Origin of the sequence: Marinobacter sp., from assembly GCF_041690615.1 — a bacterium.
GTDB lineage: Bacteria > Pseudomonadota > Gammaproteobacteria > Pseudomonadales > Oleiphilaceae > Marinobacter.
In genome coordinates this window covers 57,672-115,342 of sequence record NZ_JAWLGY010000009.1, presented here as the reverse complement: position 1 = coordinate 115,342, position 57,671 = coordinate 57,672, and the positions used below count along the sequence as shown (strand labels likewise).

50 protein-coding genes and 1 other RNA gene (2 of these 51 cut by a window edge) are annotated in these 57,671 nt (G+C 61.1%); 39 read left to right on the top strand and 12 right to left on the bottom strand.

From position 1 onward, the window contains the following. On the top strand, nt 1–537 hold the 3' portion of the coding sequence (locus ACESMZ_RS08585; RefSeq protein ID WP_372956774.1) for a PEP-CTERM sorting domain-containing protein. The gene continues 21 nt to the left of window position 1, outside the view; only the last 537 of its 558 coding nucleotides appear in the window; the start codon falls outside the window, past its left edge; its stop codon occupies nt 535–537. A 99-nt stretch (nt 538–636) separates the two neighbouring features. Here ACESMZ_RS08585 and ACESMZ_RS08580 read toward each other — a convergent pair whose 3' ends face one another. Next, nucleotides 637–1,971: an MFS transporter gene (locus ACESMZ_RS08580; RefSeq protein WP_372956775.1), complete on the bottom strand. Its 1,335-nt coding sequence runs from the start codon at nt 1,969–1,971 to the stop codon at nt 637–639. A gap of 180 nt (nt 1,972–2,151) precedes the next feature. Here ACESMZ_RS08580 and ACESMZ_RS08575 point away from each other — a divergent pair, with 180 nt between their 5' ends. The 5 genes from ACESMZ_RS08575 (at nt 2,152) to ACESMZ_RS08555 (ending at nt 7,328) form a co-directional block, all read left to right on the top strand. Then, entirely contained in the window at nt 2,152–2,850 is a 699-nt protein-coding gene (locus ACESMZ_RS08575) for an SDR family oxidoreductase (protein WP_372972481.1), read from the top strand. Between the two features lie 295 nt (nt 2,851–3,145). Continuing rightward, nucleotides 3,146–3,313 (top strand): hypothetical protein, encoded by a 168-nt coding sequence (locus ACESMZ_RS08570; protein ID WP_372956777.1) that lies wholly within the window; start codon nt 3,146–3,148, stop codon nt 3,311–3,313. 174 nt (nt 3,314–3,487) lie between these two features. Next, a complete protein-coding gene (locus tag ACESMZ_RS08565) occupies nt 3,488–5,170 on the top strand; it encodes a carboxylesterase/lipase family protein (protein ID WP_372956778.1) in 1,683 nt (560 codons plus the stop codon). Nucleotides 5,171–5,346: 176 nt separating this feature from the next. Then, entirely contained in the window at nt 5,347–6,111 is a 765-nt protein-coding gene (locus ACESMZ_RS08560; protein WP_372956779.1) for an SDR family oxidoreductase, read from the top strand. A 101-nt stretch (nt 6,112–6,212) separates the two neighbouring features. Further along, the gene (locus ACESMZ_RS08555) at nt 6,213–7,328 is read left to right on the top strand and encodes an App1 family protein (RefSeq protein ID WP_372956780.1); all 1,116 of its coding nucleotides are present in this window, start codon (nt 6,213–6,215) and stop codon (nt 7,326–7,328) included. Here ACESMZ_RS08555 and ACESMZ_RS08550 read toward each other — a convergent pair whose 3' ends face one another. Continuing rightward, a complete protein-coding gene (locus tag ACESMZ_RS08550; protein ID WP_372956781.1) occupies nt 7,329–7,508 on the bottom strand; it encodes a DUF2897 family protein in 180 nt (59 codons plus the stop codon). 135 nt (nt 7,509–7,643) lie between these two features. Here ACESMZ_RS08550 and rarD point away from each other — a divergent pair, with 135 nt between their 5' ends. Then, nucleotides 7,644–8,540, top strand: coding sequence for an EamA family transporter RarD (gene rarD / locus ACESMZ_RS08545; protein WP_372956782.1), 897 nt, complete (start codon nt 7,644–7,646; stop codon nt 8,538–8,540). 43 nt (nt 8,541–8,583) lie between these two features. Here rarD and ACESMZ_RS08540 read toward each other — a convergent pair whose 3' ends face one another. After that, nucleotides 8,584–9,225 (bottom strand): TetR/AcrR family transcriptional regulator, encoded by a 642-nt coding sequence (locus tag ACESMZ_RS08540; RefSeq protein WP_372956783.1) that lies wholly within the window; start codon nt 9,223–9,225, stop codon nt 8,584–8,586. A gap of 132 nt (nt 9,226–9,357) precedes the next feature. On the opposite strand from ACESMZ_RS08540, the gene ACESMZ_RS08535 reads away from it, so the two are divergent. Further along, nucleotides 9,358–10,470: a DUF2855 family protein gene (locus ACESMZ_RS08535; protein ID WP_372956784.1), complete on the top strand. Its 1,113-nt coding sequence runs from the start codon at nt 9,358–9,360 to the stop codon at nt 10,468–10,470. On the opposite strand, the gene ACESMZ_RS08530 is transcribed toward ACESMZ_RS08535, so the two are convergent. Together ACESMZ_RS08530 and ACESMZ_RS08525 are read right to left on the bottom strand one after the other, a co-directional pair. Next, a complete protein-coding gene (locus ACESMZ_RS08530) occupies nt 10,463–10,888 on the bottom strand; it encodes a host attachment protein (RefSeq protein WP_372956785.1) in 426 nt (141 codons plus the stop codon). The genes ACESMZ_RS08535 and ACESMZ_RS08530 overlap by 8 nt on opposite strands. A gap of 157 nt (nt 10,889–11,045) precedes the next feature. Then, on the bottom strand, nt 11,046–11,822 hold the full coding sequence (locus ACESMZ_RS08525; protein ID WP_372956786.1) for a hypothetical protein: 777 nt from the start codon (nt 11,820–11,822) through the stop codon (nt 11,046–11,048). Between the two features lie 258 nt (nt 11,823–12,080). Here ACESMZ_RS08525 and ACESMZ_RS08520 point away from each other — a divergent pair, with 258 nt between their 5' ends. Both ACESMZ_RS08520 and ACESMZ_RS08515 read left to right on the top strand, forming a co-directional pair. Continuing rightward, complete coding sequence (locus ACESMZ_RS08520; protein WP_372956787.1) at nt 12,081–12,794, top strand: lytic transglycosylase domain-containing protein; 714 nt, start codon at nt 12,081–12,083, stop codon at nt 12,792–12,794. A 175-nt stretch (nt 12,795–12,969) separates the two neighbouring features. Next, complete coding sequence (locus ACESMZ_RS08515) at nt 12,970–14,454, top strand: bifunctional 2-methylcitrate dehydratase/aconitate hydratase (protein WP_372956788.1); 1,485 nt, start codon at nt 12,970–12,972, stop codon at nt 14,452–14,454. A gap of 24 nt (nt 14,455–14,478) precedes the next feature. Here ACESMZ_RS08515 and prsR read toward each other — a convergent pair whose 3' ends face one another. The 5 genes from prsR to ACESMZ_RS08490 all read right to left on the bottom strand — a co-directional run bounded on the left by prsR (nt 14,479) and on the right by ACESMZ_RS08490 (nt 20,946). Continuing rightward, nucleotides 14,479–15,852 (bottom strand): PEP-CTERM-box response regulator transcription factor, encoded by a 1,374-nt coding sequence (gene prsR / locus ACESMZ_RS08510; RefSeq protein WP_372956789.1) that lies wholly within the window; start codon nt 15,850–15,852, stop codon nt 14,479–14,481. 76 nt (nt 15,853–15,928) lie between these two features. Further along, nucleotides 15,929–18,085: an XrtA/PEP-CTERM system histidine kinase PrsK gene (gene prsK / locus ACESMZ_RS08505; protein WP_372972480.1), complete on the bottom strand. Its 2,157-nt coding sequence runs from the start codon at nt 18,083–18,085 to the stop codon at nt 15,929–15,931. 90 nt (nt 18,086–18,175) lie between these two features. Further along, nucleotides 18,176–19,123, bottom strand: a complete 948-nt coding sequence (locus tag ACESMZ_RS08500; RefSeq protein WP_372956791.1) for an SDR family oxidoreductase — start codon at nt 19,121–19,123, stop codon at nt 18,176–18,178. Next, on the bottom strand, nt 19,123–19,938 hold the full coding sequence (locus ACESMZ_RS08495) for a lysophospholipid acyltransferase family protein (protein WP_372956792.1): 816 nt from the start codon (nt 19,936–19,938) through the stop codon (nt 19,123–19,125). The genes ACESMZ_RS08500 and ACESMZ_RS08495 overlap by 1 nt, the downstream gene beginning before the upstream one ends. An 84-nt stretch (nt 19,939–20,022) precedes the next feature. Further along, on the bottom strand, nt 20,023–20,946 hold the full coding sequence (locus tag ACESMZ_RS08490) for a D-hexose-6-phosphate mutarotase (RefSeq protein WP_372956793.1): 924 nt from the start codon (nt 20,944–20,946) through the stop codon (nt 20,023–20,025). Between the two features lie 122 nt (nt 20,947–21,068). On the opposite strand from ACESMZ_RS08490, the gene ACESMZ_RS08485 reads away from it, so the two are divergent. From ACESMZ_RS08485 to cysB, 21 genes are all read left to right on the top strand, one after another. Further along, a complete protein-coding gene (locus tag ACESMZ_RS08485; protein ID WP_372956794.1) occupies nt 21,069–21,770 on the top strand; it encodes a 2OG-Fe(II) oxygenase in 702 nt (233 codons plus the stop codon). A 107-nt stretch (nt 21,771–21,877) separates the two neighbouring features. Continuing rightward, nucleotides 21,878–21,974: signal recognition particle sRNA small type (ffs, locus tag ACESMZ_RS08480), an RNA gene on the top strand. A gap of 146 nt (nt 21,975–22,120) precedes the next feature. Then, complete coding sequence (gene dnaX, locus ACESMZ_RS08475; RefSeq protein ID WP_372956795.1) at nt 22,121–24,166, top strand: DNA polymerase III subunit gamma/tau; 2,046 nt, start codon at nt 22,121–22,123, stop codon at nt 24,164–24,166. 63 nt (nt 24,167–24,229) lie between these two features. Next, nucleotides 24,230–24,553, top strand: coding sequence for a YbaB/EbfC family nucleoid-associated protein (locus ACESMZ_RS08470; protein ID WP_372956796.1), 324 nt, complete (start codon nt 24,230–24,232; stop codon nt 24,551–24,553). An 85-nt stretch (nt 24,554–24,638) separates the two neighbouring features. Continuing rightward, nucleotides 24,639–25,241 carry a recombination mediator RecR gene (gene recR, locus ACESMZ_RS08465; RefSeq protein WP_372956797.1) on the top strand — a complete coding sequence of 201 codons (603 nt, stop codon included), beginning with the start codon at nt 24,639–24,641 and terminating at the stop codon, nt 25,239–25,241. Nucleotides 25,242–25,265: 24 nt separating this feature from the next. Next, on the top strand, nt 25,266–26,417 hold the full coding sequence (locus ACESMZ_RS08460) for a ribonuclease D (protein WP_372956798.1): 1,152 nt from the start codon (nt 25,266–25,268) through the stop codon (nt 26,415–26,417). Further along, nucleotides 26,410–26,703: a YcgL domain-containing protein gene (locus tag ACESMZ_RS08455; RefSeq protein ID WP_372956799.1), complete on the top strand. Its 294-nt coding sequence runs from the start codon at nt 26,410–26,412 to the stop codon at nt 26,701–26,703. Before ACESMZ_RS08460 ends, ACESMZ_RS08455 begins: the two co-directional genes overlap by 8 nt. After that, complete coding sequence (locus ACESMZ_RS08450) at nt 26,700–27,146, top strand: YcgN family cysteine cluster protein (RefSeq protein WP_372956874.1); 447 nt, start codon at nt 26,700–26,702, stop codon at nt 27,144–27,146. Before ACESMZ_RS08455 ends, ACESMZ_RS08450 begins: the two co-directional genes overlap by 4 nt. Before the next feature lie 17 nt (nt 27,147–27,163). Next, entirely contained in the window at nt 27,164–27,532 is a 369-nt protein-coding gene (locus tag ACESMZ_RS08445) for a hypothetical protein (protein WP_372956800.1), read from the top strand. Nucleotides 27,533–27,648: 116 nt separating this feature from the next. Continuing rightward, on the top strand, nt 27,649–29,790 hold the full coding sequence (locus ACESMZ_RS08440; protein ID WP_372956801.1) for a VWA domain-containing protein: 2,142 nt from the start codon (nt 27,649–27,651) through the stop codon (nt 29,788–29,790). A 168-nt stretch (nt 29,791–29,958) separates the two neighbouring features. Then, entirely contained in the window at nt 29,959–30,801 is an 843-nt protein-coding gene (locus tag ACESMZ_RS08435) for an AAA family ATPase (RefSeq protein WP_372956802.1), read from the top strand. A gap of 65 nt (nt 30,802–30,866) precedes the next feature. Next, nucleotides 30,867–32,045, top strand: coding sequence for a vWA domain-containing protein (locus ACESMZ_RS08430; RefSeq protein ID WP_372956803.1), 1,179 nt, complete (start codon nt 30,867–30,869; stop codon nt 32,043–32,045). Nucleotides 32,046–32,313: 268 nt separating this feature from the next. After that, nucleotides 32,314–32,613, top strand: a complete 300-nt coding sequence (locus ACESMZ_RS08425) for a hypothetical protein (protein WP_372956804.1) — start codon at nt 32,314–32,316, stop codon at nt 32,611–32,613. 548 nt (nt 32,614–33,161) lie between these two features. Beyond that, a complete protein-coding gene (locus ACESMZ_RS08420) occupies nt 33,162–34,844 on the top strand; it encodes an AMP-binding protein (protein WP_372956805.1) in 1,683 nt (560 codons plus the stop codon). Nucleotides 34,845–34,944: 100 nt separating this feature from the next. Beyond that, nucleotides 34,945–38,910 carry an ATP-dependent RNA helicase HrpA gene (gene hrpA / locus ACESMZ_RS08415; RefSeq protein ID WP_372956806.1) on the top strand — a complete coding sequence of 1,322 codons (3,966 nt, stop codon included), beginning with the start codon at nt 34,945–34,947 and terminating at the stop codon, nt 38,908–38,910. A gap of 190 nt (nt 38,911–39,100) precedes the next feature. Continuing rightward, entirely contained in the window at nt 39,101–40,219 is a 1,119-nt protein-coding gene (locus ACESMZ_RS08410; protein WP_372956875.1) for a beta-ketoacyl-ACP synthase III, read from the top strand. Nucleotides 40,220–40,275: 56 nt separating this feature from the next. Next, a complete protein-coding gene (locus ACESMZ_RS08405; RefSeq protein WP_372956807.1) occupies nt 40,276–41,073 on the top strand; it encodes a VacJ family lipoprotein in 798 nt (265 codons plus the stop codon). A gap of 155 nt (nt 41,074–41,228) precedes the next feature. Next, nucleotides 41,229–43,031 carry an ExeA family protein gene (locus ACESMZ_RS08400; protein WP_372972479.1) on the top strand — a complete coding sequence of 601 codons (1,803 nt, stop codon included), beginning with the start codon at nt 41,229–41,231 and terminating at the stop codon, nt 43,029–43,031. 8 nt (nt 43,032–43,039) lie between these two features. Next, the gene (locus ACESMZ_RS08395; protein WP_372956809.1) at nt 43,040–43,792 is read left to right on the top strand and encodes a general secretion pathway protein GspB; all 753 of its coding nucleotides are present in this window, start codon (nt 43,040–43,042) and stop codon (nt 43,790–43,792) included. Then, nucleotides 43,792–45,954: an ATP-dependent DNA helicase DinG gene (dinG, locus tag ACESMZ_RS08390; protein WP_372972478.1), complete on the top strand. Its 2,163-nt coding sequence runs from the start codon at nt 43,792–43,794 to the stop codon at nt 45,952–45,954. The genes ACESMZ_RS08395 and dinG overlap by 1 nt, the downstream gene beginning before the upstream one ends. A gap of 217 nt (nt 45,955–46,171) precedes the next feature. Beyond that, nucleotides 46,172–47,149: an HTH-type transcriptional regulator CysB gene (cysB, locus tag ACESMZ_RS08385; protein WP_372956811.1), complete on the top strand. Its 978-nt coding sequence runs from the start codon at nt 46,172–46,174 to the stop codon at nt 47,147–47,149. A gap of 51 nt (nt 47,150–47,200) precedes the next feature. Here cysB and ACESMZ_RS08380 read toward each other — a convergent pair whose 3' ends face one another. Continuing rightward, complete coding sequence (locus tag ACESMZ_RS08380; protein WP_372956812.1) at nt 47,201–47,935, bottom strand: phosphoadenylyl-sulfate reductase; 735 nt, start codon at nt 47,933–47,935, stop codon at nt 47,201–47,203. 275 nt (nt 47,936–48,210) lie between these two features. On the opposite strand from ACESMZ_RS08380, the gene thrH reads away from it, so the two are divergent. After that, complete coding sequence (gene thrH / locus ACESMZ_RS08375) at nt 48,211–48,819, top strand: bifunctional phosphoserine phosphatase/homoserine phosphotransferase ThrH (protein WP_372956813.1); 609 nt, start codon at nt 48,211–48,213, stop codon at nt 48,817–48,819. 44 nt (nt 48,820–48,863) lie between these two features. Here the strand turns inward: thrH and pabB are convergent, their stop codons facing one another. Continuing rightward, complete coding sequence (gene pabB, locus ACESMZ_RS08370; RefSeq protein WP_372972477.1) at nt 48,864–50,192, bottom strand: aminodeoxychorismate synthase component I; 1,329 nt, start codon at nt 50,190–50,192, stop codon at nt 48,864–48,866. A 108-nt stretch (nt 50,193–50,300) separates the two neighbouring features. Here pabB and ACESMZ_RS08365 point away from each other — a divergent pair, with 108 nt between their 5' ends. The 7 genes from ACESMZ_RS08365 to ACESMZ_RS08335 all read left to right on the top strand — a co-directional run. Then, a complete protein-coding gene (locus tag ACESMZ_RS08365; RefSeq protein ID WP_372956815.1) occupies nt 50,301–51,281 on the top strand; it encodes a DUF58 domain-containing protein in 981 nt (326 codons plus the stop codon). Continuing rightward, nucleotides 51,278–53,371, top strand: a complete 2,094-nt coding sequence (locus tag ACESMZ_RS08360; RefSeq protein ID WP_372956816.1) for a transglutaminaseTgpA domain-containing protein — start codon at nt 51,278–51,280, stop codon at nt 53,369–53,371. Before ACESMZ_RS08365 ends, ACESMZ_RS08360 begins: the two co-directional genes overlap by 4 nt. Nucleotides 53,372–53,393: 22 nt before the next feature. Then, nucleotides 53,394–54,392, top strand: a complete 999-nt coding sequence (gene holB, locus ACESMZ_RS08355; RefSeq protein ID WP_372956876.1) for a DNA polymerase III subunit delta' — start codon at nt 53,394–53,396, stop codon at nt 54,390–54,392. A gap of 114 nt (nt 54,393–54,506) precedes the next feature. Beyond that, nucleotides 54,507–54,857, top strand: a complete 351-nt coding sequence (locus ACESMZ_RS08350) for a PilZ domain-containing protein (protein WP_091850305.1) — start codon at nt 54,507–54,509, stop codon at nt 54,855–54,857. 78 nt (nt 54,858–54,935) lie between these two features. After that, on the top strand, nt 54,936–55,850 hold the full coding sequence (locus tag ACESMZ_RS08345) for an alpha/beta fold hydrolase (protein ID WP_372956817.1): 915 nt from the start codon (nt 54,936–54,938) through the stop codon (nt 55,848–55,850). An 8-nt stretch (nt 55,851–55,858) separates the two neighbouring features. Continuing rightward, the gene (locus ACESMZ_RS08340; protein WP_372956818.1) at nt 55,859–56,791 is read left to right on the top strand and encodes a DUF4892 domain-containing protein; all 933 of its coding nucleotides are present in this window, start codon (nt 55,859–55,861) and stop codon (nt 56,789–56,791) included. A gap of 151 nt (nt 56,792–56,942) precedes the next feature. Next, nucleotides 56,943–57,671, top strand: partial view of a patatin-like phospholipase family protein gene (locus tag ACESMZ_RS08335; protein ID WP_372956877.1) — the 5' portion only. 276 nt of this gene lie beyond the right edge of the window; the window shows 729 of its 1,005 coding nt (coding positions 1–729); the start codon lies at nt 56,943–56,945; its stop codon lies off the right edge, out of view.

The window sequence follows — 57,671 nt, the reverse complement described above, 5'->3', positions numbered from 1 at the left end:
CTGGCCAGCGCTACCTTGCTGGCAACCTTCTCACTTTCAGTCCAGGCTGCACCGATTACCGGCGACGTCGGTTTCGGAGGTACATACACCCCGCTTGATGGGGAAGGCGGCTCCGAGGTCAGCCTGGGCGACGCCACCTACATCGATGTTGAAGGCAACGAGGCTGTTGTCACCTCTGGCGGCACCGGTGATCTCGCAGCCCTCACCGAGTTCGATACCATTGTTGACTATCAGGGCTTTGTGGTGGGTGATGCCCCGGAAGGTGCGCTCTGGGCAGGGGAAGGCTTCAGCTTCGAGCTGTCCGACATGAACGTGGTGGAACAGAATGATGTCGTTCTTGGCCTCTCCGGTGAAGGCATCATGAGTGCCGAAGGATTTGACGATACCCCCTATCTCTGGAGTTTCTCTGCGGACGCCGCCGGTGATGCCGAGTTCGCATTCTCGTCCACCACAACGGACGTTCCGGAACCCGGTACCCTGAGTCTGATCGGTCTGGGGCTGGTTGGTCTGGGGGCCGCAAGACGCCTCCGGCGCTGATTGCAACCGGCGATATATGAAACAGGCAAGCCCTGTTTGATCCGAAACGCCCGGCACCATGCCGGGCGTTTTCCGTTCCGGCATGTCGGAAGCCGGCGTTCAGGGCGGTGTGGCAGCCGGACTGTCAGGTTTTTCACGATGCTCTATTGGTTGGTCATCGACATCGTCTTCGGACGATTCGCGGTTGTCTTCCTCTGCGGACGCTTCGAATTCCGGGTTCCTGGGGTCAAGCTCTGACAGGCCCAGGGCCGCTTCCGGGGTGGTGGTGTAATACTCTTCCTGTTGTCCGACCGTCGGGTGGCGCCGCTTGGGACCCATCACCATGAACAGGGCAAGCCCGACGAGCATCAGCGTATTGCTGACGAACAGGCCACTGGGCCCGAGCAGGTCCATGAACAAGGCGCTTACCAGCGGCCCGATAATGCTCCCCAGGCCATAGCTCAGCAGCAATGCGGTGCTGGCTGCCGTGATCTGGTGGCTTTCCATCAGGTCATTGGTGATGGCTACGGCAATGGGATAAATGGCCGCACTGATCCCCATATACAGTCCCACGCAGAGTACCAGTGCGATCATGCTGGCGTTGCCTATGAGGGCTGCCGCCAGGCTGCAGATGGCGGCAACCACCGCCGCCACCAGCATGACCCGGTAACGGTCAAAGTGATCACACAAACGGCCCACGGGCCAGGCAAGGATCATGGCAGCTACGATCGCCGACACCATGAAATTGGACAGTTGCTTCAGGTCCAGGCCGATTCTGTCAGCATATACCGGCCCCATGGCATAGAATGCGCTGATCAGCAGCCCCGCCACGAGGGCCCCCAGCGTGCCGGAGGGGGACTTCCGGTATAGGCTGCCGAGCGATAGCCGGTCTTCACGGGATATGGTGGGTGAAGTGCGACTGGTCAGCGAGAGGGGAGTCAATGCAAGGACAACCAGAATGGTTGCCAGCGAGAAGGGAATAAACCCCGCGGGGTCAGCTACCCGGATCAGCACCTGACCGCCGGCCGTCGAGAGAAAGAATATGATCTGATAGATGGCAAACAGGCTGGCCCGGTTGCGGTTATCCGCCTTGCTGCTGAACCAGCTTTCCATGACGATCATCAGGCCGGCCATCACAAAACCGCCCAGGGCCCGCAGGAATCCCCACAGCCAGGTATCGACCGCCATCGGATAGATCAGGGTGGATGCTGCCAGCACCGCGGCAAATACCGCGAAGGCACGGATATGGCCGACCTTGTCAATAATACGCCCCGCGTAGAGGGTGCCGGCGACAAAGCCAATGGAATAGAAAGCCAGGATCCAGCCAATTGTGCCGGGGTCGAAGTTCTCCATACTCAGCCTGAGGCCAAGCAGGGTCATCAGGTACGCATTGCCGACAATCAGCAGGATGATACTGAGTATCAGGGAAGACAGGCTGGTAATGGTTCGCCGCATCGATCTTACCCCCGGTTGGTTGGGTGGCCCGTTGGAAAATCGGCTCAGGCTTTCCGTGGTCTGTGGGGACAACATAGCGGAAAAAAAGGGGCAGGGTGATCGGGGACAGCTTTACTGGACGTATGGGGCGTTAGCGTCAAAGCTTGACACTGACATTCACATGATCAAGGGAGATACCCCATGGCAGATTCCAACGATCCTGTCCTGCTGATTACCGGCGCTTCTTCGGGCATCGGTGCCGAAACCGCCCGGGCTGCCGCGGCCGATGGCTACCGGCTGATGCTGGCAGCCCGTTCGGAAGACAAGCTCAAGGCCCTGCAACAGGAGCTGGGCGGTGAAGGGCGTGTCGCCGTCACGGCTTGCGACGTGCAGTCGATAAGCGACCAGAAGGCCATGGTAGACAAGGCCATGGCCGCTCTCGGGCGAATCGACGCCGTGTTTGCCAATGCAGGCCGGGGTGGGGAGCCGGGTGGCTTCAGTGGCGCGGATCCGGACGTGTGGAAGGACATGATTCTGACCAATATTCTGGGCGTGGGCATTACCCTGCAAGTGTGCATGCCGGCATTGAAAGAATCCCGGGGACATATCCTGATCACCGGTTCTGCCGCCGGCCGCGTTACCATTCCCGGCTCTATGTACAGTGCCACCAAGTGGGCGGTATCGGCCATTGGCTACGGCGTGCGGGAGGAAATCCGTGGCAGCGGGGTCCGCGTGACCCTGATCGAGCCAGGAATGGTGGATACGCCGTTTTTCGACGAACGCCCGGACAACGCACTGGAACCGGCCGACATCGCCCGTGCTGTGACCTACGCCCTGGCCCAGCCCGCCCATGTGGATGTGAACGAGATTCTGGTTCGTCCCACGCCCGCCATAAAGTAATACCCGCCGTTACCCCATCGACGGGGCGGACCGGCCATCGCCGCCTGCCCCGTTCTTCACCGCACGTTTTCTGGCCTGTCTTGCTCGTAAGGGTGATTTGCGCATCCGTAATATGAGACCTATAGTAATTTCGACTCACAAACCCGGTGCGACGGGGTCTGATGAAGCGACCGGCATCAGTGCCCCCAGGTCCCGGTTGTGGCCGTCAATGTGAATGCAGTACGTCCGGCCCCGGCCCGGGGCTAACGGGCGATATTCAGGAAGAACCACGAATACAACAACAAGGGATAACTGCATGTTCAACTCCAACCCGAATCCGTATCCGCGACTGCGCGCCATGTCCGCAATGGTTCTGACACCGTTACTGCTTCTGGGTGGTTGTGGTGATGATGGCTCGTCCTCTGACTCACAGGAGACACAGACCGGCACCTTCACCGACAGCCCGGTGTCCGGCCTGGCTTAGGAGGGGGATGCCGGCTCCGGCGGACACACAGACGGCCAGGGGCAGTTTCAGTACCGTGAGGGCGAGACACTGGCCTTTGCCATCGGCGAGCTGTCTCTGGGGTCTGCCCGGGGAACGACGGTTATCACGCCTCTCTCGGTCACGGAAGGGGCTGACTCCATAGAGGATCCGGGGGTGATCAATCGCCTGATTCTGCTACAGAGCCTCGATGCTGACGGCGACCTGAACAATGGCATCCAGATCACTGAAGCGATCACGGAAGTGGTTTCCGAAAATGCCGGGGTGATCAGCCTGGATGAGGCACCGGAGGATTTCCGGACCAGTCTGGAGTCGGTGCTGGCGACGCTGGAGGAGGGCGATGCGTTTACCGATCCGGATCCCCGCCCCCGGCGCGTGCGGGAAGCGGCTGATGCCGTCAGGCATTTCGAGCGTAATCTCAGCGAAGGCGTGATCGTCGAGACCACTGCCGGAGACCTTCAGGGTTTCGGGCCTGACGAAGATACCTGGCAGTTCCTCGGGGTTCCCTACGGCAAACCACCGGTGGGGGACCTGCGCTGGCAGCCACCGCAACCGGCTGAGCCCTGGGACGGTGTCCGCCTGGCGACCTCCTGGGCCGACCAGTCGGCCCAGAATCCCACCCTGGAGTCAGTGAATGAAGGCGGCATGAGCGAGGACTCTCTCTACCTGAACATAACGACGCCCAGGGATGCAGATAACCTGCCGGTGATGGTCTGGTTCCATGGCGGGTCCTTTTCCATCCTCTCCGGTAACTCCATGCAGTACAACAACCCGGACAGCCTGACCACCAGGGGTGTTGTCCTGGTAACGGTCAACCACCGGCTGGGGCCTTTCGGTTATATTGCGCACCCGTTGCTGACGGATGAGAGCGATTATGGCGGCTCCGGGAACTACGGCCAGATGGATCTGGTGCTTGCGCTGCAATGGCTGCAGGACAATATCGCGGCGTTCGGCGGTAACCCGGATAACGTGACCATCTTCGGTCAGTCCGGCGGAGGCGGGAAAGTCTACTCATTGATGAACTCCCCGCTGGCAACAGGCCTTTTCCACAAGGCTATCGTCCAGAGCGGCTCTTCTCCACTGGACCCTGAAAGCACGCCGGAGAGTTCGCTGGCGGACGCTGAAGCGATCGGCACCGCGCTGTTCGAGCGCTTGGGTGTGAATACCCTGGAAGAGGCCCGGTCGTTGTCGTGGACAGACATTACCCAGGCAGACCTCAACGACGACATCCCCCGGCAGACCTATCGGCCGAATGTCGATTATTACTATCAGACCAAAACCTACCACCAGAACGTCGAGGATGGCATGCCAAGTGATGTGCCTTTAATGGCCGGCGCGACCGATGGCGACTACGACAGCTTGCGGGCGGCTCTGCCGATCTGGCTGACGCAGCGCTCTGAGCAATATCAGTCGGACCAGTTCGTGTATGTCTTCAGCCGGGTGCCCGATGGCTGGGACGCCCTGGGCCTGAAGAGTTGCCATGGGTGTGAGCTGCCGTACCTGTTCAACTACCCGGCGGGGATGGTGCAGAACTACCTGTTAGGCCTTGTGTTGACCCCCGGCGGTGACCAGCCCGAAATCGGCGATCTGAATGGTAACGGTGTTTCCGGTACAGACGGTGATACGGCCGATATCTTTGCCTCCATGGCATACGGTGCAGAAGATGAGGCCGTCGCTGACCTTACAATGACGTTCTGGACCAACTTTGCCAAAAATGGCGATCCGTCCACCGGCAGCCTGGCCTGGCCCGGCTATACGCTTTTCAATAATACCTTCATGCATATCGGGCCCGGCGGGGACGCCGTTGTCGAGTCTGGCCTGGAGGACGCCCTGGAATAACGTGATGCACCCAGGTACGGACCCGGATGCCGTGCATCCCGCATGCCGGGTCCGTACCCTGGTGGCCCGCCCACCATTGCTGCTGCTTATACTCCTCAATAAGCCTGAATCAGTTCCCATCATGCCATTAGCCTCGTAGTATCGGACGTTCCCTGACGTTTCCGGAGTTTGAGACAATGACAACAAGATTTTCTGACAAGGTGGTTCTGGTAACGGGCGGCGCGGCCGGTATCGGCGAGGCGACAGCCCGGGCATTTGCGGCAGAGGGCGCCAAGGTCGTGGTCAGTGATGTGGCCGAGGCAGCGGGGCAGGCGGTGGCAGCGGATATTGCCGAGCAGGGCGGTAACGCCATGTTCGTTCCCTGCGACGTGAGCAAGGCCGAAGACGTGCAGGCACTGATCGGGCGTATTATCGACACCCATGGTCGCCTGGACTGCGCCTTCAATAACGCTGGCATTGATGTGGAAGACTCGAAACTGGCGGATGGCAGCGAGGAGAACTTTGACCGGCTGATGGATGTGAACGTCAAGGGGGTCTGGCTGTGCATGAAGCACGAAATCGACGCCATGCTCAATCAGCCCGGCGGAGGCGCGATCGTCAATACCGCATCCGTCGCGGGCCTCGGCGCTGCCCCGAAAATGGCGGTGTACAGTGCCAGCAAGCACGCGGTCATTGGGCTGACAAAGTCGGCAGCCGTGGAATATGCCCGCAGGGGTATCCGGGTAAACGCGGTGTGCCCGGCGGTGATCGATACGGATATGTTCCGTCGGGCCGCCGAGGCGGATCCCCGCAAGCGGGAGGGGGCGATGAACATGCACCCGGTGGGCCGGCTTGGCCAGGCGGAAGAGATCGCTCAGGCCGTACTCTACCTGTGTTCTGAAGGCGCGGGCTTCAGCACCGGTGTGGCCCTGCCAGTGGATGGTGGCTACACAGCGATCTGACCGGTGGCCCTGTGAAACAGGACCCGGGAGACTATAATGCCGGCAACGCCCTGTCTGCCGGCTGGTTTTCCATGGCCGGTAAACCAGCCCTGGAGGACTGAATGCCCGACCGACTCCGTTTTCGCCGTTTCCTGGTCTCCCTGCGCAGGGGGCTCCATGTGCTGGCGGCACCGGTCAAGGGGGACAGCGGCCGGGGTGGACTGTTCATACAGGCCTATCGTGGCTATGGCTCAAACGATCGGGTTTTCCTGATGGGGCGAGTGTTCCGGCAACCAGGGTTCGGGTCCACGCTGCGGGAAGAGTGGCTGCGCCGCGACCTGCTGGACCTGCTCAGGCGCCTGTTGCGCAAACCGATTATCGGGGCCCGGGTGCGGGTCCGCTACAAGGGCACTTCCGCCGTGGTGGAAACGGACCGTCACGGTTTTTTCCGGGTCGATATGAGTCTGGGCGAGATGCCCTCCGATGTTACCTGGCATGCCGTGGAGCTCTCCCTGGACTATCCCACGGACGAGCGGGCCACCACCACCGGCGAGTTTTTTACGCCCACCCGGAGTGCCAGTTATGGTGTCATCAGTGACATCGACGACACCGTGGTCTACACCGGCGTCGCCAACACCCTGAAGATGATGTGGCGGTTGTTTGCCCAGGGGGCGGACAGCCGGGTGATCTTTCCGGGGGTGCCGGCACTGTACCAGGGGTTCCACAATGGCCCTTCCGGCAACCAGGGCAATCCGCTGATCTATGTGTCCCGGGGCCCCTGGAGTATTTACCAGGTGCTGGTACAGATGTTCCGCATGCACCGAATACCCAACGGGCCCATCCTGATTCTGCGGGAGTGGGGTATGAAGCGGGGCAGTATTCTTCCTCGCCGCGCCCGGGACCATAAGCTGGACGCGATTCGCCATGTGCTGGAGCTTTACCGGGACCTGAAATTTGTTCTTGTGGGTGATTCCGGCCAGCACGACCCGGAGATCTACACACGGATCCTGCGGGAGCATCCCGACCGTGTGCTGGCCATCTACATACGGGATGTCAGCGCCGACCCCCAGCGCTCCGAGGCTATTGCCCGTCTGGCGCAGGAAGCCCGTGAGACGGGCTGCGAACTGGTGCTCAGCGACGACAACCAGGTACTGGCTGAACATGCCGTGAATCAGGGACTGGTCGCACCGGAAGTGGTCGACGCCGTACAGCGCAGTGAGGCCGACAACGCCTCGTGATCACCAGTTACTGCTGTCCTTTTCCTTTTTCTCCTGCTCCTCAACTTCCGCCTTTCGCTTCTTGATGCGCGCCATTTTTTCTTTCGAAATGGGCATGTTGGCAGAGTCCTTGAGCATCAGCAGGCTGCCCACCACCAGGGCGATGGCCAGCAGGAGGAAGACCCATCCGATCATAGGCATAGCGTGACTTCCTGATTCATGAATGTGTATCTATAGTGAACCAGGTTGCCACCGGACGCCAGTTCGTGCCCGGTTGTCAGCAGCGCCCCGGGCCGGTTCCTGTGCTACATTTTCCGTTCTGCTGATGAGGAACCTATGGAACAAGAAACGCGCGAGACTGGCAAGGGGGTGGCGTTCGGTCTGTCGGCCTATTGCCTGTGGGGCAGTTTTCCCCTGTACTTTGCCCTGTTCGAGGGCATACCGGCCTTTGAGGTGCTGATTCACCGGGTGATCTGGTCCTGTGTGTTCCTGGTGTTCGTGATTTCACTGTTGCGACGCTGGCAACCGGTGAAAGCAGCCCTGGTGCGTCCCAGGGAACTGGGATACGTGCTCGCCTGTGCGGTATTTATCGCCATCAACTGGGGTGTCTATATCTACGCGGTGGAAACCCGCCATGTACTGCAGGCCAGCCTGGGGTACTTTCTCACGCCCCTGGTGAACGTGGCCATGGGGCTGATCGTGTTGAGGGAAACCATCACCCGGATGCAGGCGGTGGCGGTGGTGATCGCGACCCTTGCCATCCTGTTCCAGCTGTTCCTGCTGGGTTTCGTGCCCTGGATTACCCTGGTGCTGGCCTTCAGTTTTGGCAGTTACGGGTTGTTCCGCAAGAAGGTGGTACTGGATGGCCTGTCGGGACTGTTCGTGGAAACCCTGCTGCTATTGCCACTGGGGTTGCTCGCCCTGGCTTTCCTGGAGCAAAGCGGAGCGTCCCATTTCACTGACAGCCCGGGTACCGCGTTGTTACTGCTTTCCAGCGGAGCGGTAACCGCCATTCCACTGCTGTTCTTCGCCGGTGCTACCCGTCGACTAAGGCTGGCAACGGTGGGGCTGCTCATGTATATCACCCCGTCGATCCAGTTCCTGCTGGCCCTGTTCGTGTTTGATGAACCCCTGAGTCCGGGCAAGCTGTTCAGCTTTGTGATGATCTGGGTGGCGCTGGCACTCTACTCCGGTTCCGCCTGGTTCGGGCGGGAACGGGTGGCGGCCAGGTAGCTGACGCGGCCGTTACCGGACGTGTTCGGGTTCGGCCTGACAATCAATCGACAGGCGGTGTCAGTGCCAATGTGCAAATCCGTTCCAGCTCCGTTGCCCAGGCCCGGCGGCGGTCGTCATCCAGCTCTACCTGAAGCGCGTAGCGACGGCCACCCCACGCCGACAGGTGCAGAGCCTCAAGGGTAGCGTCTGATGGTCGGGGGCTGAGGTCCGGGCAGGCGTCCACTACCCGGTGCCAGATGGCCAGCAGTTCGTTGTAGGCCCGCTGCTGCGACCGGGTATCCGCCACTATGGGTTCCAGCTGCATCATTTCCGGCGAAAACCAGGTGTCGCTGTTGTCGGTGAGCCCTGCCAGGTGCCGGGTCAGTCGTCTGACGCGCTCTTGCCACGCCAGGTCTGTCGGTGCGATGACCTGCTCGTCGATACGCCGGATCATCTCCTCGATGCAGTGGCGAACGTAGCCCGAGTGTAGCGCCTCCCTGCTGGGGAAGTAGTCATAGAGAGTGCCAATGGCAATGCCGGTTTCCAGGGCGACCTTGCGGGTAGTCAGATGCTCCCAGCCATCCCGTTGCCAAATCCGAACATAGGCGTCGTAAATGGCCTGCACGGTGAACCGGGCGCGGGCCTGGCGGGGGCGTTTGAGGGGCCTGGTACGCGGGTTTTGAGGGGGACCGGATCTGCTCATCGGGTTTCCGAACCACGGCGTGTCTGTTGATCGTTACAATGGTGTCACGGGCAGTATCCCATATTCCGGCGGCCTCGTCCGGCCCCGGCCCGCTGCCGGCCACCCAGGATGACGAATGACAGGAACAGGAAAATGACCGAGATCACACGACTGCTGACAGACCAGAACAACCTTGCCGGGTCGCGGCTGGAAACCACCGACCCGGGACCCCTGGCCAGTGGCCAGGCCCGGATGCGTATTCACCGGGTGGCGCTCACGGCCAACAATATAACCTACGCCGCCTTCGGCCATACGCCGCATTTGCGGTACTGGGATTTCTTCCCGGTGGCTGACGATGGGTGGGGGCAGATGCCCGCCTGGGGGTTTGCCGAGGTGGAAGAGACCACGGTGGAGGGCATTGAGCCCGGCGAGCGCTTCTATGGCTTCTGGCCGCTGGCGACCCATCTGATCGTGGAACCTGTCCGGATCAGTGAACGCGGCTTTTATGACGGCTCCAGTCACCGGCTTGAACTGGTGTCTGCCTACAATCAGTACCAGCGTATCCGCACCGATGCCGCCTACCGGCCGGAGAACGAAAACTTCCAGATGCTGCTGCGCCCGCTGTTCATCACGTCGTTCATGCTGGCGGACTTCCTGGAAGACAACGCTTTTTTCGGAGCAGAGCGGGTACTGGTTTCAAGCGCGTCCAGCAAGACCGCCTATGGCACGGTTTTCTGCCTGCAGGACCGGGACGACCTGGAAGTCATCGGCCTGACCTCATCGGCCAACACCGGTTTCGTGGAGGGCCTGGGCTGCTATGACCGGGTGGTGAACTACAACGACATCACAACCCTGAACCCGGACGTGCCCACGCTTTATGTGGACTTCTCCGGTAACGATGCAGTGCGTGAGACCATCCACCGACATATGGCCGATAGCCTGATGCATAACTGCTATGCCGGCTCCGCCCATAACCATGAGCATATCAGTGAGACCGAGTGGACCCTGCCGGGGCCTGCACCGAAGCGCTATTTTGCACCGGACCAGATCCGCAAGCGCAACGCAGACTGGGGGCCGGCGGAGGTAACTCGTCGATTCAACAGGGCACAGCTGGCCTTTATTGACCGGGTTCAACAGCCGGACTCACCGTGGATCCGTGTCCAGGAGCATGAGGGCATGGAGTCGGCCCAGGCCCTGATCCGCTCATTGGTGAACGGAGACGTGGACCCGGCCGACGGGCATGTGGTGAAGCTTTCCGTCAGTTGAAGATGTTCTGGTGGATGGTGCTTTCGTCCTCCGCCACCAGGTTCTTGGACACGCTCTGGATAACGGCCTTCTCAAGGGGGCCGTTGAGTTTCTGGCGTACCATTCCCAGAAACCGGGGTGGCGCCACCAGGATCAGGCTGTCGAACTTGCCGTCCTGCCGGGCCTTGTCGAGGGTCTGGACGATCTCGCCGGCAAACAGTTGTTCCTCGTGCTCGGTGGCGCTGGACTCCTGCATGGCGTGGCCCTGGCCGCGGCTCTCCCGGGATCGGCCCGGCTGGTCCGTTACCAGTTCACTTTCCTTCAGCCGGCCTTCCGGGTGCTCCAGGCGCTGCACCTCGGTGGGCATGGCGGTGCGGGCGGTGGTGGCCAGAATCCGTGCATGGGCACTGTCTGCGACCAGAATCCAGATCTTTTCCATGGTTTCCTCCAGATTGTCGGGATTTGGACTCACCGTTATCCAGCGGCAGGTCAACCACTCAACCAGGCCAGACACGGTAACCCTTTCATGCAGAGTATGGTTGATCCCGGCGTTTTTTGTGGACCTACTAACGAACGTTAATGCCATCGGGCGTTTTTCAAGGGTCGGGCAGGTCAGTGCTGCGCCTGTGGATGGCTTCAATGCCCCCTTCCGTGACCAGGTACATTCCCTGGCACAGGGGGATGCATTCAAACAGATCGCTGCTCCAGGTCAGCCGGTCCACCCGTTTGCGGGTGTCGCCGATCACGAACACCGGCTTGCCGGCTGACAGCATTGCGTCCGTGAGGGCGCCAGTACCCCGTTTGTTGACCATGGCCTGGTCGTTGTACTGATCGACGCCGAACAGGGCGCCATCCATATCGGGCGCCAGGGCCAGCGCCTGTTTATCCGCCACAAGATGGCACCGGATACCTGCCTTCTGTAGTGCCCTGTGCTGAAGCCGGCCCTCACCGCCGGGCTCTGACCGGGTCTGCCAGACCTCCAGGGACGGTGACCTTTCGTGGAGGCGACGGATCACCGCCAATAGCATGCCGCTGTGGCTGTGGGTGAGGACGCGGCCGTCATCCCATTGGCGGAAGCGGAGGAGGTGTCCGGCAAGTTGCCGGTCGATATTGCGCCACCGTCGTTCGTAACGCTCCAGCGCCGCGTGCAGGGACTGTTCGCCCCTTGCTTCCAGCTCATCGAGCAGGTGGTGAACCACCACCATGGACTCATCCACCTGACGCAGCGTTTGCAGGGCCCAGGCCACCTGCTGGCGGTCTGGCTGTAAGCCATGATTACCCCGCAGAGCCGCCACGATCATCTTGACCAGCGTGGATGAGCCATGTTCCCGGTCATTGATGATTTCGTGGATCCGGTTTTCGAAGGTGGTCATGGGTTGCTCCGGACGGGGACAGCCTGTCCGGGTAAGCGTTGGTGATGATCCGGTCCGGGTCAAGCCCCTGGCGTGACGGGGGCGGCCCCTGCAGCGTGGTCCCCGGTAGCGGCATCTACATGTCCCGGCGCGGGGTTCCGGAAATGTTGTCAGGTTCCGGTTTTACGTGGGTGATTTTGCTATCATTTCGTTAACGCTCTGGCCATGTTGGCCGGAAACCGCTTCCGGGCTGTCTGCCATGATTGTCATGAGGTGTGAATGGGACGTGCGGTCCATTTGCTGATCAAAACACTGCTTTGCCTGTTGCCCGTTATGCTGGCGACCCCTTCCGCCACGGCCGATACGGTGCGGCGGGTTGTGCATCCCGACGGGCGGGTGGAATACACCAATGCCGCCCCGGCTCAGAAAGCCCTGGCGAGTACCGGTCGCGCCACGGTCTACAAATACAGGGACCAGAACGGGGTTGTGACCTTTAGCGAGGCCCGCCCCTCCAGTGCCGCCTACGATGTCATCCGGTTTGAATGCTACGCCTGCAAGCCCGATTCAAAGGTAAACTGGCACCAGACACGCCTGTTTACCGGTCGCTATGACACAGAAATCAATACCACGGCCCGGGAATTCGATATCGATCCGGCACTGGTTCGCGCTGTCATCCACGCCGAGAGTGCTTTCAACCCCCAGGCTGTATCCTCCAAGGGTGCCCAGGGGCTGATGCAGCTGATGCCCGGTACTGCCCGGGAAGTTGGCGTCAGCAATGCCCTTGATGCCAGCCAGAACATCCGTGGGGGGGTGAATTACCTTGCCCGCATGATCGAACTGCATGACGGCGATATAAAACTGGCCACTGCCGCCTATAACGCGGGACCGGGGGCCGTTCGTCGCCACAATGGTGTTCCCCCGTATGCGGAAACCAGAGCTTACGTGGAACGGGTCGGTATTCTCCACGAACGTTACCGCCTGGCCAGTAACTGAGCGGGCCCTTCGACACAGCTCCTGCTCAAGCCTTCTGTACTCCTTACCTTTCGATTGTAAGTTCCGTCCATGCCCCGTACTGCCCGACTGCGCTGATCGCTTAAGTACAGCCGGCTGCTAGACTGATTGGAATCAGACCACAATGGTGGTCTCCACCCGATGTCGAGGAGGTTCCATGAACGCCAATGTTGATCAGAATGTCCGCCCGGATTACGACGATGTTCTCAAGGCCATAGCCGATTACGTGCTGGACACGCCCATCGACAGCGAGGAAGCCTGGACGACCGCCCGGTATTGTCTGATGGATACCCTGGGCTGCGGTCTGCTGGCGCTGCGATTTCCGGAGTGCACCAAGCATCTTGGCCCGCTGGTGCAGGGCACGCTGGTTCCCTATGGTGCCCGCGTGCCCGGAACATCTTTCGAGCTGGATCCGGTAAAGGCAGCCTGGGATATCGGCTGTACCGTGCGCTGGCTGGACTACAATGACACCTGGCTGGCGGCGGAATGGGGGCACCCCTCGGATAACCTGGGCGGTATCCTGGCGGTGGCGGACCACCTTTCCCGCCGTCGTGTGGCGAACGGTGATGCGCCGTTAACCATGAAAACCGTGCTTGAGGCCATGGTCAAGGCTCACGAAATCCAGGGTGTGCTGGCACTGGAGAATTCCTTCAACCGGGTTGGGCTGGACCATGTGGTGCTGGTCAAGGTTGCGTCCACTGCAGTGACCGCCTGGCTGATGGGGGCCAGCCGCGAGCAGCTGCTGTCGGCCCTGTCCCATGCCTGGGTGGATGGGCAGTCGCTGCGTACCTATCGCCATGCCCCCAACGCAGGCTCCCGTAAATCCTGGGCAGCAGGTGATGCCACGTCCCGGGCGGTGAGGCTGGCTGATATCGCCATGCGGGGAGAAATGGGCATTCCCGGTGTTCTGACGGCGCCCCAGTGGGGGTTCTACGACGTTCTCTTCAGCAAGACCAACCGTGACCAGGCCCTCAAGCCGGAGGATCAGCGGCAGTTCTCGCTGCCGCAGCCCTTCGGCAGTTACGTGATGGAGAATATCCTGTTCAAGATTTCCTTCCCGGCAGAGTTCCATGCCCAGACGGCCGCCGAAGCCGCCGTGAAGTTACACCCCCAGGTACGGGACAGGCTGGACGAGATCGACCGCATTGAACTGGTGACCCATGAGTCAGCCATTCGCATCATTTCCAAGCAGGGCAAGCTGGCCAATGCGGCAGACAGGGATCACTGCCTGCAGTACATGACTGCGGTGCCGCTGATTTTCGGGGAACTGAACGCCGACCATTACGAAGACACCTTCCATGAATCCCACCCGATCATCGACGAGATCCGGGACAAGATGGAAGTCATCGAGGACGAGCGCTATACCCGGGAATACCTGGAGCCGGACAAGCGCTCCATTGCCAACGCCATACAGGTGTTCTTCAAGGATGGCACCAGCACAGAGCGCGTGGCCGTGGAATACCCCATTGGTCACCGCCGGCGCCGGGAGGAAGGGCTGCCCCTGCTGGTGGAGAAATTCCGTACCAATCTGGCCACCCGGTTTCCGAGGCAGACCTGTGAACAGATCCTGCAGGTCTGTGACCACCAGCGGACCCTGGAGGAGACACCGGTGCACCGGTTCATGGACAGGTTTGTGATCTGATGTATCCCGAGGTGGCCCCGGCGCTCAGGCCTGGGCCGCCTCGGTGGAGGTATCGATACGGTATTTATCGGTCAGGTTATACAGGGTAGGTCGGGTGATACCCAGCAGTCGTGACGCCTGGGCCATGTTGAAACCGGTGGTTTTCAGCGCCTGCAGGATGGCATTGCGCTCGGCAGCTTCCCGGACCTGGCGAAGGTTGAGCTGGTTATCCACCGTTTCAGTATCGTCACTGAGCTCCAGGTCGCCGGCCGTGACCCGCTTGCCTTCCGCCATGATGGTGGCCCGCTTGACCTTGTTGATCATCTCCCGCACATTGCCTGGCCACGCGTAGCTGTTGATGGCCCGTACCGCATCGTCGCTGAAGGACAGGTTGGGGCGGTCCAGCTGACGGGACAGGGTCTGTAACAGGGAGCGGGCGATGACCAGCGGGTCACCCTGACGGTCCCTCAGTGCCGGCACATCCAGGGTTATCTCGCTGATCCGGTAGTACAGGTCTTCCCGAAACTCTCCGGCGTCGATCAGCTGTCGCACGTCCTGGTGGGTGGCGCAAACCACCCGTACATCCACGGCGACCGGCTTGACGCTGCCTACCCGGTCCACCGACCGTTCCTGAAGGAAGCGCAGCAGCTTGGCCTGGAGTGACATGGGCATGTCGCCGATTTCGTCGAGGAACAGGGTGCCGCCGTTGGCGCTCTCGATCTTGCCTTTCTTGCTCTGGGTGGCACCGGTAAAAGCGCCTTTCTCGTAGCCGAACAGTTCGCTTTCCAGCAGGTTCTCTGGAATGGCGGCGCAGTTGATGGCGGCAAAGGGCTTGTCAGATCGAGGGCTGAGATCGTGTAACGCCCGTGCCAGCAGCTCCTTGCCGGTGCCGGTTTCGCCGGTGATCAGGGTGGTAACATCGGTGGGCGCGACTTTTTCCAGGGTGCGGCACACCGACAGCATCTGTGGGCTGGCGGCAACAATGCCCTTGATATTGGTGCCATTCTGGCGGCTGGCAAGCTCCCGGTTCTCTTCCTCCAGCTCGGCCAGCCGGAAGGCCCGGTTGACGACGAAAGTGAGGATATCCGGGTCCAGGGGTTTCTGGTAGAAGTCGGACGCGCCCATTCCGATCGCCTTGACGGCGTTTTCCTTGTCTTCCCGGCCGGTGACGACAATCACCTTGACCATGGGAGAAAGGCGCAGGATATCGTCCAGCAGGGCAAAGCCCTCAGACGCGCCACCGGGGTCCGGGGGCAAACCCAAGTCAAGGGTGACGACCTGCGGTTCATTCCGACGGAGGCTGGCAAGGGCAGTGGCCCGGTCGGCGGCGACGTCCACCTCCAGGTCACTGCTGAAACACCAGCGCATCTGGCTCTGCAGGCCGGGGTCGTCTTCAACTATCAGCAATCGTTTGGTCACAACAACTCAAGTCCTTTTCCCTGTTGACGCAATTGACTCTTTACCACCCTCGGTCTGTCGTTAGTGTCGACTGAATTCAGGAGGAATGCAATCCTCCAGCCCGGTCAGGTAGCGGTTCTGGCGCAGACTCATCATGGGATTCGCGTCCGGTCCCGGCATGGGCTGGCCCGCTCGTGAGCTTCACTGTCGGCAACAGTACCGAGAAGCAGGAGCCCATGCCCGGCTCACTGGTCACGTCAATATTGCCACCGAGCTGGCGGATGTACTCCCGCGCCTGGTAGGCCCCGATACCCATGCCGGTAAGTCCCTTGGTGCTCTCGAAGGGCTTGAACAGCTGCATGCGGATGAACTCCTCGTTCATGCCGGTGCCGGTATCCTGGATGAACAGTACCACGTGGTCCGAGGAAGCCTTCAGGGTCAGGGTGACCTCTCCGTCCGGAGGGGTGGCATCCTGGGCGTTCTGGATCAGATGCCCCAGCACACTCCACAGCTGGTCCCGGTCTGCGCGTACCATGACCGGGTCCGAGGGGCCCAGAACCCTTGGTCTCGGCTGATTGCGGGCGTAGTGGGCGGCCAGTTCCCCGATCATCTGATGCAGGTTCAGCGGAGACTGCTCACCGTGCCCGGGGGCCGGTTTGCGGATGTGGTCCACGAGGTTCGACATTTTCTGCACCGCATGGTCGGTGGTGCTGATCATGTCATCGATAAACGCTGGGTTGTCGCGGTGATGGGCGGCATTGCGCACCAGTAGCGAAAGCTGGGCAATCAGCGTTTTCAGGTCATGGACCATGAAGGCAGAGGCTTTGCTCACAGCCTCGAACTGCATGGCCCGGGACAGGCGGTTTTGGGCATCGGCCTGGGCCAGCAGGTTACAGGTCTGGCGGGCAACCACCCGCACCAGGTCAAAGTTCTCCCAGTTCAGCTCAACCCGGGCGTTGGGGCGACCCACCAGGGTAATGCCGTACAGCTCGTTGCCCAGATACATGGGGATCAGCAACCAGCCATAACCGAACTTGAGAATCGGGTCGGGTATCTCCAGCAGGTTGTAGCGCACCGGGTCGTTGCGATACTCATCCAGGTCGATAATCCATTCCCGGTCACTGAAGAAGCGGGCCAGCTCACAGGTGCCGTCAACACTGGTAAACCGGGGCTGATCCATATTGACTGAGCTCTGGAGCATGAAGTTGCCGTCTTCATCCCTGACCCAGAGAGCCCCGGAGGTGCTCTCCACCAACCCGGCGAGAATGCGGATGATCCGCTCAGGCAGGGGCGGGTGGTCACTGAGATTGGCCAGCTCCCGGGTCATCTTGAGCCATTCTTCCCGGTAGTCGTACTTGTAGTCGAAAAAGTTCTGGCTGATGAACACCATCAGGCGGGCGCGGAACCGGCGGGAAGTGAGCAGCAGGCCGAGGAAGGCCAGGGCGCCGGTGATAAACAGCATCTGCAGGGCATCGCCCCAATCTCCCCCGAGCACCCGTACATAATAGCCCCCGGCGGCGGCAAACAGCAGGTAAACGCCGGCAAAGACCAGGGCACTGACATGGAACATGGCATTGCGGGAGATCTGGAATTCCACCGGTTGCTTGCGGGTATTCATCATGGTGATGCCCAGCAGGGGCACAATGAAGGCATTCACCATGCCCCGGGCGTCCCAGAAGCCGCTGGAGATCTGACCGAACAGCAGGGCGTCGGTGTACATGAAGAAGTCGTAGGCAAACAGGGTCAGAATGCCGATACACAGGTAGCGAATGCTGGAGCGGCTGGACTGCAGCGAGTTGCGCCAGATCTGTTCCACCAGGCAGATGCCCAGCAGTGACAGGGCGATCTGGCCGACAATCTTGAGCTTGCCGCTGACCAGGGGAAGGGAAAGCAGCGACTCCAGCGCGGCCAGGGTGAACAGCACAAAGATCACAGCGAAGGTGAACAGCCCCAGCAGCCTGCGGGTGCGGCCGGCGGCCAGGATCTGGCGATCGGCAGAGCGTAGCAAGGCCAGCAGGACCATCACCCAGCCTGCGTCCCGCAGCAGTTCCAGAAGGTAGCGTACGATAAAGGAGGGTTCGCCCCAGAGTTGCTGGCTGACCAGAGAGCCCGCCCAAAGGGTGGACAGCAACGCCGAGAGCAGCAGCATCCGGTCAGACGTCCGGCGCAGGTAGCGGGTCAGGATCAGTCCGCCCAACAGCAGGAACGCCAGGGTGGCGGCGCCATGGCTGATCAGTCCGAATTCATTGAACATCAACTGCACATCCTGTGATCGGTTCTTCGTCCGGTCCGGCTGACGCCCCGTCGGGGCTACCTGGGAACAGGCCGGACAGGACACCTGGACCTAAACCGGGTGTTTGTTTTCCCGGTAGTAGTGGAATATATCATCCAGTGACCGTTGCGGGTGAAACCCGAAATCTCTGGCAAAGGCCCGTCCGTCGATAATGACAGGGTACTTGAAAAAGTCCATCAGATAGGGCGGAAAGCGCCGCAGGTTCAGCAGTCGCAGCAGCGTCCGGGGCACGACGGGCGGTATCGAGGGTAATGGAACCCGCTTGCAGCCACACAACTCCAGTGCTCGCTGATAGGCCACCCAGTCCTCCGGGGCGACGTTGTAGATGCCCTTGCACCTGTGGTGCCAGGTAGCCACCACGGCGTCCGCCATGTCGTTAATGTGTATAAACTGCATCATCGGCGAGAAGCCAGCCAGTACCGGCGCCCGCTCTCCGGAGAGCAGGGTGCTGATGGCGTTGCGAACTCCGGGCCCGACAATGTTACAGGGGCGCAGCACGGTGATGTTCAGGTGGGGGTAGCGCCACAGGTAGATATTGGCCAGGTTCTCCAGTTCCACCGAGTCCACCAGGTCCATGGTCAGCCCCGCCGCTTTCAGGGGCGCCTCCTCGTTGATGAGCGCCGGATTGAAGGGCACGGCGCCGTACACGTGGTAGGTGGAAAGGATGATCACCCGGCTGACGTTGTATTTATGGCTCAGGTCCAGCAGTTTCTGGGAGCCCAGCACATTGGCGTTGTAGCGGCGCAGGCGGTTTTCCTGGCTGGACATGATGCGTCCGAGGTGGATGACACCGTCAAAGTGAAAACGACGGAACAGGTCTTCGAAGACCCGCTTGTTGAAGTCGATGCAATAGCTGGGAATGTCATCCCCCAGCCACACCTGTTCGCGGAAATCCACCGCCACTATGTCACAGCTTTCCCGCAACTGACTGATCACCTGCTGGGCAAGGGCGCCGGCGGCACCGGTCACCAGTATCTGGGGTCGTTTCGGCGCCGTCATCAGAACAGCCTCTTGCGCTGGTTGAGTCCTTTCTTGACCATTTCACCCACTGCGGCTTTTACCAGGTCCACCCGGGCGGTTACCTGCTCTTCGGGAATATCGTCGTTATCAAAGAACATGGGGTCACCGACGCAGATGTGCACCTTCGCTGGCAGGATCACAGGCGCGGCAAGGGGGAAATAGGGCAGTCCCAGCAACCTGGCCAGCGGTTTGATGTTGGCCAGGGCTGGTATGGTTTCCTCGCAACCGACGACGCCCACCGGTACTACCGTGGCGTTATGTTCCATGGCCAGGTGCATGAAGCCGCTGCCGAAACGTTTGAGCTGATAGCGGTCGCGGTAGAGTTTGCCGGAACCCCTGATACCCTCCGGGAACACGATGACGGCCTCGCCGTTGGCCAGCATGCCGGCGCAGTTGACCGGGTCGCCAAGCACGGCACCAAACTGGTTGAGCAGGTTGCCAAGGTAGGGAACGGTGGGAAAAAAGCGTTCGATCATGGCCCTGGGGATACGCGGGCGTACCTCCCGCGAGGCCAGGGCAAAGCCGATCAGCAGCCCGTCGATGGGCAACTGCCCGCTGTGGTTGGCAATAATCAGTACCGGTCCTTCGGCGGGTATCTTGTCGATGCCGTCCGTCTCCACCCGGAAATACTTATGGTAGATTTCCCGGGTGATGGCATAGCCGATCTTCAGGGTTTCATTGTTATAACCCCAGGGATCGTACCCCAGCGAACCGATGGGTTTGCCAATGCGGTCAATTTCCTGGTCCAGTTCCGGGGAAACCAGTCGTCGCTTGAGGAATTCTGCCAGACTCATGGGTCATCCTTTGTCCTGTCTATACCGAGTATAGGCGATGTGAAACGCCTGGCGTGCTGCTGGTTGCATCGTTTGATGGCGCCATCAGCGGGGGCGGCAGCCATCGTCAGTGATGGCCTGGCACAGGGTCATGGTCAGCGAGTGCGATTGCCCTGACGCCAGTTTCCGGTAATCGTCCACTGCGTTGGCGGTTTCCACACACAGCATGCCGGTCCAGCCGTCATCCGGGAAGTCCGACAGCCTCAGGGATTTCTCCGGCCCAGGGTTCCACACTACCGTGGAAGCGCTGCCCCCTGCTGTCAAGCGGCAGTCTCTGACTCCCCCGTGTACGGTGATGACCGGAGCCGCCAGGTAGATTCGGTCTGTTTCTCCCGCAAAACCTGCCTTGCCTTGCTGGCGCTTTGGTTGCCAGCCATCCAGTGTATCAAGGTAGGTGCTGCCTTCCAGACCCGACAACGTGGTGCGGGTGACGTCGGGTGTCGGCAGGTAAGTGTGCAGCGCCTGGGTAATGGCAAGTGGCTGGCTTCCGGTGTTTTCGGTCGTCAATGTCAGTGACAGGGCATCGGAGCGAAACCGGAACCTGAGCCAGGCCCGGGCCTGGCCCGTCCAGCGGGGGTCGGGGCATTCTGACGAATCGAGGGCCAGGGTTACTGTCACATCACTGTCAGTTTCCTGGAGCTCCGCCAGGACCCAGGGTGCCGTCCGGGCAAAGCCGTGGGCGGGCACGTCAGCATCGGCCAGCAGCGAGCGCACCGGGCCCGGGTTGCGTCCGGGCACACCGAACCAGGGCCAGCACACGGGAATGCCGCCGCGAATGGCACGCCCCGGTTCGAAGCGCGCCGTGGGGCTCAGCCAGAGCCAGTTGGGCTCGTTCGCCGGGGCAAAATGGACGAGGTGGGCCCCCTGCAGTGTGAGTGCGGCCTGAAAACCGGGGTGACTGATCGTGATGGCTTCCAGCTCGCCGAGACGGGTAAGCCTGGTATAACGGGCGGTGCTCAGGTGGGTCATGATATTCCTTGCATTTTGCAGCCGGATAACGGTAACTGCCTACCAGAAACCGCCAACAAGGGGCTTCCCGCGCCCCCTCAAAGGTCTAGAATGCCGTTTTTTACCTGCCGGGAAAACCATTGATGACCATCGCCTCTGTAGACTCCCCGACCCCCTCTCCGGCTTTGGCCGAAGCAGGCTTGCCGTTGGCTGATGAAGCCTGGCTGGATGTCATCGCCGCTGACCTGAGCGAACGGGGCTGGCTGAACCTGGATGCCCGTGATCGCCTGGGTCCGTTGCTGCTGGCGGAGCTGCGGCAGGAAGTGAATATACTGGAAAAGACGGCCGCCATGGAGCAGGCCGGTGTTGGTCGCGGCACCGACTTTACCCAGGACCGCTCCGTCCGCCGGGACCGGATTGCCTGGCTCAATGGACAGACCCCGGCGCAGCGTCAGCTCTTTGACTTTCTGGAGCAGGTCCGTACCGGCCTCAACCGCCGGCTGTTTCTCGGCCTGCAGCGCTTTGAGGTGCATTATGCCAGCTACCAGCCGGGCGATTTCTATCGCCGCCATGTGGACAGCTTTCGTGGCCGCGCTTCCCGGGTGGTCAGCCTGGTGCTGTACCTCAATGAGGATTGGCGCCCGGAGGACGGCGGCGAACTGCGGGTTTTCAACCGCGAGAGCCCCGACGAAATCTGCGGCGGGGTTATGCCGGATGAAGGCCGGGTGGCTGTTTTCATGAGCGAGGAGGTTCCCCATGAAGTACTGCCGGCGACCCGTACCCGCCACAGCATTGCCTGCTGGTTCCGGCAGGACGTGGTGCCGGTGCCGTTAACCGGCGTCTGATTGAGGCTTTTTTGCCTCCCGGACCGGTACAGGGATTGATACCACCCCCGGCTGTTGCTACTATGCGCGCCGCGTTCGGGCAAACCGGACCGCCGTTATGGTGGTCCTGCCGGTGCCCCCGCAACGATAAACCGTGAACCCGGTCAGGCCCGGAAGGGAGCAGCCGCAGCGGTGGACTCGTGTGCCGGGGTGTCGCTGGTGGGGCCACCCCCAGTTCCCTCCTTCCTGCTTCCCCTGTTTTTTTAGCCCGTTTGCCATGTGGTACGGAACGTGCCTTGTGTCTGCTTCTTCGGGATGCCGGTCCGTGATAAGCTTTTCCCTTACTTTTTTCTCTGTGCAGTGACGGCCCTATGAGTTATCAGGTACTCGCCCGGAAATGGCGTCCCAGAACATTCCAGGACATGGTGGGGCAGGAGCATGTGCTGCAGGCACTGGTGCATGCCCTGGAACATAACCGCCTCCACCACGCCTACCTGTTTACCGGCACCCGGGGTGTGGGCAAGACCACCATCGGGCGACTGCTGGCCCGCTGCCTGAACTGTGAAACCGGCGTGACCGCCAACCCCTGCGGAGAATGCTCCAGTTGCCAGGAGATTCTCGAGGGCCGCTTTGTCGACCTGATCGAAATCGACGCTGCCTCCCGTACGGGGGTGGACGATATGCGCGAACTGACCGACAACGTTCAGTACGCGCCGACCCGTGGCCGTTTCAAGGTGTACCTGATTGACGAGGTGCACATGCTCACCAACCAGTCTTTCAATGCCTTTCTGAAGACGCTGGAGGAGCCGCCGGAACACGTCAAATTCCTGCTGGCCACCACCGACCCCCAGAAGCTGCCGGTTACGGTGCTGTCTCGCTGTTTGCAGTTCAACCTCAAACGCATGACGCCCGAGCATATTGTCGGTCATTTGCGCTACATTCTCGGTGAAGAGTCCATCCCGTTCGAGGAACCGGCTCTCTGGCAGTTGGCCCGGGCGGCAGACGGCAGTATGCGCGATGCCCTCAGCCTGACCGACCAGGCCATTGCCTTCGGTAACCAGAAGCTTGCCGCCAGTGATGTCAGCAGCATGCTGGGGACTATTGACCAGCGGGATGTGGAAAAACTGGTGGACGCCCTGGTCACGGGTAATGGCCCGGAACTGCTGGCTGAAATTGACCGGATTTCGGATTTTGCACCGGATTTCAGTGCGATTCTGGCGGACCTGCTGTCGCTGTTTCACCGTGTCACCATGGAACAGGTCGTGCCCGGTAGCGCAGACAACGCCATGGGCGATGCCCACCGCGTGCAGGAACTGGCACGACAGCTGAGTGCCGAAGATGCCCAGGTGTTCTACCAGGCGGCCCTGGTGGGCCGCAAGGACCTGGAGATTACCCCGGATGCCCGCATGGGCTTTGAAATGACGCTGCTGCGCATGCTGGCTTTTCGCCCGGGCGCCGGGCGCCGGGAGCCCCCTGCATTAAGTACCGGCACGCCGGAACGGGCCGGGCGGCGGGAGGGTGCTGCTGGTGGCAACAGTAGCGATGGTGACCGGGAATCCGGTGAGGAACCCGCCCCTGCCGCTCTTGAAACACCGGTGGCCGAACCCAACCTGGAACCAGACAGACCGCAAAATGTGACCGGGGACGAAGCGGCCGACGCCGGCCAGGCTGAATCGCTGGCAGCCAGCCCGGAAGCCGTCGAACAATCCGCAGAGCCTGTTCAGCAGCCATCCCCTGAGCCAACGGCGGTCGCCAGCCCGGAGGACGACAGTCTGATGGCCATGGCGGACCAGATGGCAGGGGGCGCCGGTGACGATGACGTGCCCTGGGACACCGGGCCCGAGACGTCGATGCCGGGAACGGATGCCGGCACGGCGCCGGTGGCACAGGCCGTTGCTGAGCCGAGCGCACCGGAGCCTGCACGTGGTAGTGCAAGCCAGTCGCAGACAGAGACCCCGGCTCCGGCCCCGGGCCAGGCGCCACCGGAAGCGGCAGTGCCGGACGAGCCACGGGAATTACTGGATGCAGAAGGTTTTGTCTGGCCCCGGGATTTCCGGCAGCTGGGCATTGTCGGCATGCCCGGCAACCTGGCCAGCCAGGCATCCTGTGAGCGGGACGGCGACCACTTCCTGCTCACGCTGGATGAGGGGCACTACCGCCTGCTGACGGACCGCCACCAGCAGCGGATCCTGGAGGGCCTGCGGCAGGCATTTGGTGACAGCGTCAGGCTGGAAGTCAGGCCCGGCGACGCCGGTGACCGGACCCCCATCGCCTGGGAGGCCCGGCAGAAGGCACGTCGCCAGCAACAGGCAGAGCAGTCCATTGAACAGGACCCGTTGGTGAAGGCCATTGTGGAACGGTTTGAGGGCAGGGTCGTCAAAGAAAGTATCCGGCCATTGGCAGTTGATCAGTCCTGAGTCCGACAGGCTGCCAGATAATGTCGCTGGGTAAAGGCGCAACCGAATCGAGAGGTAGACAAGATGATGAATGGCATGGGCGATCTGATGAAAAAGGCCCAGCAGATGCAGGAAGAAATGCAGAAGGCCCAGGAAGAGGCAGCCAAGGCCGAGGTGACCGGTGAGTCCGGGGCCGGCCTGATCAAGGTGGTAATGAACGGGCGTCACGATGTACGCCAGGTCTCCATTGATGACTCCCTGCTGTCGGAAGACAAGGAAGTTCTGGAAGACCTGCTGGCAGCGGCTATCAACGACGCGGTACGTCGGGTCGAGGCAGAACAGAAGGAGCGCATGTCGGGAATGATGTCCGGCATGGGACTGCCCTCCAACTTCAAGATGCCCTTCTGACGGCCGTTAACCATGACAGTGGCTTTGTCCGGGGCATGGGCCAGGTCGGCGATAATCCCATACAGGCGTAGTTGCAGGAGTACGGATGGCATTCAGTCCGCTGGTGGATGAACTGGTTGAGTCGTTGAGGTGCTTGCCTGGTGTAGGTCAGAAGACAGCCCAGCGTATGGCGTTCCACCTGCTCGAAAAGGGGCGTGGGGGTGGTGAGCGGCTGGCAGGGGCGCTCTCCGCTGCCATGGCCGGCGTGCGCCGGTGTGACAGTTGCCAGAACTTCTCCGACACGCCGATCTGCCCGCTCTGTGAAAAACCGGAGCGGCGAACCGGCACACTCTGCGTGGTGGAAAGCCCCTCGGACCTGCTGGCCATCGAGCAGGCCGGTGATTATCGCGGTGGCTACTTTGTACTGATGGGGCACCTGTCGCCGATCGACGGTGTTGGCCCTGAAGACATTGGCGTAGAGTTGCTGCTGCGCCGTGTTCGGGAAGAATCGGTTACCGAGCTGATCCTGGCCACCAATCCCACAGTGGAAGGAGAGGCTACAGCCCACTATATTGCCGATCGCCTTGATGGCACTGGCGTGCTGACCACCCGGCTGGCCCATGGCATCCCGGTGGGTGGCGAACTGGGCTATGTGGATGGCTTTACCCTGACCCACGCCTTCCGGGGCCGCAAGCCCCTGACCGACTGATCCAACCGCTTACCAGGAGATTTCATGAACCAGGCTTTACCCCCGGTGCCGCCGGTACAGACACCCCAGTGGCTGGAGACGGTTGCCGACCTGGACGCCTGGCTGGAAGCCCATCAACGGTATCCGCTCGCCCTGGATACCGAATTCGAGCGAGTCTCCACCTTTTACCCAATACCCGGACTGGTCCAGCTCGGTGCCGGGGATTCCCTGCGACTGGCGGAACCATCGGTGGTGGAGCAGTCCACCCGCTTCCGGGAGCTACTGGCTGACCCGGAGCGGCCCAAGCTGCTCTATGCAATGGGGGAGGACCTGGAGCTATTCAGGCACTGGCTGTCGCTGGAACCCCGGGGTCTGCTGGATCTGCAGTTGGGGGCGGCCCTGGCCGGGGCAGGGTTCTCCGTAGGCTACGCACGGCTGGTGGAGAATCTGTTCGGCGAAACCCTCGACAAGTCCGCCACCCGCTCTGACTGGATCGCCCGACCGCTCAGCGAGGCCCAGCTACGGTATGCCCTGGACGATGTCCGTTTTCTGCTGCCCCTGCACCAGTGGGTAACGGCCCGGCTTGAAGCCAGGGAGATGCCTGGCGCCATGGCGGAAGAGTCCGACCGGTTCGCCGAGGACCTTCTGGCCCTTTCGGACCCGGGCAACTGGTACCTGAAGCTACGCGGCGGCTGGCATCTGACGCCGGCAAAGCAGGGCGTACTCAAGGCACTGGTGGCCTGGCGGGAGGAGGAATGCCGGCGCCGGGATCGCCCCCGTAACCGGGTCTTGTCCGATGCGGCCCTGATCAACCTGGCGGATCGTCTGCCGGAGAGCACTGGCGCCATGTCGGCGGTGGAGGAGGTTCCCCCGGTTGTGATTCGCCGTTACGGAGAGCTGCTTCTGGGCATCATTCGCGAGGCACAGGCCGCGGGCGAGGTGCCTGATCCGCTGATTGACCGGCCCCTGACCCGTCCGCAGCAGGATCAGTATCGCAAAGTAAAGAAACTGATGGCCCGCGCCGCTGAGCAGGCGGACGTGCCGGTGGAATTGCTGGCACCCCGGAAACGGCTGGAAGCCCTGCTGCGGCAGGGCGAACCCGGTGCCCTGGAATTGTTTGTGTCTGGCTGGCGCCACCAGGTTCTGGCGCCGGTACTGGATGAAATCAGGTTACTACTGGAAACCAGGCATGACTGAAAAGATGTTTGTATCCGTATTTCGCAGCACCAGGCGGGACGAAACCTATCTCTACGTACGCCGTGGCAAGGACTGGAACGAATTGCCCGAGTCACTGCGGGAGATCTTCGGCAAACCGGCCCCGGCGCTGGATCTGGTGCTGACACCTGATCGCCGGCTGGCCCGTACCACGGGCAAGGAAGTGCTGGAGGCCATCGCAGAGAAAGATTACTATCTCCAGCTTCCTGAAAAAGCCGACAGTTACATCGTGGCGTTCAAGGAAAAGCTCAGGGATTTTGGTGCCTGATGGCTGATATTCCATTCTGGCAGCGCAAGCGCCTTGGGGAAATGTCCAGGTCAGAGTGGGAATCCCTCTGCGATGGCTGCGGTAAGTGCTGTCTGACCAAGCTGGAAGACGCAGACACGGGCGAGGTGTACTACACCGACCTGGCCTGTCGGCAAATGGACACGGCCAGCTGCCGTTGCAAGGATTACGAGCATCGCCAGCAGATCGTGCCGGAGTGCACGGTGCTGACCCCGGAGAATATCGGGGAATTCCACTGGCTGCCCATGACCTGTGCCTACCGCACCCTGGCTGAGGGGCGGCCATTGGCGGACTGGCACCCGTTGCGTTCCGGATCGCCGGATACCGTTCATGAAGCGGGCGTTTCTGTGGCCCAACGCACAACACCGGCGGACCTGGTGCCGGAAGAAAACTGGCAGGAACACATTATTCACTGGGTATTGTGAAGGAACCTTTGAGACCTATGACTGATGCACTGGCCATTGCCACCGTGGACGCTGACTCCCAGACCGCCTATGCCCTGTTCTGGGGCATCTATGTGGTGGGCTTTATTCTGTTTTACTGGGCCATGTCGCGGGTTTTCCGCTGGCTTCCGCTTTATGGTCTGCGCACGCTGCTCAAGGCAGCGCTGATTGTACTGATCGCCACACCGGTACAGTCCTCGGTTGTGGACGGCTGGTGGGTGCCGGCCTGGCTGTTTGGCGGCTATGAAACCTTTCTCGGGGAGCCGGCCGAAGCGGCGAGGGCGTTTTTCAATATCGGTGTGGCGGCACTGATCATGGCGCTGGTCTGGATACTCGACCTTGTGCGATACCGCTTCATGGCGCGTTGATCAGCGATTTTTCCGCGACCGGGCACGGACGGTCCGCTGCCCTGAAGCGACGGATATCAGGCCTTGGTCGGCGTCATAACATCGGGAAGCCCGGATGATAACAAGAGGACCCGTTCATGCTGTTGCGAAAGCTGCTTTTCACGCTGGCCCTGTTGGCCACGTTGATGCTTTCTCCCGTCCAGGCCCAGCAGGGGCAGGGTGACCCCGCGCGGGATATCCGGGTTGTGGTGGATATCTCCGGTAGCATGAAACTCAACGACCCGGACAACCTGCGTCGCCCAGCCGTGCGCCTGCTGGCGGGGCTGTTGCCAGACGATACCGGTGTCGGGCTGTGGACCTTCGGACGCGAGGTCAACATGCTGGTATCCCATGGGCCCCTTGATGATGACCAGCGCCAGGCGCTGAACGAGGGCTCGGAGCAGATCAATTCCATCGCCCAGCGCACCAACATCGGTGGCGCCATCGAGAACGCCGGTGATGAGTGGTACGCCCCTGGACGTTCACTGGCGAACACCCATCTCATCCTGCTCAGTGACGGCAAGGTCGATATTGACCCGAGTGCGGCCCGGAATGACCGCGAGCGTGAACGAATCCTTCAGGAACTGGTGCCCGAACTGGCATCCCGGGGCCTGACAATTCATACCATAGCCCTGTCCGCCGAAGCCGACCTCGACCTGCTGGGCGCCATCGCCGATCTTACCGGTGGTGTGGCCCACGTGGCGGAATCCGCTGATGAGCTCAGCCGTATCTTCGCGGACACCCTTGGCCAGGCGGCGCCCGCCAACGAGATTCCCCTGGACAATAACCGCTTCACCGTGGATCAGGGGGTGGAGGAGTTTACTGCCCTGATTTTCAGCAACACAGCCCCCGGCGACCGCCAGCTGACCCTGCTGGCCCCGGACGGCGCCCGTAGCGAGCCCGACAGCACCGGCGATGGTGTGCGGTGGGCCCGTGAGGCCGGCTATGACCTGATCACCGTGGGTCAGCCGGCAGCCGGTAAATGGCAGCTGGAAGGCACGCTGGGCGAGGGTAGCCGGGTAACGGTTGTCAGTGACCTTCGTCTGGAGGTGAATCCCATCCCTGCCCGGTTTTCAGCGACGGACACGGTCGAGCTGGAGGCCTTTTTCAGCGAGGAGGGCGAGCGCATCACCGATGCCGACTTCCTCCGGGTGATTGACGTCCACCTGACCATGACCACCGGCGATGGTCGCCAGGGTACTCGAACCCTCAGCGAGGAACAGCCGCCGGCCGACGGTATCTACCGGGACACCATTTCCAGGTTGCAGCAGCCCGGCCAGTACCAGCTTGAACTGGAAGCCGACGGCGGTACTTTCTCCCGCAAGTTTCGCCAGACTTTGGTGCTGGTGCCCTCTGAGGAAGACGGGCAAGGGCCCGCCCTCGATATACCGGTGGAAACCGTGCCGGAACCGGCACCCGCTGAGGAACCGGCGCCTGCCGCAGACGGTCCTGTGGATCTGAGCCTGGTGGAAGTGACACCCCCGGAGCCGGAAGAGGACGCCGTTGAGCCTCAGCCGCAGCCGGAATCATCGGATGATGACCGCTCCCTGAAAAGCTCCTGGCCCTGGATAGCCGCCGGCGCCGGCCTGCTGTTATTGCTGCTGGCCATTATCCTGCTGGTGCTGCGCCGTAAACGCCATGCCTCTGCGGCAGCGGTCGCTGACGTTGACAGTGACCAGACAAGCGGAGCAGAAAGTGAAAAGACTGAACCGGAGAACGCCGCTGGCGTAGAACCCATGGTAGCCCCGGAAGAGTCCGGCCAGGCAGGCATTTCACCGGACGCGGAAGCGTCTGCCGGCGCGCTACCGGATGAAGAGCCACAACCGGACACGCTCGCCGAACCGGATGAGAACGATACGCCCGCTGCCCCGGCAGCTTCCGGGGAGGAGCCGCCGGCAGCCGAAGAGCCGGAGCCGGCTGAAGATTTGCAGGTGTCTGACCTGGATCAGGACGCAGTACTCCCTGAGGAAGACGGCACCGACGAAGTTCCGGAGATCACCGACACCCCGCAAACAGCGGCGGAGCCGGAAACCGATTCTGCCGGGGAGGCCAGCCGGGAGGACGACCCGGGGCTGGATGATTTTGATGACTCACTGCTCGAGGAAGAAGACGGCGACGAATTTGGTCTGGAGGATTTCGATCTCTCTGATATCGATGATCTCCCTGACCTGGACGCCGAGGAGGATGAAAATACCAGGCGGCAGAAGCCCTCCGAAGACGAGGGCAGGAAGGATGGCTGATTTCCTTCACGTCTGACCGTCTCCCGCTTCGCTTATCAGCGACGGGTAAAAAACCTATACTCGTCCTCCACTACCATTGGTGGGTGATGCGTGTTTCCGGAGCAGGCCTCCGGACCATCGCCGGCCTCTACTTTTAACGGTCAATTGAGAACGACAGGATTTACTACGATGAAATTTACCGGTACCGATAAATATGTAGCCACCGAAGACTTGCAAATGGCGGTCAACGCCGCCGTCGCCCTGCAGCGCCCGCTGCTGATCAAGGGCGAGCCAGGTACCGGTAAGACGCTGCTTGCTGAAGAGATGGCTTCAGGCCTCGGGCTGCGACTGATCCCCTGGCACATCAAATCCACCACCAAGGCCCAGCAGGGCCTGTATGAGTATGATGCCGTGTCCCGCCTGCGGGACTCCCAGCTCGGCGATGAAAAGGTCAAGGATATCCGCAACTACATCGTCAAGGGCAAGCTGTGGGAAGCCTTCGAGGCCGACGAGCAGGTCGTTCTGTTGATTGACGAGATCGACAAGGCGGATATCGAGTTCCCCAACGACCTGCTGCTGGAGCTCGATCGCATGGAGTTCTTTGTCTACGAGACCCAGGAGTTCGTCAAGGCGAAGAAGCGTCCCATCGTGGTGATCACCAGCAACAACGAGAAAGAGCTGCCCGATGCCTTCCTGCGTCGCTGCTTCTTCCATTACATCGCCTTCCCGGACCACGACACCATGAAGACCATCGTCGACGTGCACTTCCCCGGCATCCAGCAGGAAGTGGTACGGGATGCGCTGGAAGTGTTCTTTGATGTGCGCAAGGTCCCGGGCCTGAAGAAAAAGCCGTCCACCTCTGAACTGATTGATTGGCTCAAGCTGCTGATGGCGGATGACCTGTCCCGCAAGATGCTTCAGGAAAGCGACTCCAGCAGTGCACTGCCGCCACTTTATGGCGCCCTGGTCAAGAACGAACAGGACGTGCATCTGCTGCAGAAGCTGGCATTCATGGCTCGTCGCAAGAAGTGAGGTTCCCCGCGGCAGCCTGCTGCCCGGTGGATAAATGACCTAACGGCCTCTTTTGGGAGGACGCCATGCTGATAGATTTTTTCATGGAAGTTCGCGCAGCCAAGGTTCCGGCAAGCCTGCGTGAATTTCTCGACCTGCTGGAGGCGATGCAAAAGCGGCTCGCCTTCGGCGATATGGAGGAGTTCTATTACCTGGCACGGTTGTGTCTGGTGAAGGACGAGCGCCATTTTGACAAGTTCGACCGGGCCTTCGAGGCCTATTTCAAGGGCATTGAGAACCTTGACGAGCTTATGGAGGCGCTGATTCCCGACGACTGGCTGCGGGCGGAGTTCGAGAAGCAGTTGTCTGACGAGGAAAAGGCAAAGATCGAATCCCTCGGCGGCCTGGAAGAGCTGATCGATACCTTCAAAAAGCGCATGGAAGAGCAGAAGGAGCGGCATCAGGGCGGCAACAAATGGATCGGTACCGGTGGTACCTCACCCTTTGGTGCCAACGGTTATAACCCTGAAGGCTTCCGTATCGGCCAGAAGGAAGGTCGCCATGGTCGTGCCGTGAAAGTCTGGGAGAAGCGGGAGTTCCGTGACCTGGACGACTCCATCACCCTGGGCATACGTAACATCAAGGTGGCTCTGCGCCGGCTGCGCAAGTTCGCCCGCCAGGGTGCGGCGGACCAGCTGGACCTGGATGACACCATTCGTTCCACCGCCCGTAACGCGGGTTACCTGGACCTGAAAATGGTGCCGGAACGCCACAACGCGGTGAAGGTATTGCTGTTCTTTGATGTGGGTGGCTCCATGGACCCCCATGTTCGGGTCTGCGAGGAACTCTTCTCCGCTGCGAGGATGGAGTTCAAGCATATGGAGTATTTCTACTTCCATAACTTCATCTACGAGGCGGTGTGGACAAAGAATGTGCGTCGCCTGCACGAGACCACACCGGTCTGGGACATCCTTCACAAGTACAGTCCGGACTACAAGGTGATCTTTATCGGGGACGCCACCATGGCACCCTACGAAATCACCCATCCCGGTGGCTCCATCGAGCATTGGAACGAAGAAGCCGGTGCCACCTGGTTTCAGCGGGTCAACGACCATTTCCGCAAAGTGGTCTGGCTCAATCCGTTGCCGGAAAGCTACTGGGGCAGGGGGGGCTCACTGGGCATCACCCGGCAACTGGTGGGGGATCACATGTATCCGCTGACTATTGAAGGGCTCGAATCGGCCATGCGTCATCTCAGCAAATAGTGAAGGCGGTTTGAACCCGCTCGCAGACCGGCGGTGAGCCGGTCACCCCAGATACAGCCCGGGCCGGTTCCCGGGCTGTTTTGTATCTGGTAAAAAATAAGACATTTTCAGTTAATGTCTCGTTATGCTTGAATCCTTCCCGGAGTGCCGGGCTTCTGGCTGTTGAGGGTTGCCCGGGCTTTTCCATGGTTGTGCTCCGGTTTGCGAGACGGAACCTTGCGCGGTATTCCGGGGCCCCACTTCAAATCTGTCAGGAAGGAACCTGTTTATGAACAAGAAACTGTTGCTTGCCAGTGTCGCGTTTGCCGGAATGGGTCTGAGTGCTCTGGCCCAGGCCGGCCCGGTGTGTGAAGCCCAGAAGGCTGCTGCCCCGGACCTGGTGGAAGCCCGTGACACCGACACCGCCATTGAAGAGGTCTATTCCGCCATCGACGAGAACGCCAGCAGCGAAGCGTCTGCCAATGTGCTCAAAGACTCGGTAGCGCAGATCTACGCCGACAAGTCCCTGGACGTTGATGCTGCCACCCGGCTGATCGGTGATAACTGCGAAGCGAAGCTGGACGCCTGATACGGCTTCAGCGTGCCGGGTCCCGTTGTACCGGCACCCTGAACAACCTTTCCGTCGTTGCTTTCCATGAGCCGGGGCCGAAAAAAAGCCGATACACGGTTGAGGGTGTATCGGCCAAGCTCGGCATTAGACGCAGGCGCCTCCAGTAAGCGCCTGCGTCACCTCTCCCCTAGCAGAATTGCTGCCATTCCTGAATAAATCACACCTGATCAGTCAACTACCGGAATCCTGGCATCGGGAATGACCAGGCTTTCGCCAGATCTGTAAAAAACGCTGACGGATTAACGCGAAAACCATCACATAGATTGTCAGCAAACGTGCACGGACTGGGCAGGATCTACCTGAAACAGCACAAAACTGGTATTCTCGCCTTTCTTTTAAGGCTGATACTTGTGTCTGCTTGTTTTTTCGGCGGAACCGGTTCCGCAGGAACGGACTGGCTGGATGGTATCCCGACATGCTGCAGCAGTCCTGGGCTGGTCACGGCAGGGAATCCGGGCGGCAAGGCTGCGACATTATAATCATAAGTAACTACAGGAGATGGTGCGATGGACTTTGAACAGTTCTATCAGGACAAGTATCCACCCGGAGTGCCCCGCGAGGTTGATCTCGGTAAATACCAGAGCATGGTTGATGTCTTCAACCAGTCGGTAAAGAAGTACGCCGACAAGCCGGCGTTCAGCGCCGTGGGCGTGACCATGAGCTATGGCGAGCTGGACGCCCAGGCCCGTAACTTTGCCGCCTGGCTGCAGAACAAGACCAACCTGAAGCCCGGTGACCGCATTGCCGTGCAGATGCCCAACATCACCCAGTACCCGGTGGTTGTCTACGGTGCCATGCGCGCCGGTCTCGTGGTGGTCAACACCAACCCGCTGTACACCACACGGGAGATGGAACACCAGTTCAATGACTCCGGCGCCAAGGCGCTGGTGGTGCTGGCCAATATGGCATCCAATGCCGAGAAAGTGCTGCCTCACACCGGCATTGAACATGTGATCGTGACCGAACTGGCCGACATGCATTCGCCGCTCAAGCGCACCCTGATGAACGCTGCCGTCAAGCATCTGAAAAAGATGGTGCCTGCCTATAACCTGCCCCAGGCTCACAAGTTGCCTGCGGTACTGGCTGCCGGTGCCAAGGAAAAGCTGGACGAAGCCAGCCCCACACAGGACGACCTGGCGGTGCTTCAGTACACCGGCGGTACCACTGGTGTCGCCAAGGGCGCCATGCTGACCCATGGCAACCTGGTGGCCAACCTGCTTCAGACCCGTCCGTTGCTGGAAGACAAGATTGAAGAAGGCAAGGAGGTCATGATTGCACCTCTGCCCCTGTACCACATTTATTCCTTCACCCTGAACTGCGGCATCATGCTGGAAGCGGGCGCCCATAACGTGCTTATCCCGAACCCCCGTGATATTCCGGCGTTTGTGAAGGAAATGAAGAACTACAAGTTCACCTCCTTCGTGGGACTGAACACCCTTTTCAATGGTCTTATGGCCAATGAGGAGTTCCGGAACCTGGATTTCAGCCAGATGAAGATGACCTCTTCCGGCGGCATGGCCCTGACCAGCGCCACCGCCAAGCGCTGGCAGGAAGTGACCGGTGTCGAGATCGCCGAGGGTTATGGCATGACCGAAACCTCACCGGTAGTGACTTTCAACCCGCCCAGCGCCATCCAGCTTGGCACCATTGGCCTGCCCATCTGTAACACCGTGTGCAAGACCGTGGACGAAGAAGGTAATGACCTGTCGCTGGGTGAGCCGGGTGAACTGTGCGTCAAGGGCCCGCAGGTGATGCGGGGCTACTGGCAGCGCCCGGAAGAAACCGAGAAGTCTTTCACTGCGGATGGTTTCCTGCGCACCGGCGATGTGGCAGTGATCCAGGAAGATGGCTATATCCGCATTGTGGACCGCAAGAAGGACATGATCATCGTCTCCGGCTTCAACGTGTATCCCAACGAAGTGGAAGACGTGGTCAGCAGCCATCCGAAAGTGCTCGAATGTGCCGCCGTGGGGATTCCTGACGAGAAGAGTGGTGAGGCCGTCAAGGTGTTCCTGGTGCCGTCAGACCCGAGCCTGAAGGAAGACGAACTGCGCGAATTCTGTCGTGAACGACTGACCGCTTACAAGGTTCCGAAGTCATTTGAGTTCCGGGAGGAACTGCCGAAAACTAACGTTGGCAAGATTCTGCGTCGTGAACTGCGTGACGAAGAGGTCGCCAAAAACTCGTAACCTTCGGTCTGACTGATGAAGAACCCCGCCGCGGCGGGGTTTTTCGTTTGTGGCCAGGGTTCCGTTACAATAGCGCCCTCATTTACCAACCGGGCTATCCATGAGCAACACCCCCTCCGGCAAGATGTCTTCAGTTACGTCAGATAAAAAGCCTGCAGTGGAGCGCTCCCTGTTGCCTGTTGATAAGGTAAGGCAGCGGCTGGGTGACTGTAACCAGCGGGAAACGGCCCGTATTCTGAGGCTGCTGGCCAAAACCCGGAACAAGCCCGACCAGCCCCAGCTGGCCCGGATAAACCGGTGGCTGGAGGATGGGCTGGACAGGGTAGAGGCCCGCCGTCGTGCCCACCGGCCCGCCAGTTATCCGGCCGGACTGCCGGTGTCGGACCGGGTAGAGGACATCACCCGGGCGCTGGAGGAACACCAGGTCATCATCGTGGCGGGTGAAACCGGTTCGGGCAAGACGACCCAGCTACCCAAGATCTGCCTGAACGCAGGGCGCGGTACCCGGGGCCTGGTGGGGCATACCCAGCCACGTCGCATCGCTGCCCGCACCGTGGCCGGCCGTATTGCCGAAGAGCTGGGGCCGGAGCAGGGCCGGCAGGTGGGTTACCAGGTCCGTTTTACAGACACCAGCAACGAGGACACCCGCCTCAAGGTGATGACCGACGGTATCCTGCTGGCGGAAATCCAGCATGATCGCTTCCTGGATGCCTACGACACCATCATTATTGACGAGGCCCACGAACGCAGCCTCAACATCGACTTCCTGCTGGGCTACCTGAAGGAGCTCCTGCCCAAACGGCCTGACCTGAAGGTGATCATTACCTCCGCCACCATCGAGGTCGGGCGATTCTCCGACTATTTCCACAAGGCCCCGGTGATCGAGGTTTCAGGTCGCACCTACCCGGTAGAGGTGCGCTACCGCCCCCTGGCCGGAGATACTGACGAGCGGGACCTGGGCTGGGGTGATGCGGTGGTGTCGGCGCTGGAGGAAATTGAAGATCACGAGCGGGCCGAGAAAAAGCCTCCGGGGGACATCCTGGTATTCCTCCCAGGGGAGGGTGAAATTCGTGCCCTCAGCAAGCAGCTTCGCCATGCCGAGCTGCGTCATACCGAGGTTCTGCCGCTGTACTCAAGGCTGAGCACAAAGGAACAGAATCGGGTATTCCAGTCTCACCCGGGGCGGCGAATCGTGCTGGCCACCAACGTGGCAGAGACCTCCCTGACCGTGCCGGGAATCCGCTATGTGATCGATACCGGTGTGGCACGGATCAGCCGTTACTCCGTGCGATCGAAAATCCAGCGTTTGCCGGTGGAGGCCATCTCCCAGGCCAGTGCCAACCAGCGGGCAGGGCGTTGCGGACGGGTGGCACCGGGCATCTGTTTCCGGCTGTACGACGAACAGGATTTCGTCAACCGAGATGAGTTTACCGATCCGGAGATTCTCCGTACCAACCTGGCATCGGTCATCCTGCAGATGGTGACCCTCGGACTGGGGGATATTCGACACTTTCCGTTCCTGGAAGCGCCGGACAATCGCCAGATCAACGATGGTTATAAATTGCTGGAAGAGCTTGGTGCCGTCTCCGGTAATCGCCGTATCACGGGGCTCGGGCGTACCATGGCGCGGTTGCCGCTTGATCCGCGACTGGCCCGGATGCTGGTGGCCGCCAGCGAGCTGGGGAGCCTGGCGGAGCTGCTGGTGATCATTGCCGGACTCAGCGTTCAGGATCCCAGGGAGCGCCCACAGGACAAGCAGCAGGCGGCCGACCAGGCCCATAGCCAGTGGAACGACAAGGAGTCGGATTTCGTTACCCTGCTCAATCTCTGGAATGACTTCGAGGAGCAGCGCCAGGAGTTGTCCGGAAACCAGCTCAGCAAGTACTGCAAGAGGCAGTTCCTGTCCTACATGCGGATGCGCGAGTGGCGGGACATTCACCGCCAGCTGACCCTGCTGTGCCGGGAGCAGAAGTTCACCATGAATCGCGACACCGCGGGCTACGATGCCATACACAAGGCGGTACTGGCCGGCCTGCTGGGGCAAGTGGCGACAAAGCTTGAGAAAAAGGAGTACCTGGCTACCCGTAATCGCAAAGTATTTATATTCCCTGGCTCAAAAGTGGCGAAGTCCGCACCCAAGTGGATAGTTGCGGCCGAGATCGTGGAAACCAGCCGGGTGTTCGCCCGCATGGTCGCGAAGATCGAGCCGGAGTGGGTTGAGCCCCTGGGAGAGCATGTGGTGAAACGCCACTACTCGGAGCCCCACTGGGAGCAGAAGCGGGCCCAGGTCATGGCGTTTGAACGTATCAGCCTGTACGGCCTGGATGTGGTCAGCCAGCGGCGAGTCCCCTACGCAAAGGTCGACCCGGCTGCCTGCCGGGAACTGTTCATCCGGCGTGCCCTGGTGGAAGGCGATTATCGTACAAAGGCCCCCTTCATCGCCCGTAACCGCGAGCTGCTGGATACCGTTGAAAACCTGGAGAACAAGACCCGCCGGCGTGACCTGCTGGTGGATGATGAGCAGTTGGTAGCCTTCTATAACGAGCTGCTTCCGGCTGAGATCGTCAGCGGGCGGCATTTCGAAAGCTGGTGGAAATCCCTGTCTGCCGAAGACCTGAAGGCCATGGAGCTGACGGAGAAGGACATTCTGCAGCGGGACCTGGACTACAGTGAACTGGAGCAATACCCGGACGAACTGGAGTGGGAAGGGGCGAAGTACCCCCTGAGCTACGCGTTCGAGCCCACCGCCGATGATGACGGGGTTACCATCCAGGTGCCGGTGATGGCTCTCAAACAGCTGCCCGAGCACCGGCTGGAGTGGCTGGTTCCCGGTCTGGTCAGGGAAAAGTGCATTGCGCTGGTCAAGGGGCTGCCGAAGGCGGTTCGCCGTAACTTTGTGCCGGTACCGGACTTCGTGGATGCGGCATTGCAGAGCATGGCGCCGTCGAACCAGCCGCTTACCGAGGTGCTTGCTGACCAGTTGCGACGTATGACGGGCGTGCGTATTGCACCGGAAGACTGGCCAACGGATGAGCTGCCCAGACATCTGCGAATGAACCTCAAGGTTCTGGGTGAGGGTGGCAAGGTGCTGGCACGGGGCCGGGATCCGGAGGCGCTTCAGAAGAAACTGGAGAAGCAGGCCGAAGAAGCTCTCAGTCGCGTGGATGAGGCGGAGGGCAAGGCAGGCCGGGTGCAGGCCTCAGACTGGCAGTTCGGCACTTTGGAGGAATCGGTGCATACGGACAGGGGGGGCATGCAGGTCACGGTCTATCCAGCCCTCGAAGATCTGGGGAGCGAAGTGCACGAGACCCGCTTCCTGGACCCGCTGACGGCGGCGGAAAACCATCGCCGGGCGGTGGCCCGACTACTGCTCAACCGGCTGGGTAACACCCTGGACCGGATCGACAGCCGTCTGGCCCATTTCCGCCAGTCGGCCCTGATGTTCGCGCCGGTGGGACAGGCACGGGTGCTGCTGGACGACTTTCTGCTGGCCAGTATAGCCAATCATTTCCTCGGTGGCCCGGCATCGGATTCAGGCGCGCTGCCCCGCTCGGGGGCCGACTTTGACCGGGTTTACAACGAGGGCCGTGGTGATTTTCTGCCCGCCCTGGAAAAGGCGGATGAACAGCTTTATCAGGTGATGGCGGGCTACCACCGTGTGATGAAGCAGCTCAAGGGCAAGATCAACCTCGCCCTGGCTAACAGCATGGCAGATCTCAAGTTCCAGATGGAGCATCTGGTGTACCCCGGCTTTCTGGTGGCGACGCCTCCGCAGTGGCTGGCGTGTTTTCCCCGGTATTTCGAGGCGGCGGACATCCGGCTGGAGAAAATGCCCCGCGAAATGGGGCGAGAGCGGGAATTCCTGCATATCATCGAGCCCTTGTGGAGTCGTTACCAGAACAAGCTTGAACAGCAGCGGCGGCAGGGCGTGTCCGATCCGGAACTGACCCTTTATCGGTGGATGCTGGAAGAGTTCCGTGTGTCCTGGTTTGCCCAGCAACTGGGTACCGCGACGCCGGTTTCGGTCAAGCGGCTGGAGCGACAATGGGCTGAGGTTCGCCAGTAGACAGGCTGTAGCCCGCTGGTGGCCTGCTTTTGCGGCCGATGGTCCTTCACCCTTCCGGGTAGGGACCGCACTCCGGAGTTTGTGATAACATCCCCGCTAATTATCGGACAGGGATGTTCCAAGCGCCGTCCGCAGCCTGCAGGGTAGCTGTCCACAACAATCTCCAGAACAGTCGGGGTCCTTCGTGAGCATCACCGCCATTATCACCGGTACCGGGTTGTATACACCGCCCGCCTCCATCAGCAACGAAGAGCTGGTTGCCTCCTTCAATCGTTATGTCGAGCTCTACAACGAGCGCAATGCCGATGCCATTGCCAGGGGTGAGCTCGAACCGCTGCAGCCTTCCGCCGTGGAGTTCATTGAAAAGGCCTCTGGCATCAAGAGCCGTCATGTTATGGACAAGGACGGCATCCTGGATCCGGAGCGGATGTGCCCGCGCCTGCCGGAGCGTAGCAATGATGAACCCTCCATCCAGTGTGACATGTCCGTTGCAGCTGCCCGTGAGGCACTGGCCCAGGCGGGTCGCACGCCGGAGGATGTGGATGCCGTGATCGTCGCCTGCTCCAACCTGCAGCGCGCCTATCCCGCCATTGCCATCGAGGTTCAGGAGGCCCTGGGTATCGACGGGTTCGCCTACGACATGAACGTGGCGTGCAGCTCGGCGACCTTTGGCATCCAGGCCGCCGCCAATGCGGTGGAAAATGGAACGGCCCGGGCCGTGTTGGTGATCAGCCCGGAAATCTGCTCTGGTCACCTGAACTTCCGGGACCGCGACAGCCACTTCATTTTTGGTGACGCCTGCACGGCAGTGCTGGTGGAGCGCAACGACCAGGTGGCACAGGGCCAGGGCTTCGAGATTCTGGGAACCCGCCTGAAAACCCGGTTTTCCAACAACATCCGCAACAACTTCGGATTCCTTAACCGGGGGGACGAAAGCGGTATCGGCAAGCCGGACAAGCTTTTTGTGCAGCAGGGCCGCAAGGTGTTCAAGGAGGTTTCCCCCATGGTGGCGGAACTTATCGTCAGCCACCTGGACAGCCTGTCCCTGAAAGCCGATGACCTGCGTCGCATGTGGCTGCACCAGGCCAATCTGAACATGAATCAGCTGATCTCAAAGCGGGTTCTGGGGCGCGACGCGACCACCGATGAAGCGCCGGTGATCCTTGACGAGTACGCCAACACCAGTTCTGCGGGTTCCATCATTGCGTATCACCAGAACAAGGATGACTTTAAAGCTGGCGAGCTGGGTGTGATCTGTTCCTTTGGTGCGGGCTATTCCATTGGCAGTGTGGTGGTGCGTAAGCGCTGACCCGATGGCCGGACAGGGACGAATTTCTGGACAACCACTGCCTATCAGGAATGACCATGTTTAGTGACATGCCCAAAGCGGTTTCAACGCTGATCCTGGCGGGGCTGGCGCTTGCCGGCTGTGCCTCTTCACCGGACCAGGCCGCCGATGAAACCGTCCAGTCCGACGAGTTGGTTTACACCGAGGCCGGACTAGCGGACACCCGCGATCCCTGGGAACCCTGGAATCGCCAGGTTTTCGCATTCAATCAGACGGTGGACGACTGGGTACTGCGGCCTGTAGCTGAGGGGTATCAGTTTGTGATGCCTTCTGCTGCGGATCGGGCCGTGACCAACTTTTTCAATAACCTCACGGAAGTCCGCAATTTCATCAACAGTGTTCTCCAGCTCAAGGGTGAACATGCCGTCGTGGCGGCGGGCCGGTTTACCTACAACACCGTATTTGGCCTCGGTGGACTGTTTGACGTGGCCACAGCCTTTGATCTGCCTGAGCGCCCGGAAGACTTCGGTCAGACGCTGGGTTACTGGGGCGTTGAGTCCGGTCCTTACCTGATGTTGCCGTTCCTGGGCCCATCCTCGCCCCGTGATTTCACGGGTACCGCTACCGACAGCCTGGCGTTTCCGTCGCTGTGGGACTACGCCGAGAGCCCGGACCGGTATTACGCCCTGGCCCTCAACATTGTTGATACACGGGCTGACCTGTTGTCAGCGGAAGGCTTTGTGTCCGGTGACAGCTATGTCTTTGTGCGTAATGCCTACCTGCAACGACGGGAATACCTGATCAATGACGGCAAGAACACGGCGGATCCCTTTACCAGCGGCGAGGACGATGACCTGATGCTGGAAGACTTCTGACGGGGTATTCCATTCGGGAAAGTGAACCCGTCGGCATGTCATGATGACAGTCCGCGACTGGCGACGGTATTATGGTCTCCTTCTCGACCATAACGCGGGCCTTCGACTGAAAAGGACGGGTCCGGTAACTCCGGCTGTCAGCTGACTGGATCTACATGTACTACGACTTCTTCGGATTTCGGGAGCCGCCGTTCTCTATCGCGCCGGACCCCCGATATCTGTATCTCAGCGAACGCCACAAGGAAGCCCTGGCTCACCTGATGTATGGGGTTCAGGGGCAGGGCGGCTTCGTTGTCATTACCGGCGAGGTGGGTACCGGCAAGACCACCATCAGCCGCTGTTTCATCGAGAACGTGCCGGAGCACGTGGACATTGCGCTGATCCTCAACCCCCGGCTTTCCGCCCGAGAGCTGCTGGCGTCGTTCTGTGATGAACTGGGAATCGCCTATCCGGATAACGCCACCATCAAGCAGCTGATCGACCGGATCAACCGGCATTTGCTGGAAGCCCATGCCCGTGGTCGCCATCAGGTGCTGATGATCGATGAAGCCCAGAACCTGTCGGCGGAAGTTCTGGAACAACTGCGGCTTTTGACCAACCTGGAAACCGCAGAAAAGAAATTGTTGCAGATAGTGTTGCTGGGGCAACCGGAACTCAAGGACATTCTTGACCGGCCGGAGCTGCGCCAGCTCAACCAGCGCGTAACAGCACGCTATCACCTGGATGCCCTGGAAAAGGACGAACTGCCAGCCTACCTGCATTACCGTCTTGGCGTGGCCGGGGTGAAGGTTGAGCTGTTCAGTCCGAGTACCATCAGCCTGCTGTATCGCAAAAGCCATGGCATACCCCGTCTGATTAACCTGATCAGCGATCGGGCGTTGCTGGGGGCCTACAGCGAGGGTGTTCAGCACATCGAGCCGCGGCACATCCGAGCTGCCGCCAGAGAGGTCGGCGGGTTGGCATCCGGGCCGACGCATGGGATGGTATCGCCTGTGTTACGGGGCGTTACCGCAGCGGCGGTGGTCGCTGCCCTGGCGGTAGCAGTCTGGGCGGTATTCGAGCAACAGGCAGGGGGTGGCGCCCCGGAGCAGGCAGTCGCTGCGCAGTCTGTTGCTGTTGAGTCCGGTCCGGAAGAACCCGCCTCCGACGAAGCTGTCGCCGCTGCGGAGGACGCGTCTGTCGAACAAGACAGACCCGAAGCGCCGGGGGAGCAGGTGGTGTCCGGCACGGTCGAACGTCAGGCGGAACAGGAGGCGGCGCCCGATGAGCCCGAACTGGCCGGCTTCAGCTTTGAGGAGCATAGCCTCACCACGGCTGAGGCCTATGAAGGCCTCTTCAGGCTGTGGGGCCATGACTGGGACAGGTCCGCCTATCCGTTCGCCTGTGACTATGCCGACGCCGCCGGCCTGCGCTGCATGCACCGCCAGGGCAGCCGGCGAAGCCTGGAAGACATCAACCGGCCTGCTGTGCTTACCCTCAGGGGACCGGGGGGTGAGCGTGGCCACGTCACCCTGGAAAAGCTGCAGGGCGATATTGCCACGGTCGCTACAACCGAAGGAACGCTGGATGTCTCGTTCAGTGACCTGGAAGACTACTGGTATGGGGATTTTTCCGTACTCTGGCAGTTGCCGCCCTACATGGCGTGGGATGGAGACCCGTCAGAACTGCCCCGCAAGAGCCGGGAGGGGGTCTGGCTCAGCGCCCGCATGATGCAGCTGATGGGGCTACACGCCTCCGACGATAACGAGATAGACCGGGTCAGTCGAATGATTCGTGAAGAGCAGATTCGCTGGTACCAGAAAGTGAAGGGGCTGAAACAGGACGGCATCGTGGGGGCGATGACCCTGATCCAGATGAGCAATGACCTTGATGCCGGTGTGCCCAGGCTGATTCCTGACCATGCCACCATGATTGCCCCGGTGGGGACCGGTCCGGCAGTCAGGGAAGGAGCAGGGTAGCGGTTACCATGTCCTATATTCTTGAAGCACTGAAAAAATCCGAATCCGAGCGAAACCAGGGCCGCATACCGGACCTTGGCCAGCAGGTGCGTATGATTCACCGGCGCCGTCGCCGGGGCATTCCCGCGATTGGGTGGCTGGCCGTTGCCCTGGTTCTCAACGCACTGGTGCTGATTGTGCTCTTCTGGCCGGGTGTCGGCCTGTTGCAGGCACCGTCCGGCTCCGGGGCCATCGTCGCTGTAACCGGTGACCAGGCTATGGGTGAGGACACGGCAGCAGCCCTGGAGCCCGCAGAGGATCAGGGCAACGCCGAATCGGCCGGGACGGTCACCCGGGTTCCCCCAGTGCCCGGGGAGCCAGCAGAAATCGCGGAGGCCAGCGGTGTGAGTGATGACGCCGGGGTGGTGATTCTCGACACGCTCGACGAAGCACCCACGGTTATCGTACCCACCATTCGTCCCTCCAGCGCAGGTGGTAGTGAAGATGACTACTCGCCCGCCCCCTGGGAGGGTCGGGTTCCTCACCTGGTAGAGCTGCCCATGGCCTTCCAGCGCCAGGTACCCGACCTGGTGTTCAACAGCCACGTCTATTCATCCCGACCATCAGCCCGGAGCGTTATGATCAACAACCGTTACCTGCGCATGGGTGACACCCTGGGCCCCCTGAGGGTCGAAAGGATTACCGAAGAAGGGGTCGAGCTGAGTATGGACGGGCAACGCTTCCGGGTGGGTGTCGTCCGTGACTGGAGCAGTCCCCGCTGATGCCTCTGAGCGACGACGTAAAGACTGAAATCCAGAAGGCTTATCGCGATGTACTGGCAGGCAAGGGCATCCGTGCCCGCTATGGCCAGCGACTGATGATTGCCGAGATTGCCCGCTATATGGGGGACATCACCGAGGATGACGGCAAGCGTACCTCCGCGCCGGCGGCCTGCGTGGTGGAGGCCGGCACCGGGACCGGCAAGACCCTTGGCTATCTGATCGCAGCCATTCCGGTGGCGCGGGCCCTGGGCAAGACCCTGGTGATTTCCACGGCCACCGTGGCCTTGCAGGACCAGATCATCAGCAAGGACCTGCCAGACCTGGAAAAACACACCAGTCTGAAGTTCGATTGGACCCTGGCCAAGGGCCGGGGTCGCTATCTCTGTCTGTCCCGCCTGGAAACCCGGCTGCAGGATGAAGGCCATGGCGACAGCGATACCATGCCGCTGTTCCTGCTGGATGAGGGCAGGGAGCAGGAACCGGGCACCCGGGAATTCTTCGAGGAACTGCTTGGCCAGTACGGTGCCCGTCAGTGGGACGGTGACCGGGACCACTGGCCGAGCACAATTCCGGACGATATCTGGCGCCAGGTCACCACCGACCACCGCCAGTGTACCAACCGCCACTGTGCCTATTTTGACAACTGTGCCTTCTTCGACGCCCGCAAGGGCCTGGAAACCGCCGACGTGGTGGTGGCCAACCATGACCTGGTGCTGGCTGACCTGGCCCTGGGTGGCGGCGCCATCCTGCCCGAGCCCGAGAATGCACTGTATATCTTTGACGAGGCCCACCACCTGCCCGACAAGGCCCTTAACCACTTTGCTGCTTCAGTACCCCTGAACAGCACGCGGCAATGGCTCAAACAGCTCGGTCAGGCGCTGGTCAAGATCCAGCCCTGGCTGCCGCCTTCCACGGTCGCCGGTCGCACCGTGGAGAAGGTCTCGGAGGCCTCCCGTCAGCTGGAGGACTGTCTGAACCGGGTTCAGGAGCACCTGCTGGACAGTATTCAATGGGAGTTTTCCGAAGAGCGTCGCACCGCCCAGTGGCGGTATCCGGAAGGAGAGTTACCTGAGCAGCTGCTGTCCCTGGCCACGGAAACCCGCGCGGCAACCGCCGGACTGGTTCGCCACCTGGGCACGGTTGCTGATGAACTCCAGAAGGGCTTTGATGAGCGCAAGGACCATGAGCTGGACCGTGATACCGCGGAGGCCTGGTATCCGGTGATCGGCAGTTTCCATGCCCGCGCCGAGGACCAGTCAAGGCTCTGGGCCGCCTGGTGTGAGGTCCCGGCGCCAGTGTCCGAGGATGACAGGCCGGCTCACCGGCCACCACCGCCGGCGCGCTGGGCCGTCCGCCAGCGCTGGGACCATGCCGAGGAAGTCACCCTCTACAGCAGTCCGGTGCTGGCTGATAACCTGCTTTACTCCCGGCTCTGGTCCCGTGCCCACGGGGCGGTGCTGACCAGTGCCACGCTGACGGCGCTGGGCCGCTTTGACCGGCTCCGTTCTCGTGCCGGCCTTCCTGCCGACAGCCGTTACCTGGTGGTGCCCAGCTCCTTCCGTTACGGCGAGATGGCGACGGTGGAAGTGCCCCCCATGGACGCTCTGCCGACAGATACCGAAGGCTTCACCGCTGCCCTGGTGAAACGGCTGCCCGAGTTGTGGGCAGCAGAAAAGGCAACTCTGGTGCTGTTCACGTCACGCCGGCAGATGAACGCGGTGCGGGACCGGCTGGCGCCGGAGCATCCCGGACTGATCACCACCCAGGACGATATGGCCAAGGGAGAGGTGTTGCGCCACCACTGCGAACGGGTCGATGCTGGCAAGCCCTCGGTCCTGTTCGGGGTGGCCAGTTTCGCTGAAGGCATAGACCTGCCGGGACGTTACCTGGACCACGTGGTGATCACCCGTCTGCCGTTCTCGGTACCGGATGACCCCATCGAAGCAAGCCTGGCAGAGTGGGTAACCAGTCGCGGTGGCAACCCCTTCATGGAGATCACGGTGCCGGATGCCTCGGTAAAACTTGTGCAGGCGGTAGGCCGGCTGCTGCGGACGGAATCCGATACCGGCCGGGTGTCCATTCTCGACCGGAGGATTGTCAGCCGTCGTTACGGCCAGCTGCTGCTCGATGCATTGCCACCGTTTCGCAGGATCATTCAATAACCGTTATGTGGCCTCGGCAACACTTGCATTTGTGGAATATGCGCTACACTGAGTATCTGGACACTCTCTATTCTCAAAAAGAATGAAAACAAACATCTTTATGCGTATTCTGGTAACAATTCTGATAAAACCACGACGCATAACCGGCGGCAGGGCGCAACGCCTGGAGTCTGCGCCATGTGCAGAGTCCCGGTCCGCTTAGGGAGCGAAAGGATCAATGAAACTACAGCAACTGCGTTATATCTGGGAAGTCGCCCATCACGACCTCAACGTTTCCGCCACGGCTCAGAGCCTGTTTACTTCTCAGCCCGGCATCTCCAAACAGATCCGTCTGCTGGAAGATGAGCTGGGTATCGAGGTGTTTGCACGTAGCGGCAAGCACCTGACCCGGATTACGCCGGGCGGGGAGACCATCATTCGCGAGGCCGGGGAAATCCTGCGGCGGGTGGAAGGCATTAAAAAAATCGCCCAGGAGTTTTCCAACCAGCGCAAGGGCGATCTCAGCATCGCCACCACTCATACTCAGGCCCGCTATGCGCTGCCGCCGGTTATCCAGGGGTTTATCGAAGCCTATCCGGATGTGTCATTGCATATGCACCAGGGTACGCCCATGCAGATCTCCGAGATGGCGGCCAATGGCGCCGTGGACTTTGCCATTGCCACGGAAGCCATGGAGCTGTTCAACGATCTGATCATGATGCCCTGCTACCGCTGGAATCGCTGCGTGATCGTGCCCCGGGACCATCCGCTTACTCAGCTGTCGGAACTGACACTGCCGGAGCTGGCCCAGCACCCGCTGGTCACTTACGTGTTCGGCTTCACTGGTCGTTCCAAGCTGGATGAGGCGTTCCAGGCCGAGGGGCTGGAGCCGAAGGTGGTGTTCACCGCCGCTGATGCGGACGTGATCAAGACCTACGTGCGGCTGGGCCTGGGAGTAGGCATTATCGCCTCCATGGCCTATGACGAGGAGGCGGATTCCGACCTGGTGGCGCTGGATGCCAGCAAGCTGTTCCGTCCCAGTGTCACCCGGCTCGGTTTCCGGAAGGGGACCTTCCTGCGGGGTTATATGTACGATTTTATGGGCAGGTTTGCCCCTCACCTCACCAGGGACATGGTGAACGAGGCTGTTGCCCACCAAGGCAGCCGACAGGAAATCGAGGATCTTTTCAGGGACGTGGAGCTGCCGGTCTACTGACCGCGCAGGCTCCCTGAACGCACGTTTCGGGCCGGATTACCGGCCCTGAATTCAGTTGCTGCTGATGTCACTGGCAATCAGGTTGCCGGCGTGCAGGCCACACTCTTTCTGGGTGGCTTCCTCCCACCACCAGCGGCCCTCCCGCTCGTGCTGTCCCGGTAAAACGGCGCGGGTGCAAGGTTCGCAGCCGATGCTGACGAAGCCCCGCTCGTGCAATCGATTGTAGGGCGCCTCCGAAATACGGATGTAGTCCCAGACTTCCTTCGAGGTCCAGTTGGCCAGCGGATTGAACTTCACCAGTGCCCCGTTTCGCCCGTCGAAGGCGTCATCCAGCTGCACAACCGGAACATCGTTACGGGTACCGGGGCTCTGGTCCCGGCGCTGGCCGGTAATCCACGCATCCAGGGTACTCAGCTTGCGTCGCAGGGGCTCGACCTTGCGAATGCCACAGCACTCTCCGTGACCGTCCTCGTAGAAGCTGAACATCCCTTTTTCAGTCACCAGTGATTGTACCGCTTCCGCCTCCGGAAACTGGAACTCAATCTCGATGCCGTAGTGTTTGCGCACCCGCTCGAAGAACTCGTAGGTTTCCGGGTGCAGACGGCCGGTATCCAGGGAAAATACCCGCAGCCGGTCCGTGAGTTTGTGGGCCATCTCGATCAGCGCCACATCCTCGGCGCCGCTGAAAGAAATCGCGATCTCATTGTAGCGGGCCAGGGCGGCCTTGAGGATGGACCTTGGGCTTTGCCCGCCCAGTTCGTTCTGAAGTTGCTCAATCTCGCTCATCGGAAATCTGGTTCCATTACAGGTCACCACCCGGAGAGTATCCAGGCATGCTATTTATTGGATGGACGCGTCAATCTATCACCGGAATGCAGGTTGCTGAAGTAATCTGCAATCATAAGGTTATATCAGCCCCCGGGGCGGTCGGTAGTGCCCGATCATCCGGCTGACTAATCCCGTATAACGAACGGTGCATTCGCCGCCGGTTTTTTCTATCATAGCCGCGCGATTTGCGATTAACCCCATTGCCGCCAGCCGGCGACTGACAGGAGACCATTGTGGAACTTGCGTGCCTTGACCTTGAGGGAGTACTGATCCCGGAAATCTGGATTGCCTTTGCGGAAAAAACCGGTATTGAAGAGCTCAAGGCCACCACCCGGGACATTCCTGATTATGATGTGCTGATGAAGCAGCGCCTGCGCCTGCTGGATGAGCATGGCTACGGTCTTCCGGCCATTCAGGAAGTCATCGGTGAGCTGGATCCGCTGCCGGGCGCCCGGGAGTTCCTTGACTGGCTGCGGGAGCGTTTCCAGGTGGTGATCCTGTCGGATACCTTCTACGAATTCGCCATGCCGCTGATGGAAAAGCTGGGTTATCCCACGCTGTTGTGCCACAAGCTCGAAGTGGACGAAAACGGTCGCATTACCGATTACCTGCTGCGTCAGCGCGACCCCAAGCGCCAGTCAGTGCGGGCCTTCCAGTTGCTGAACTACCGGGTCATTGCGGCCGGCGACTCCTATAACGACACCACCATGCTGACTCAGGCGGAAGGGGGGATTCTGTTCCACGCGCCCCAGAATGTTATTGACGAGTTCCCGCAGTTCCCGGCGGTTCATGACTTCGATGAACTGCGGAAGACCTTCCTCTCTCTCAGTAATCGCCACTGACCCACGACGATTCTGACAGGTGTGCCTGACGGTTCCTGCAGCCGTCAGGCCGTGCCGATATCGCTTCCCAGGGCCTCCAGGGTATCAATCAGACGCTGTATCTTGGTTATGGATTCCTGGTATTCATCTTCCGGATCCGAATCGGCAACGATGCCGCAGCCGGCCCATACCCGGATGGTGCCATTGCTGAAGGTCTGGAGGCTGCGTATGGCGATGTTGCTCTCCAGGCGGTTATCCGCATCCCACCAGAACAGGCTGCCGCAATAGGGCCCCCGGCAATGGGGTTCCAGCTCGTCAATGATCTCCATGGCCCTGCGTTTGGGGGCGCCGGTAATGGAACCACCGGGGAAGGCGCTGAGCAAGGCCTCAAATGGCGTTACCCCGGGCTTCAGGGTCCCGGTGACGGTGCTGACCAACTGGTGCACATTGCGGTAGCTTTCCACCTCGAACAGCTGGGGCACCTTTACCGAGAAGGGTTCGCAGAAGTGCGAGAGGTCGTTGCGTATCAGGTCCACGATCATCAGGTTCTCAGCCCGGTCCTTGCTATTGGTGACCAGTTGCTGTGCCAGCGACCGGTCCCGTTGCGGGTCGTCGCTGCGGGGTCGGGTGCCCTTGATGGGTTTGCTGGTGATCCTGTTGGCGTCGATTTCCAGTAGCAGTTCCGGCGACACACTGAGTAATTGCCAGGGGCCGGTATCCAGGTAGCCGCCATGGGGCACGGGAATGGCTTTCATCAGTGCCAGCCACGCCCGCCATGGCGGCCCTTTGAAGGTCCCCTCGAACTGATGCGACAGGTTGGCCTGGTAGCAGTCGCCGGCACGGATGTATTCAAGTACCCGGGCTACGCCCTCACGGTATTCCTCGGGCGTGGTGCAGGCCCGGAACCGGTCCGCTATACAAAAGTGACCGGCGGTCGGCGATGGGGTGGCGTGGTCCAGCAGGGCAAGGGTTTTGTCGCGGATGCCGGCGGGGCAGGCCGGATCGAAGACCAACTCGGCCGGTGTGGTCGGGGCCTCGTCCACGGCGACTTCCAGGTGCCAAAGATAGAGGCCCACCCAGCCAACAGAATCAGGTACAGGCTTGCGACTGCGAAAACCGGGAACCGAATGAATGCCGGCGTCGTAAAAAAGATGGCCGGCGATAAACCCGGACCGGTCGGGGCCGGCAATGGTCCTGTGGTGTTCCAGGATGTTGTCCACCGATTTGTGGAAACGGTCAGTCACGAACGAAAGTTGCCACTGCCTGGTGGGCAGCGCGCTCATTCGGCGTTTACGACCGCGCTCCGTGACCAGGCAGATGAAACCGGTCAGACCGGACAAGGCAGTGACGAAGTCGGCAATTCGGGTAGCCGGCACAGAGTGACGATTCGACATCCGGTAACCTGAAAGGAGAATGGGGCGTGCATGATACCCTAGGAGCCTGTAACCCGGGAACCGCGGAGTCCCGGTTCCCACAGTCCGCTGTCCATGGTGAAAAGTCCATTGTTGTCTGCCATCCGATCACATACCCGCAAGCGCTGGCGAAGCTGGATAAACCGCCGCATCCCGGTTGATGACCGGCGTGATTTTGACCGGCGTTGCATCTTCATCCTGCCCACAGCTGCCGGGTGGGTATTCGGCCTGCTGCTGGTGGTCATGCTGCTCACGGGCATCAATTATCAGAACAGTCTGATCTACCTGCTGACATTCCTGCTCGGGGCGCTGTTTGTCGCGGCCATGCATCAGACCCACAACAACCTCAGTGGCCTGCAATTGGCGCTGCTGCAGCCCGGCGAGGGCTTTGCCGGTGACGCGATTCCCTTCCGTTTTGTACTGCAGGGCCCCCACGAGGCAACGGCCATTGAGCTGGGCGCCGAGGCCGGTGGCCCCATAATCCTGTCAGTGGTTGGCAGCGAGCGTATCGAAGGCACATTGCAGATTCCCAGCCGGGAACGGGGCTTTCTACGCCCGGACCGGGTGAGAGTGGAAACCCGCTTTCCCTTTGGCCTTCTGATGGCCTGGTCCTGGCTGCGACCGGCCACGCCGGCACTGGTTTATCCGCGCCCGGTGTTGCCTCCCCGGGCACCGGAGGGGAGTGTGGAAGCCGGTGACAGCGAAGCTGTTGCCGTCAGCCAGGGCCAGGACCAGGTCGAGCTTCGCCCCTGGCGGGAAGGAGACCTCAGCGCGCGGGTGGACTGGAAACGGTACTCCCGCAATGGCGAAATGACCGTGGCTGACTGGGAAGGAGAGCAGGGCAGCCCCCAGTGGCTGGACTTCGAGGGCTTTCCCGGTGTTGACCATGAGCTGCGACTGAGTTACCTCACCGCCCTCGTATTGGATCGTGATCGCGTCGGTGAACCCTGGGGGCTGCGCCTTCCGGGTGTGATGATCGAGCCGGACAGGGGCGCACATCATCGCCGCCAGTGCCTGAGGTCCCTGGCCACCTGGCAACGCACGCCTCCAGGCGGGGATGGTGGCCGATGAACGTTGCCGTTTCGCTGCTGCCAACCCGGGCCCTGCTCTGGTTGCTGTGTGGTTTTGTGCTGCTGTTGGTGCCCCAGTGGGACCGGCTTCCGGTCTGGCTGATCGTTGCCTGCCTGGCCCTGGCCGGCTGGCGCTGGCTTGCCCAACTGGGCCGGGTCCGTTTGCCGGGCCGGTGGCTCAGGCTGACGATTATGGGGGGGTTGATCGCCGTTTATGTCGCCACCGTTCACGGGCGGTTCAGTGTCGACACCGCGGCGTCCTTCTTCGTGCTGGCGGTCGGCCTAAAGTGGCTGGAAACCGCGAACCGCCGTGACTTCTTCGTATTGTTCTTCATTCTGGTCTACCTGGCCACGGTAAACTTTCTCTTCCGCCAGGGCATTGGTTGGTCGCTGGTCACCCTGGCCGGTGTGGTCGTCATCCTGGTGGCCCTGCAGTTGTTGCATACACCGCCGGACAGCCGACAAAGCGCCTTTCGGGGCCTGCGGCGCCTGGGTACCATGCTGCTCAAGACCCTGCCGGTGGTTATCGCGCTGTTCATCTTTTTCCCCCGTATGGCCCCCTTGTGGAGTGTTCCCCTGGTCTCGGAGCAGGCTCGTACGGGGCTATCCGACTCGATGACGCCAGGGGATATTTCCAGTCTTGCCCAGAGCAGCGAGCGGTCCTTCCGGGTCAGTTTCGGGGGCGATATTCCGGAGCACCGGGATCGTTACTGGCGGGGGCTGATCCTTGATCGCTTTGACGGGCACACCTGGAGCCAGTGGCAGGAGGAACCCTATCGCCGCCTTGGCCGCGTGGATCGTGATGCGGGGATCGAGACACTGGCGGCCAACCAGTACGACGTGTTGATGGAGGCTTCCGGCCAGCGCTGGGTCTACGCCCTGGACAACTCCCGGGCAGTCTCCGGCAATATCTCGGAAGTACCCGGGGAGCTGTTCCGACTTGAGCGCCCTGCCGATACGTCGGTGCGCTACCGGATGGCGCTGGAGCCTGAAACGGGGGAGGTTGGCGAACTGTCTCCGGGGGAGCGCCGCCGCTACCTGCAGCTACCCTCATCAGGCAACCAGCGCAGCCGGCAGCTGGCCCGTGAACTGGCCACCGGCACGGCGTCGGACCTGGCCTTCGCCAACGCGGTGCTTAACCGGTTCCGGGAACAGCCTTATTATTACACCCTGCGTCCACCGGCCATGCCGGACGACCCCGTGGACACCCTGTTGTTTGATGACCAGCGCGGGTTCTGCGCCCACTACGCCAGCGCCATGACCTTTCTTCTCCGGGCCGCCGATATTCCGGCGCGGGTGGTGGCCGGGTATCAGGGTGGTTCGGCGGGGGCCGACGATGCCTATCTGATTGTCCGCCAGTATGACGCCCACGCCTGGGTGGAGGCCTGGCTTGACGGCCAGGGTTGGGTGCGTCTGGATCCCACGGCGGCGATTGCGCCGCAGCGGATAGAATCCGGCCTGCGGGATGCGGTGGCCGAGGAGGGCTCGTTCCTGGAAGACAACTGGGCTTCCCCCCAGCGTTATGGTGACCTTGCCCTGGTGCAATGGGTGAGCCTGCAGATGGACCGGATCAACTATAACTGGCAGCGTTGGGTGGTGGGTTACCAGGGGCAGTCGCAGATGGATCTGATGAGTCGTCTGCCGGGAGGAATCGGTCTGCGGGAGCTGGGGTATATCACCGCCGGACTGATCGGGGTCGCCTTGCTGGTGGCCGCAATGGTTGCGGCGTTTCGTCATGGCGGTGGCAAACGGCCGGATCCCGCTACCGTCATGGTGCTCCGCTGGGAGCGGATATTGCGGCAGCGGGGCGTTGCCGTTCCAGCCGGGGCGACGCCATTGCAGCTGGCCAGCCTGACGGAGCAACAGGCACCGTCCGCCGGCAGGATTGCGAGGGCCTTTGCCGGGGACCTGAACAATCATTACTATGGCACGGGTGCCCGGCTGCGCCGGGGAAGCCGACACCACCGGACCACCGGGTTGCGTCTTATGCGCCGTCGCCTGGCCCATGTCCGGCGGGAACTGAAACGTCGATCCACCACCCACGGGCCTGCCAGGCAGCACACCGCTGATCCTGCCCGGCGCCCGTTCTGACCAGGAAATCGCTGTGAACGACATGCCCTGGCTTACGCCGGTACTGGAACATTTCGGGCAGGCCCTGGACCAGGGTCGGTTACCCCATGCCAGCCTGGTCACAGGTGAGCGAGGAGTGGGCAAGCGACAGCTTGCTGAACGCATTGCGGCTTTACTGGTCTGCGACCGGCGCGCCCCGGGATCACGGGCCGCCTGTGGCGAGTGCCGTCAGTGCCGGCTGGTGGCGGGGGAGTCCCATCCCGATATCCGGGTTTATCAACCGGAAAAATCCCGCATGATCCGCATCGACCAGGTGCGGGCATTGTCACAGTTTGCGGTGGCATCACCCCAGGTGGCCGGGGTGAAGGTGGCCATACTGGACCGGGCTGACCAGCTCAACATCAACGCTGCCAATGCCTTGCTGAAAACCCTGGAAGAACCGGCGGCCGACGTAGTATTGCTGCTGCTCCAGGAGACCGGCCGGCCGGTTTTGCCCACCATACGATCCCGCTGCCGAGTGCTGCCCGTCGCCACGCCCGGGGCGGAAGCCGCAACGGCCTGGCTGGCAGCCGAACTTGCCGATCGGGAGCCGGCGCCGGATACTGACCGTCAGGCACTCGCTCTGCATCTTGCCGGGGGAGCTCCCCGCCTGGCCGTGGAATTGCTCGACAGTGAATTTCTGATGCAGCGGGACACCGCTCTGGAAGCATTCCGCCAGTTCATGAAGGGCGCAATCACAGTCGCCGCCGCGGCCAGGGCCTTCCGGGAACTGGGGCATGAGGCAACACTGAACCTGATGGAAGGCTGGGCCAGTGACCTTGCCAGGGTGATGGCTGGCGGTGAGGCCCGCGACCCGGGCATCGCGGAGGTGGTACGATACCTGGCCACAGCAAACCCGCCCTGGCGCGTCCAGCAACTTGTGGACGCAATCCGCGACTCCCGGCGGGCACTGGTGAATAATGTCAGTCCGGAACTGGAAACCGATCGCTTGCTTGTTCAGTGGCGCAGGCTCATGCCGGTCAGGAAACGTGCGGCGGGATAAGCGGCGGGTTCCGGGCCCGCCAGACCGGATTTGCGGGTGAGAACCCTGCAGGTAGTGTGGCATGGTGCGGCACTGCTGGTAATCTGAGAGAACGACAACAGCTGGAGGAGAATCATGGGTCCTGGTTTTGGCGCGCGAAGCGGTATTCTGACCCTGACCATAAAGGACAAGGCGGTGCTGTACGCGGCATACATGCCCTACATCCGCCAGGGTGGCCTGTTTATCCCCACCCAGAAGCAGTACCAGCTGGGAGACGAAGTGTTCCTGTTGCTGAACCTGATGGACGAACCGGAGAAGATCCCGGTAGCGGGCAAGGTGGTGTGGATCACGCCCCGTGGCGCACAGGGAAACCGGGCGGCCGGTATCGGCGTACAGTTCAATGGCGAGGATGAAACCGCCCGCACCAAGATCGAGGCCTACCTGGCCGGATCGCTAAGCTCCGACCGTCCCACTCATACCATGTAATGGCCGGGTACTTGCCACAATCCTGAATGACCCCGGGACCAGAGCCCGGTTGTTCCCGCTGGAGGACTATCCACGCTCATGAACCTTTCCCTGTCTCCGGGCCCGCTGGCCGAAGCTGACAGCCACTTCAGTGAAGTACGCTGGCCCCTGAAAGACCTTACCCTCGCGGGCCTCCACTGGCCCGCGTCCGGCACCAGGCCCGGCGAAAGACCGATCATCCTGCTCCACGGCTGGCTCGATAACAGTCTCAGTTTCTGTCGCCTGGCGCCTGGCCTCAGTACGCTGGGTCCGGTGTGGGCCATTGACCATGCAGGCCATGGCCACTCCGGTCACCGTCCGCAAGGCCAGAGCTATCTTCTGGCGGACTACGTATCCGATGTGGCGGAGTTGCTGCAAACCCATTTCGCCGCCCATGACACGGTGGATCTGGTGGGGCACTCCCTTGGCGGCATCGTTGCCATGCTGTTCGCCGCGGCGTTTCCAGAAAAGGTTCGCCGCCTGGTGATGATCGACAGCCTGGGACCCATTTCCAAGGCCCCGGAGGAAGCGGTGGGCCAGCTGCGCCGGGGTATTGGCAAGCGCCTTACCGGATCCGGTGCGGGTGGTACCTACGCGAGTCTGGAAGAGGCCGCAAAACTCCGCACCCGGGGCCGTAACCCACTGTCGGAGGATATTGCCCGGATACTGCTGTCACGCAACCTCAGCGAAGGGCCGGAAGGCCTGCAATGGCGTACCGATCCCCGGCTGCGGCACCCGTCGGTAATGATGTTTACCGAGGAGCAGGTGCAGGCCTTCGTTGCGGCTGTCGAGGCACCAACCCTGCTGGTTCGTGCAGAGCATGGCCTGCTGGCTAACTTCGATCGCTGGCAGTCACGTTTTGATACTCTGAACGATGTGCGCTGCCTTGACATTGATGGCGGCCACCACTGCCACCTTGATGGTGACATTACCCCCGTTGACGAAGGTTTACGGACGTTCCTGGGCGAGAAGTGAGATTCGTGATGTCTGCCATTCGTAACAGCCTTTCATTCCCCGGTCGCCTTGCACTGGCCCTGTTTGCCTCCCTGATTCCCTGGGTACAGGCGGAAGCCCGGGTTCTCATGGCTTTTCCCCAGGCCCAGCTTGAGGAGGAGCGCTCCCTGGCTTCCGCATCCTACCGGGTGATGCTCAGTCCTATTCGCGAGGTGGGCTCGGAACTTCGTGCCGAACGGTCCGAGCGGCTGGCGGTAGAAGGCACCGGTCACCTGTTTCAGATGGAACCCGGCGTTACCCGGCAAGACGCCCGGCGCTGGTACCTGGAGCAGTTGCAGACCCGCAATGCCAACATCCTGTTCCAGTGCAGTGGTCGTGAGTGCGGCCGCAGTAACGTGTGGGCCAACCAGGTGTTTGACCAGGCTACGCTCTATGGCCGCGACGCCCAGCAGGATTACCTTGTGGCGGGTTTCGAGGACAATGACGGCCAGCGCTGGCTGGTGGTTCTCTACACGGTCACAAGGGGGAACCAGCGAGAGTATCTGTGGCTGGAACAGTTACAGCTGGCTGACGATGCGGTGGTTCCCGGCATCGGCGGCCAGGGCAGCCGCCTCGCCGGCCCTGTGATCGTGCCCTGGGAGGGTGGCGTCAGCGTGCGTTTCGACTGGGACGCGGAAACCCGGCGTATACTGGATACCATGGCGTCGGATCCCGACGCACGCATAGTGATCGCCGGCTTCTCCGGACTGGCACCGGAGGAGACTGTTGAACAGGCAATCGAGCGGGCCGAACGGGCGGCCAATACCATGTCGGACCTGCTGGCCAGGTCCGGGCTGTCCAGCTCCAGGCATATAATCCATGCTGCTGGTCCACTGGTGCGGTTTGCCACCCCGGAGCGTCCCGAAAACCGCATCGAGATCCTGGTGATTACGCCCCCGGAGGGAGGCAGCCCTGATGAGTAAGAGCCTCACACCGAAACCCGTCGCACAGTCCGGGCGGCCAGAACCCGTGGGCGCCGTCAGTGTGGGTGAGGGGGGGCAGTCCGGCAGTGCACCGGGTCGCAGGACAGTGGCACTGGCCCTGGGGTCGGGGGGCGCCAGGGGGTATGCCCACATGGGGGCTATCGAGGTGCTCAATGAACGGGGCTATGAGATTGTCGCCATTTCGGGTTGCTCCATGGGTGCCCTGATCGGTGGCGTCTATGCCGCTGGCAAGCTTCAGGCGTACAAGGACTGGGTGACCGGGCTGGGACAGTTTGACGTGCTGAAACTGCTGGATGTCACCCTTAACTCGGTGGGCGCCATCCGTGGCGAGAAAGTATTCTCGGTGGTTCGGGAGATGCTCGGTGACACCCGCATCGAAAACCTCCCCCTGGCCTACACCGCCGTTGCCACGGATCTTCTCGGGCACAAGGAAATCTGGTTTCAGGAAGGCCCGCTGGACCAGGCCATACGGGCATCCATTGCCATTCCCGGGCTGATCACCCCGGTGGTGATGAATGGTCGGGTGCTGGTGGATGGGGCGCTGCTCAATCCATTGCCTATCATGCCGACCATTTCCGCCCATGCCGATCTCGTGGTGGCGGTCAACCTCAGTGGTGAGGATGACACTGGTCGCCGCATACCCGATGCAGCCTTCCATCCGCTGGATGAGGACAGCGAGCTGGACGAGTGGGTAGGCAAGATCCGGGACAAGGCCTCCCGATGGTTTGACTGGGATGCCCTGAAAAGCTTTGGTGGTCGCCGCGATGTAGCCGTTCCGGAGAAACACGGCACGCCGGAAGAAAAACTGGAAGAGGAGGCCCGGGAACAGACGGAAGAGCAACCGGCTACCCGCCAGGAC

Bases quoted from the DNA above. Each gene is read 5' to 3' on its own strand.
- pabB (WP_372972477.1), bottom strand. From the start codon at position 50,192: ATGTCGAATCGTCACTCTGTGCCGGCTACCCGAATTGCCGACTTCGTC.
- prsK (WP_372972480.1), bottom strand. From the start codon at position 18,085: ATGTTCAATGAATTCGGACTGATCAGCCATGGCGCCGCCACCCTGGCG.
- ACESMZ_RS08420 (WP_372956805.1), top strand. From the start codon at position 33,162: ATGGACTTTGAACAGTTCTATCAGGACAAGTATCCACCCGGAGTGCCC.
- rarD (WP_372956782.1), top strand. From the start codon at position 7,644: ATGGAACAAGAAACGCGCGAGACTGGCAAGGGGGTGGCGTTCGGTCTG.
- hrpA (WP_372956806.1), top strand. From the start codon at position 34,945: ATGAGCAACACCCCCTCCGGCAAGATGTCTTCAGTTACGTCAGATAAA.
- recR (WP_372956797.1), top strand. From the start codon at position 24,639: ATGGCATTCAGTCCGCTGGTGGATGAACTGGTTGAGTCGTTGAGGTGC.
- ACESMZ_RS08440 (WP_372956801.1), top strand. From the start codon at position 27,649: ATGCTGTTGCGAAAGCTGCTTTTCACGCTGGCCCTGTTGGCCACGTTG.
- ACESMZ_RS08340 (WP_372956818.1), top strand. From the start codon at position 55,859: ATGTCTGCCATTCGTAACAGCCTTTCATTCCCCGGTCGCCTTGCACTG.
- ACESMZ_RS08405 (WP_372956807.1), top strand. From the start codon at position 40,276: ATGTTTAGTGACATGCCCAAAGCGGTTTCAACGCTGATCCTGGCGGGG.
- ACESMZ_RS08425 (WP_372956804.1), top strand. From the start codon at position 32,314: ATGAACAAGAAACTGTTGCTTGCCAGTGTCGCGTTTGCCGGAATGGGT.
- ACESMZ_RS08470 (WP_372956796.1), top strand. From the start codon at position 24,230: ATGATGAATGGCATGGGCGATCTGATGAAAAAGGCCCAGCAGATGCAG.
- ACESMZ_RS08485 (WP_372956794.1), top strand. From the start codon at position 21,069: ATGACCATCGCCTCTGTAGACTCCCCGACCCCCTCTCCGGCTTTGGCC.
- dinG (WP_372972478.1), top strand. From the start codon at position 43,792: ATGCCTCTGAGCGACGACGTAAAGACTGAAATCCAGAAGGCTTATCGC.
- holB (WP_372956876.1), top strand. From the start codon at position 53,394: ATGCCCTGGCTTACGCCGGTACTGGAACATTTCGGGCAGGCCCTGGAC.
- ACESMZ_RS08515 (WP_372956788.1), top strand. From the start codon at position 12,970: ATGAACGCCAATGTTGATCAGAATGTCCGCCCGGATTACGACGATGTT.
- ACESMZ_RS08560 (WP_372956779.1), top strand. From the start codon at position 5,347: ATGACAACAAGATTTTCTGACAAGGTGGTTCTGGTAACGGGCGGCGCG.
- ACESMZ_RS08535 (WP_372956784.1), top strand. From the start codon at position 9,358: ATGACCGAGATCACACGACTGCTGACAGACCAGAACAACCTTGCCGGG.
- ACESMZ_RS08520 (WP_372956787.1), top strand. From the start codon at position 12,081: ATGGGACGTGCGGTCCATTTGCTGATCAAAACACTGCTTTGCCTGTTG.
- ACESMZ_RS08445 (WP_372956800.1), top strand. From the start codon at position 27,164: ATGACTGATGCACTGGCCATTGCCACCGTGGACGCTGACTCCCAGACC.
- ACESMZ_RS08555 (WP_372956780.1), top strand. From the start codon at position 6,213: ATGCCCGACCGACTCCGTTTTCGCCGTTTCCTGGTCTCCCTGCGCAGG.
- ACESMZ_RS08500 (WP_372956791.1), bottom strand. From the start codon at position 19,123: ATGACGGCGCCGAAACGACCCCAGATACTGGTGACCGGTGCCGCCGGC.
- ACESMZ_RS08490 (WP_372956793.1), bottom strand. From the start codon at position 20,946: ATGACCCACCTGAGCACCGCCCGTTATACCAGGCTTACCCGTCTCGGC.
- ACESMZ_RS08550 (WP_372956781.1), bottom strand. From the start codon at position 7,508: ATGCCTATGATCGGATGGGTCTTCCTCCTGCTGGCCATCGCCCTGGTG.
- cysB (WP_372956811.1), top strand. From the start codon at position 46,172: ATGAAACTACAGCAACTGCGTTATATCTGGGAAGTCGCCCATCACGAC.
- ACESMZ_RS08380 (WP_372956812.1), bottom strand. From the start codon at position 47,935: ATGAGCGAGATTGAGCAACTTCAGAACGAACTGGGCGGGCAAAGCCCA.
- ACESMZ_RS08400 (WP_372972479.1), top strand. From the start codon at position 41,229: ATGTACTACGACTTCTTCGGATTTCGGGAGCCGCCGTTCTCTATCGCG.
- ACESMZ_RS08345 (WP_372956817.1), top strand. From the start codon at position 54,936: ATGAACCTTTCCCTGTCTCCGGGCCCGCTGGCCGAAGCTGACAGCCAC.
- ACESMZ_RS08430 (WP_372956803.1), top strand. From the start codon at position 30,867: ATGCTGATAGATTTTTTCATGGAAGTTCGCGCAGCCAAGGTTCCGGCA.
- ACESMZ_RS08460 (WP_372956798.1), top strand. From the start codon at position 25,266: ATGAACCAGGCTTTACCCCCGGTGCCGCCGGTACAGACACCCCAGTGG.
- ACESMZ_RS08570 (WP_372956777.1), top strand. From the start codon at position 3,146: ATGTTCAACTCCAACCCGAATCCGTATCCGCGACTGCGCGCCATGTCC.
- ACESMZ_RS08435 (WP_372956802.1), top strand. From the start codon at position 29,959: ATGAAATTTACCGGTACCGATAAATATGTAGCCACCGAAGACTTGCAA.
- ACESMZ_RS08525 (WP_372956786.1), bottom strand. From the start codon at position 11,822: ATGACCACCTTCGAAAACCGGATCCACGAAATCATCAATGACCGGGAA.
- ACESMZ_RS08360 (WP_372956816.1), top strand. From the start codon at position 51,278: ATGAACGTTGCCGTTTCGCTGCTGCCAACCCGGGCCCTGCTCTGGTTG.
- ACESMZ_RS08580 (WP_372956775.1), bottom strand. From the start codon at position 1,971: ATGCGGCGAACCATTACCAGCCTGTCTTCCCTGATACTCAGTATCATC.
- ACESMZ_RS08540 (WP_372956783.1), bottom strand. From the start codon at position 9,225: ATGAGCAGATCCGGTCCCCCTCAAAACCCGCGTACCAGGCCCCTCAAA.
- ACESMZ_RS08395 (WP_372956809.1), top strand. From the start codon at position 43,040: ATGTCCTATATTCTTGAAGCACTGAAAAAATCCGAATCCGAGCGAAAC.
- ACESMZ_RS08575 (WP_372972481.1), top strand. From the start codon at position 2,152: ATGGCAGATTCCAACGATCCTGTCCTGCTGATTACCGGCGCTTCTTCG.
- ACESMZ_RS08455 (WP_372956799.1), top strand. From the start codon at position 26,410: ATGACTGAAAAGATGTTTGTATCCGTATTTCGCAGCACCAGGCGGGAC.
- dnaX (WP_372956795.1), top strand. From the start codon at position 22,121: ATGAGTTATCAGGTACTCGCCCGGAAATGGCGTCCCAGAACATTCCAG.
- ACESMZ_RS08495 (WP_372956792.1), bottom strand. From the start codon at position 19,938: ATGAGTCTGGCAGAATTCCTCAAGCGACGACTGGTTTCCCCGGAACTG.
- ACESMZ_RS08350 (WP_091850305.1), top strand. From the start codon at position 54,507: ATGGGTCCTGGTTTTGGCGCGCGAAGCGGTATTCTGACCCTGACCATA.
- ACESMZ_RS08530 (WP_372956785.1), bottom strand. From the start codon at position 10,888: ATGGAAAAGATCTGGATTCTGGTCGCAGACAGTGCCCATGCACGGATT.